We start from the raw sequence: 44252 nt of genomic DNA on the forward strand, positions 1-44252 counted from the left end.
ATACGGATGAGGCAGAGGACGCCCTCAATCGTTGGCTCTGGTGGGCAAGTCACAGCAGGATTGGTGCTTTCAAGGAACTTTACCTCAAGATCAAACGTCACAGGGAGCACATACTGAATGCAATAAGGCTAGGCATGAGTAACGCTCGAATTGAAGCTACTAATAACAAAATCAAGCTGATTATCCGTAAGGCATATGGTTTTCGCAACATCCAAAACATGCTCGATATGGTCTACTTAGTATGCTCGGATTTGAGTATTCCACTTCCTAACAGAAAACCTCGAGGCGCATGATCAGCATAAATGCTGGGGATGATGGCATTTTTCACCCACCATTACCCCTGAAGAGCCGATTTTTATCACCTTTTTCTGCTTCTGCACATAACTTATTGACACATTCAAAATAGCTAAGATCAACATACGGATCAACCGGGCATACTACTACAGCTTCATTTTCCGGTACTTCTTGGATATCATGCAGATATGCAGTAGCAAGTGCTATAGCTGCAAAAGTATCACGACGGCAAGGCTCAACGGATACTCCCACTTCCTCTCCAAGCTGGTTATGAATCGCTGAAACCTGTGACTTTGATGTAGCAATTGTAACAGTAGCATCAGGATCTATAGTCTTAATCTGACCATAAATACGCTGAACCATTGACTCATATTCACCATCTTCCTTTTTAAAAATTTTAATAAATTGCTTAGATCGGATATCATTAGATAATGGCCATAAACGCTTGCCAGATCCACCGCTTAATAAAATAATATTCATAAAAATCCTTTCATACTCTCTTCATTGTGCACACAAAATTAGCGTTCAGCTCTCATAGGATTATTGAGAAAGTCTTCATAACTAAGTTTGATTCCTTCTTCAAGCTCCGTCTTATATGTCCACCCAAGAGCTTTTGCCTTACTTACGTCAAGTAATTTCCTTGGTGTTCCATTTGGTTTACTTGGATCCCATAAAATCTTTCCATCAAATCCTATAACCTTGGCAACAAGTTCCGTCAACTCTTTAATTGAAAGTTCCTTACCCGTACCTGCATTTACTGTCTCATTTCCACTGTAATTATTCATAAGAAAAACACAAAGATTTGCAAGATCATCCACATAAAGAAACTCACGAAGTGGGCTTCCATCGCCCCAACAAGTTACAGAATCAGCACCGCTTTCCTTTGCTTCATGAAACCTGCGAATAAGTGCAGGGAGCACATGACTGTGCTCAGGATGATAATTATCATTAGGCCCATACAGATTTGTAGGCATTACAGAAATATAATCTGTCCCATACTGTCCATTTAAATACTCGCAGTACTTGAGGCCACTAATTTTAGCCAATGCATATGCTTCATTAGTCTCTTCCAAACTACTTGTAAGAAGACAATTTTCCGGCATAGGCTGAGGTGCAAGCCTCGGGTATATACAAGATGATCCTAAAAATTCAAGTTTTTTACAGCCATTCTGCCATGCAGAATGGATAACATTCATTTCAAGGATCATATTTTCATACATAAAATCTGCTTTAGCGGTAGCATTCCCCATAATTCCACCAACCTTAGCAGCAGCAAGAAATACATACTCCGGTTTCTCCGTTCTGAAAAACTCCTCGACCTGTTCCTGCCTTGTAAGATCAAGTTCCTTATGTGTACGAAGAACAAGGTTTTCATATCCCTGTCTTTTAAGTTCCCTGACTATAGCAGATCCAACCATTCCTCTATGACCTGCCACATAGATCTTTGCATTTTTATCCATGGGTGTTACATTCATTTATTTCACCACACCTTTCTCCAGATACTCAGCTAGATTCATATCTATATGTTCTTCTGCTCTCTCCACAGCCACTTTTTTCATATCATGCTCAACCATGATTCTTACAAGTTCCTCAAACGATGTCTTAGTAGGATTCCATCCTAGTTCTCTCTTTGCCTTACTGGGATCGCCCCAAAGATTTACTACATCTGTAGGACGGTAAAAATCTTCACTTACCTCTACCACTACATCTCCTGTAGCCTTGTTGATGCCCTTTTCATTAATGCCTTCGCCAGACCATTCAAGCTCTATCCCAGCATGATGGAATGCTAATGTGGCAAACTCGCGTACACTATGCTGTACACCGGTAGCAATAACAAAATCTTCTGGCTTATCATTCTGAAGAATGAGCCACATACACTCCACATAATCCTTTGCATATCCCCAGTCGCGAAGAGATGAAAGATTACCTAAATACAACTTATCCTGTTTCCCCTGAGCAATTCTAGCTGCCGCCAAAGTGATTTTTCTGGTGACAAAAGTCTCTCCGCGGCGTTCTGACTCATGATTAAAAAGAATACCTGAACAGCAGAACATGTTGTATGCTTCACGATACTCTTTCGTAATCCAAAAACCATATTGCTTTGCAACAGCATACGGAGAATATGGGTGGAACGGAGTGGTTTCAGACTGCGGAACCTCTTCAACCTTCCCATATAGTTCAGAAGTGGAAGCCTGATATATCCTGCATGTTTCAGCTAATCCTGTAATCCTTACAGCTTCAAGAACACGAAGTACGCCAGTCGCATCAATATCAGCTGTAAACTCAGGGCTGTCAAAGCTAACCTGAACATGACTTTGTGCAGCAAGATTATAGATTTCATCAGGTTTTACCATTCCTATGACCTTAACCAAAGAGGATGTATCACTTAAATCACCATAATGAAGATGAAAATGCGGAGTACCCTCCAAATGAGCAATACGCTCACGAAAATCTACTGAACTACGACGTATTACACCATGTACATCATACCCTTTTTCAATTAAAAACTCTGAAAGATAACTTCCGTCCTGTCCAGTCACACCAGTAATAAGTGCCTTCTTCATATATAGGTACCTCCTAAATTTATAATATATTGCTATCAATGTTGCTCTTATTTCATATTAAAAATCTTAGCTCAATAAAAGGCATTCGTCATTTTGCTAGGATATATTAACGTAAGATTAAACCATATTGAATTCACAATATTGGCTTTTACTTACAAAATATTGGCTTTTATAAATAAAAAATAAGGAACAGTAGATTACCACTGTTCCCTATATACACTAGGCGGGACGCCTTCTATCTCTTTGAATTTTGAACTAAAATAATGAGCTGCCCCCAAACCACATTCGATGCCAATTGATTCGACGCTCTTATCTGTAAAACGTAATAACTGCTTAGCCTTTGTTATCCGTGTGTTGAGAAGATAGGAATTTATACTCTGTCCATATTGGTCTTTAAATGTTTTGGCAAGATAATACTTATTGATAAAAAACATTTCCGAAAGACCATCAAGAGTAATCTTTTGCCGATAATTCTTATCAAGGTATTCTTTTACCGGGTACATCAATGATTTTTTCTTTGGCAAATTTTCCTGATTTTCCGGATGCCATGATTCAGACATAATACAAACCATTAGCTCTGACAGATGCTGATTAATAAGCATATCCCGCATATAATCTGAACTGGCTGCAGTAGCCATCAATTTTTTCCAAACATCTATGATTATATTCACATCTTTCGGTCGAAAAATAGGCCTTCCTCCACGTTCACAGTATTTTTGATAAATCGCATGAAGAAATGCCCCATAAAAATGACACCATCTCAAAGTCCATAGATTCGGTTCATTTGTGCGATGGCTATAAGCTTTTTCACAATCGATAAAGACACAGTCTCCCGTAGATAAACTATAATCTCTATTGTCATAATGCAGCTTGCCCGATCCAGATATAACGATAAAAAACAGAAAAGATTGCAGATTTGAACGCGATGATTCATGAGTTCTATTTGCAGTCAATTCTCCTATTTCTTGTAAATGAAGGAGGCTTCCTCGCGCAAAAGAACTAGCAGTATAAAGAATTCTCTCAGATGTTACTATCGAGGATTCATTATTTGTAAAGAATTCTTCATTTCTTTGCTCTTTCATGCTTTTACAATCCCAATAATTGATAGGCATTTAAAACTAAAAAACAGTTATCCTTTTATAATCATATTACTCTTCCAACCGGCTGTACGTACAAATTCAATTTTTACTTGTCTTATCAGCCTCATCTTATCTATATCTTTTTTACATAGCACATTTAAATTATCCGTGTTTGCCCAAAACTCCCCCTTTGTCACCCGTACAATCTTTTGAAACCAATTCCATGGAAGCCAATGCAAAAACGGAATAAACGTATGCATCTCAAGAGGAAAATATCTATATGGAGTAGTGAGAAATACTTTTCTACTGACTCTTAAGCACTCGTTTAAAAAAAACTCTTGATCAGCTCTGTTGCCAACATGTTCAAGAACAGCCGAACAAAAAAGCGCATCAAATCTATTATCTTCAAAAGGCAACGGCTTTTTAGCCTCATTAAAAACAAATCCTTTCAATCCTAAATCAGAAACGATATTACTACAATCCTCAATACTGCATACAGTTATTTGTTTCCGGTATGGATACAATTTATCAAAAATATTAGAATCGGCAAGCTTAGTATCTGGCGTTGCTCCGAGATCTAAAATTACTGATTTATCAGTCGGCTTTACATATTGCATGAAATTTTCAAACATCTTCTTTCTTGCTTTAATCGAAAAATACGTTTTAAATCCAAGAAATTTATTATCATATGCAAAATAATCTATCGCCTCAGATTTCATCCCCATATTTTTTCGTCTCCCATATACAGTACATTAATGAAAAATCCTGAAAAGAAAAATTGAATCCCTAATATAAATAGCGTTCCGAACAGAATTGCCAATCTATGCACCGACATATCTGGCAATTCTCCAAATCCTACTCCGGACCAAGTCACTAAAGTAGCTATAATTCCTGTCAATCCTGCTAATACAAGCAAGAGAGCCATTCCTAACCCAAATCTGCTAATAAAAGATTCTAAATTATCAAATAATTTTGACGTTGCAGGAAGCTGTCCAATCTTCTTACCATATATATTTGTAAATAATGAAAATTGAACTGCTTGACAGCCTGTTAATAACAGAATAGCAAAATAGAACATTGTTGTTATCTCAAACTGTACTTTGCCAATATGAATGGTAAAGCAGGAAAGAATAAGCATACCAACAAAACCAATTATAGTCATTAGTAATCCCGGATAAAAAAATAACCATTTAGGACTATATATAAGCAAAAATTTCAAATGTCGCCACCCATCAGGTAGTGATCGGAGATGTGGCGGTCTATTCCTTCCATCCGGATATAACTTTATGGGAACCTCTGATATTTTCAAGCCAAATAAAACAGCTTTAACAACCATTTCGGAAGCAAACTCCATGCCTGTAGTGCATAGGTCTAATTTCTGTATGCTTTCTTTGCGGAATCCTCTCATCCCACAATGAAAGTCTCTAATTTTTGTTTTAAAAAAAAGTCTACCAATACCCGACAACACAGGGTTTCCTATATACTTATGAGAAAATGACATAGCTCCCGGTTGTATTCCACCTGCAAACCTATCCCCCATTACCAAGTCAAATCCTTCGTCAAGCTTATCTACAAATACTTTAATAGCTGAAAAATCATAGCTATCATCAGCGTCACCCATGATAATATATTCGCTTTTTGCTGCATCTATTCCTGCCCGGAGCGCTGAACCATATCCTCTTTGTTCTACATGTATTACTCTAGCCCCCATGGATTCCGCGATCTCTATAGAGCCATCATTGCTGCCATTATCTGCAACAAGCACTTCTCCATCTACGCACCCCCCCATTTTTTCTAAAGCATCCTTTGCCTTCCTTATACATACGGGTAGTGTTATTGCTTCATTTAAACACGGCATTAATACCGTAACTGTTTTTTTCATTAATATCCTACTTCCTAGTTATTTTTATCGCATAAACACGAATATTACTATTTGATGTAATCATAAGAGTTTCAAACTGTGAACAAAAGTTACTAATTGTTATATCATTTAGGCTAACATACTCATCGCCAGCATAAAATATTGTATCATAAGCGGTTAAATCTTCTGAACCTCTTATTCCAACTCGACCTAATGGAGTTCCCTCTTCCAAATCTCCATCATATGAATATAAAAAAGTAATATCATATTTTCCTGGTGATAATGTAGTATATGGCCCAAAAAGTAATGACCCTTGTTTATTCTCTTGTGAAACGAATCCCCCTGTACCATCTTCTTCAAACTGCGTGAAGAATCGCGATGCTGAAATATTAAATATTTTTGTCCCCAGTGGAACACTCCACCAAAAATTGATAGCAGAAATTACCTTGTTCCCATCATTTCTGTTTTCTAATATATCATAATATTCACTATTAGTAACATCCTTTGCGTTATAATCTTCAAACTCAGTTCCCCAATCTTGTTCAACAATTAAATAATCAATATTATTTATTTCCGTCAGTCTTTCATTTTCAATATCATTAAGATTAATCGTTCCATCTTCTAATTGATGCTCAAGAATTTCATATAAACTTATCCTTGTCACATTTTGATAATTCAGATATGTATCACCTAACTTTTCAAACTTATCAATAGTACGATCATTAATTACATATAAGAATTCCGAATCAGGATGCTGTATTATAAAGCTTTCAACCATACTGATTTCTGAGTAATCTTTTTTACTTATAACGTGATCTTGAATACGTGCCTTAATCGTATATACATTATCATATAATAAAATAACAAGCATGATTACGCTAAAAACACAAATATGAAGATATGGCGATTTATAAAAAACCAATAGACTAGCTACTATAAAGATAGTAATAAAAATGCCAATATAGATCATCTGCTTCTCAGTAAAATTCACAAGATACCAAAGCATAGTTTGATCAGCTTGTGAATAAGTAACACCTTTATATACTACCATATATAAAGCACCTACTATTACTCCAATCAGTAAAAGAAACTGCTTCTTTTTATGAGAAATACTCTCCTTTAGTGCATTACCATAAACCATCCACATAGGAAGAAAAAACCACCCTGCATATCTTACGTTTGCTTTTGGAATCAAATGCGGAAAATCCTCTCTCAAAGAACATGTATATGAATTAACGATTGCAAGACCACCTAAAGCAATCATCAAAAAGGCGTATAATACTTTATCCGTATGAGTTAGCTTTTTAAAATTTATTAACGGAATTATAATAGGCACTATTCCAACAGCTAGGCATACATTAAGCAAATAATATAGTATTCCATATAGCAAATATATGTATTTCTCATAAGAGTCTAAAACATTCGGATTCATTACCCCCATTCTAAGAAAACTTCGTCCACCTAAGAAAAAGCAAAATATGATAATAAGAAATACCCCAAAAATTAAAATTGAAAATGCATATCCTACCAATCTTTTCTTAATATAATCCTTATTTCTAAATTTTTCCTTATTAATGAACATTTCAAACAATAATGTAACAAAATAAGCAATTGGAAAAATTAAAGAAACCATTTTAGACATATATAAAAGAGAAAAAAGAATACCTATTATAAATTGTTCAATTACATACCTTAATGAAACTATTTCCCTAGCATCTGAAAAAATAATATAGATAGTGTAAATCATCCAAATCGTCATTGGAAGTTGGATATTTTCGCTATAATACAACAATGAATATGTAAGATCTGGCAAAATACAATAAATACAACCAAATAGCAAAGCAAATATCTCTTTACCTTTAGATATCCGCTTTGCTAACAAATATGTCGGAAAAATTCCCGAACAAATCAATATACTATTAATGACAGCTATAACACGAAACTGAATAACTCTATCAAACCGAAAAAAAAAGGCTGGTGAAATAATTAGACAATACAAAATTTCAGTAAAATAATGATTTGTATTAAATATGGATATCCCCCTACCAGTCGCTATACTTTCGGCTATACCATATGATCTAAGCTCATCGTTATAAATTGTTATTCGTTCTGGGCAAGGTATTAAACTATATCTTATAATAACACTAAAAATAAACAATATTATTATGATGATAATAGCATGTCTATTAATAACATTTTCAAATTTTATTATTTTCTTCATTTCTATATTCCGAATTCTAACTCAAAGTATAGCAGTTTATTTCTTGTAAAGCATATGTAGTGTATGCTCAGCAACCGGCTTATTTTCAGCCGACGCTTTGCAAAAAATATAACAACAATTGCACTAGTAAAAATCAAAATCATTTTTTGGAACAACGAAAGCCTTAGTAGACTATCTACTTTCATTGATATGATAGACAACATAATTCAGCTGGGAGTTGTATCTTCGCGCTATGTCATGATAAGCCCAAGTTCATGACTATGCCTTGGTAATCTAAACATACGCTCAACTTCGATTCTGTCTATGCTATCCATGTACTCTGTACCCTAAGCTCCCATGAATTGTAAGTCCTCAATAACGAGTATCTTTCTAATACTACCATACTCATGAGATGGTTTCTCCAAATAGCAACACGCGATTTGCGTTTTCAGCGATTCACGCTAAGACAATGGAAGTATCTCATGAACGCAAAGCAAAAATTACATCAGACTAAGACGACCAAATGAACTACTCTGATCAATCAACTGTTATTGCACATAATTCCTAAATAATTACATATTCTTATCACTAGTAACGGTCGAGTAGATACTAATAATGACCATTAAGAATGAAAAAAATTACTATATGCTCAAATAATGCCTTCATAAATTATGGCAATATAAGCGTATAAGAAAATCCACAAGCAAAAACAGTACATATACAATTCACAACAAATTGATATCTTATCCTTGTAATATTGTCCTCAGCTCTTCAACACTTTTGACTGTATAATCAGCTTCTCTAGGTACCCCATTTTCGCCATACCATAGCACTAGCACAGATCGAACACCAGCCCTTTTAGCACTAATTATATCACTATAACCATCTCCAACAACTATTGCCTCTTCTTTAGAACAGCACAAATTTTCTAATGCTTTCTTTATTGGTTCAGCCGATGGTTTCGGACTTTTTACATCATCTGCACAAATTAGAACATCAAATAATTCGGACACATTATAATATTTTAAAATATCCTCTGTTCTATCATGGTCCTTTCCAGTACAGATTGCTATATTACACCCATTTCTTTTTAGACTTCTTACTAAATCTATTGCGTCCCAATTTACTTTTATCTTGTCAACTGATTCAGAACTAATTCTTCTAAATGGTGCTGCCATGGAAGCAGGCAGCCCTAATTTTTTAAACACATTATCAACTGAATCTCCTGTATACTTAATATATTCCTCATATGTTGGACAATTATCATCTCCAACAATCTCTTCATACGCACCAAAAAATGCCGCTTTTTGTACTTCACTAGAATCAATCAAGCATCCATCAAGATCAAATATTACATTTTTCATTTCAAGATAATCCTTTCTTTTTTTACCGTTCGGTATTCTTACAAAAAAATTTCTTGATAAATACTATCTGTTATAAAATGAACGTGAAACTCTGGATGCTCTCTTTTTAAATCTTTCATCATACTATAGTTGTCATTAGCCACTTCCATTCTTTCACTTTCATCAATTCCCGGATCCAATTCTTTAGTATAAAAATTTGCGCCAACTCTTTTAAATCCATCCAAACCAGCTATGTAACATTCTTGGACTCCACATTTTATAAGTAGCCTGAATAGTAATATTATTGAACTATCAAAATTAACCCATCCAGATTTAATTAAAGATTTATAATTCACAACATAATTATCATTATCTATTTCATCCGAAACATTTGACGAAATAATCAAACGTGGATTTCCAGACGATATATATCTTTGATATTGCAAATTTTTATAGCGACTCGCTGCACTGAAAAAAATATAGTCAAACTTGTATCCATCAATCAAGTTATTAACTCCAATAACTATTGGTGAATTATGATTAATAAAGTCATTAATCTGATTTCTATACGTAGAAACAGAAACACCAGGAGCTAACAAGAGTATAATCCTATTTTTTAATTCTAAGTTTAATTTGGAAATAATTTTGCTATCATCTATCTGCTTATCAAAGTATTCAATATATAGTTGTTCAAGCAATGCATAATCATATGCTTTTTTTTGAGTATCATCTAATTTCTCTATTATCCCACGTAAGTCTTTAGATCTCAAATTATGTTTTTTAAGAAGCTGCTTAACATTAAATGTATGGGCATTATGCATTCCTGCAATAAAATATGGTATACTGTATCCCCATGTTGTTTTTTCCTGGGCTGCAGAAATTACTGTATCAATTAAATCCAACAATTCATTTATGTCATAATTTGCATTATGCTTAAAATCAAGAAATTGCGCTAACAGCTCAGTATGCGCATTTCCAGCACTTCTCCCGCATCCATACAATGATGAATCAACTATAACTTCTCTGCTACTACCAATTTCTACTATAAATTTTTGAGCATTAGCATCAGCCAACATAAGATTATTATGCCCATGAAAGCCTAGCAATATCTTCTCATTCAGTCTTTCTGCAACAATTTTTGAGATATGCAACATATCATCATCATACATAGCACCAAATGTGTCAACTATAGAATATGCATATGGCATAAAAGCATTTACAGAATTAACAAATTCCAAAATTTCTTCATCAGAATATGCAAGAGTGTCAACATGTTGTATAGCTACTTTATACCCTTTATCTCTTATTTTTTTTGCATAATCTAAAACCATTCCTATCTCGTCATGCTTAAAACAAACGCGAATAGCATCAATTGACTTTCCATCAAACTCACTAAGGTTATCAAGGTTATATCGTCCATAATCAACCAATGCGACATACATAACCTCACTCTTTTTATTAACCAAATATGGTTCTATTTCTTCTACTCTATTAAATAAAGTGCTCCCAAATACATATGGTGTATCTTTTAAAAATCCCACCTCTATTATGTCTACATTCGCCAATTCAAGCCCATGAATCATCTTGCGAATTGACATATCTCCCCACATAAGGCCTTCTAATGGCGCTTCTCTTAGTGTGCAATCTAATAGTCTTATCTTATTATTCATTTAATTTTACCTCTGATCAAGAAGTACTCTATAATGTTCTAACTCACCTTGCTTGAGTTTATTATCAATAACCTTACGGACATATTCTAAATCCATTTGTGTATCTACTGATAAACTATCTGTATCTTCTACTTCTATGCATAGTAATTTTTTTCCATAATCAGTAAACCTTAATGTAGCAATTGCCTCTATTTTTTCAAATCTTCCTGGTGGATTTGTTGCATAAAAATCCAACATTTTTTTGTTATACCCTATCACTCCAACATGCTTGTAAAAATCATATTCTATACTCCTATATGGATAAGGAATTGGCGTACGAGAAAAATATGTCGCATAATTGTTTTCGTCAAATACCACCTTTATATTTGAAGCATCAAGCGCTTGCACTGGATTAGTAATTTTGGTCATTAAATTTGTACCATATTCTTCATCTTGAGGGATATCTGCTGGTATAGCAGCATCTATATGCTCTGCATTTAATAATGGTTCATCACCATTAATCTGAACATAGAAATCAGCGCTAATAGTTTGTGAAACCTCCTGAAGTCTATTAGCTGCCTCTCTATGATCCTTCCTCGTCATAATGACCGGAATGTTATTCTGCTCACAAACAGTTTTTATTCTTTCGTCATCTGTAGCAACATATATCTCATCTAATTTTTTTGCGTTTAAAACGCTCTGATAAACCCACCATACCATTGGTCTCCCGCATATGTCCTTAAGCGCTTTTCCAGGTAACCTTGTTGAGTCATACCTTGACGCAATAACACCTACTACTTTCATTTTTTTACTCCTTCCATAAAAACATAAATTATTTATTACTAAGCCCTGACCATATAGCACAATATCAAAGCTTATTTCTACGCTTATTTAAATGTTTTAGTAAATAACACATTTCCTTCCTATATAGCAGTAAAATCATGCAAAACAGAATTAAATGCAAGAATACTGAATTAATAACTGTATGTTCAAAAAAAACTTGAACACATATTAATACATAAGAAATAATATCTCTAGCTATATTTATTTTTAAAATCATATACTTTTTTACACAAATAAATCTAATTAACCAAATCACAGCAAAAGATATAACAGTCGCTATTGCAGCCCCAACCTCTCCATAACCAGGTATTAAAACAAGATTCAATATCGAATTCAAAGCAGCTGCTGTTACTGTTGAAACAGCAAATATCTTAGAATTTTTTACTGCGACAAAAATACTTCCTAAAAAACTACTCATCGCAGAAAAAACAGTTGCAATAACCAAGATAGATGAGCATCTCCAAGCAGCATAGAAATCTTTGGCAAACAAAATTTTCGCAAGTGGAATATTAAACATAATTAATATGCTACAACTTGTCATAAGAGTAAAATTGTATAATGAATAAATATTTTTAAAAAAATTGTTTTTGTCATTTTTATCATACTCTTTTATAGCAGAAAGATTCCATGCTTGACTAAATATTTGGTTAACAATGTTTAAGATGGTTGGAATTTTGGAAGCAACTGCATATAAACCATTTAGTGCTACGTTATGAAAAAAAATAATAAAGTATCTATCGAGGCTCGCATTAATCCACCACGCTACTCCATTAAATACTAATGGAAGTGAATATTTTATCATTTGCATTCCTTTTTCATGACTGCACTTTTGTTTAAGCACTCCCTTCTCATTTTTTATGATCACAATAATTCCATATAGCAAGGTTATAAAATATCCCGATGTCATTGATATCAAGTATCCTTTTAACCCCATGTTGTACATGAACAAAAATAATATATTAAATAAAACTGTCGTTACTGAAAGCAGTATACCTGATATCGCCACAGCAACTATTTTATTAATTGCACGAAGATAATTTGAAATAAGCTGATAAAATGCACTAAAGCAAACTAATAAATACAAGAAAAAATACAAATATAAATCCCATTTTATCGGGTTAAAGAAGGCTATAACTGAAAGAATCAGCCCAAATAAACTTACCCCACTCAGAACAACCTTGATACCATATAAGAAAACCCCTTGTCTTTCTGTATAACTTTCTATTGCAAATCTCAGAACCGCATCTGCAATACAGATCGTAACGAAAAAAACAATCAAACTGGATGAGGTTGACAGCAGATCTGCTACACCAAATTCTGATGTGGTCAAAATACTAGTATAAAATGGAACCATTATAAAAGCTAATAATTTTGAGCCAAAAGAACTAACTGTAAATAAAATAGTATTCTTAGCCAGAAATTTGTATTTGTTTTCTTTCATATAATAACGAATCATTTCTATTGCAAATCAACTATATATTTATGGTCAACCATCAATCCTCTTTCCCAAAAATATACTACAATAAAAAATCCTCTCTAACTCCTTCCTTGCTGAAATATACTAATTATTTAATACATCATCCAATTTCATCCGCGGTATACTATCAATAACTGTTTCAGCAGAACAATTAATAAGCTTTATTTGCCGTCCCAAACAATAGTTATACAATATCCGATAGTCCTTCAATTCGCCTAAATAAGCCTCTACATACGCCTCCAATGACTTATCATTAACAAGCTTTTGCATACGTTTTTTTTCTGCCTCTGACATCACATACCCATAATCATATTCGGTATCCTTTTTCAATGCAGACTTAACAATATTGGCGATTCCTGTATTATCACATCCAAGAAGATATATTTCTGAAAATCCCATATATATCGCCATGGTAATACACCATTGAACCACTGAACCAAATTGAGGCGTAAATTTAGAATAATCTATTTTTTCATCCATATGATCCTCAAGTTTATATGTAGAACAAAAATAAGACACTCTCATATTTTTGTTTATTCCATGAGAAGTTACAAATCCGCGTTTACCAATTGGAAAAAAGGATACTACATCAGCATTATCCATAGAGATTTTTTTCATTGTTTCTATTACTTCTTTTGAACCATCACTATTATCATCTTTAAAAAAAGATTCATCCGCCCAAAAATGATAATTACTCTTTATGTCAACAGCATTTTCAAACCTTGCAAACTGATTCACAGTAAATACATATTCATTTTTTAAATCAGCAAAGTTTACAGCTTTTATTGATGGCCCATTTCCCAAAATAAAACATCTCTTTCCTAAATGTATATTCTCAAATTTCTTGTTTTTTAAAAGAATTTCCTTTTTGTTCTTATTGATTATGGTCCAAAACATATATAATAATGTGTTATTCATATGTTTTGCCATACTCTTTTTTATTAAAACTTTTTTCTTCTCAATATTCATAGCTGGTCTCCTTTACGATCATCAAAAATGACCCTATCTCCCTTTAACTTTTCCAAATAAATAAAAACCTTATTCCAATTTTCTAATAAACCGTGCCGGATTACCTCCCCATATTTCTTTCGTTGGAACGTTCTGTGTAACCACAGATCCTGCTCCAATAACAGAATATTCTCCAATTTCCACACCTTTTAATATTATACTTGCAGCGCCAATCCAAGCACCCTTTCTTATCCTTACAGGTTTTGTTCTAACACCTACATCTGGTTTTTCCATGCGTTCTGAGTAAATCAAAGAGTGGAAATCAGAATCCCATATTATACAATTTCCACCTAACAGAACATCATCATCTATTGTAACACTCTCATACGATGTTATTTCTACTCTTGTCATCCCTACATTATTGCCAACTTTTATTTTCCCATTTCCCACTGTTCTAAAATGCGATTGAAATCCACCCGCCGTTGGATTAACATTAGGAGTTGAAATAATTGTTACATCATTTCCAAAAAAAATTGAATTTTTAACACCATGAAACCATGCTCTTCCGCGAATCTTCATATTTTTACCACATGTGACACCTTTATATTTAATCCATATCCCATTCCAAATTCTATCGAGCAACATATAATAATCCTCTTAGTCCTAGCATATTAAATGAAATGTCTGTATTTTCTAGGTAATTCATAATCCAAATTATTATTTCGTGTTCCAATTTTTCTAGCCGGTACCCCCCCATATATGCAAAATTGCAAATCACAAGGTTTTGTTAAAACAGCACCAGCCGCAATAACATCTCCCTTTGATATATTCGCACCTGGTAATATTGACGTTCTAGAACTAATCCAAGCATATTCTCCAATATATACTGGTTTTTCTTGCCCTATCGTACCAAATGATTCAGAATTCACATCATGTTGAACAGTCCAAACCCAAACGCCCGTACTAATATTTACATTATCTTTAATAACAATCTTCTTTCGAGCATCCAAAATAACTTTATCACCTATAGAACAGTGATTTCCTATTGTAATATTCCATGGATTTCTTGCCTCTAATCCATAATAAATAACTGTTCCTTTTCCTATACTCATTCTAAAAACATATCTATATAAAAAGAGACGAAAATGATGTGAAGGCACATAACCAACAATCTTAAAATACAAAAATGAAAAACTATTAATCCAACTATAGATATCAAAAATCAGACTTACAATAACGCTTTTATCCTGCTTTTCATTGCTTGATTGTACTTCACTATCATTTTTCTTAGAAGACTGATTCTTTGAAAACTCACAAAAGCAAGCCTCACATATATTTATAAAAACGAATAATCCAAGAATTATTAGCACTTTTAAATTTATCACTGTATATATACCTCAATAGCTTTTACTAATCGATCCTGTATGTTTTCTTTGCGAAATGCTTCTACATCAGGATTATAATTCTCTGCTAGTTTATTAAGCCCTTCCATCGTAATTGGCAATTCACTAATACTACTATACCCTATACCAGATATCTTATTATTTGATAATAACCACTCCGGTGCTATTGGTATAGAATTAAGAAAAATGCTCTCTAGCAGTATCCCACTTGTCGCATTTTCATATCGTTCTTTTTTGTATGGAAGCAGTGTATATTTTGACTCTGCAATGAGCGAATAATATTCATCAAATGGCAATACTCTATCTTCTATAGTAATATTGTCTTCTGATATGTCCTTCAGACTTTTGTATTCATCCTTATCCATAAAGTCACCGGCAATATATACCTTAATTTCCGTTCCGGCAAAATGTCTTACAACTCCTTCCAGATCCTTGGTTCCTCTCATAGCGCCAAGACAAACTAGTTGCTCCTTCTTTTTTACATCTTTATATTTTTCATATTTCTCAGAATAATAGAAGTCAGGAAGAGTTATCTGATTATCAAATAGCTTTAAGGATGGATTAGTAACAATATATAGAGCAACATCGTCTACAGCACGCATACAAATTCTACCAAGTAGCCTCCGTAATGATGAGCTATAAGTCTTCATATCATCAATAATATCTCTGTACAATGTAACCATAATATGTGGTCTTTTTTTTCTTTTCATTGCCAAATATAAATACATAACCCAGTCGACATTCGTAAACCAGATTATGTCATAATCTTTTGCAAATGAAAATACCTTATTAAGATTCTTCCATCTTGAAATAAGCATAAGTGCTTTATTACCCTTATGAAAATTTCCTTTTACTTTTATAACCTCATATCCAGTAATCAGTCCCCCACTTAAACTTTCACTACAAAAAAGAGTTATATTATATTTATTCTTTAAAAGATCCGCTGACTCTTCAAGTACTTTAGGCGCATGCCCTACAGGTTCTTTGTTTTCATTTTCTAAATTTATATATTCTGCTATTGCAACCTTTTTCATATCTTTCTTTTCCTTAAAAAATTATCCACATGCTTTATAAGCACATTTAATAACATAAAATCAATAATAGCCGTAACTACAAGAGCAACAACTACAATAGTCAGTACCGCCAGTATAAATGACACCGCACACTTTAAGTTCAAACTCATAATAAAATTATTTACACGGCCAAGAAACACACTATGAAATAAATAAATTGAATACGTATGCTTTGACAGTCTGGTTAATATTTGCTTCACAAAATCAGTTTTTATTATTAGCACTTTATCAAATAGAATATATACTCCTACCACAAAGATTGTAAATAATGGTGAAATATCATATGCATTCTTTGCCACTACAACCTCAGCAAGACTCGTCTTTTGTACATAAGTAATAATCAGTGAAACTGCTCCTGCAACAATTATCCATGTTATATGACGCTTATTCTTTATTTTTTCGAGAGTGTAACCCAATATCAAATATATGAACCACTCCGGAAAAATCCATCCCTGAAATGGAAATGGTGCATTCCCAAATATATCTGCATATACTAATATAGCAACTGTATTCCACCCCATACCTATTAAAAGAAGAGCCGAAAGTTGCTTATTATCTAAACATCTTATAATTATTGCAACAAAAGGTGTGCTCAAGGTAATACCTATCATCCAGTACATAAACCAAAGATGTGTAGCTATTTGCCCTGTGAAAAGTCCTTTTATAAACCCCACCCAGTATGCCATGTAATAGAGGGGGGTAGTATGAACATTTTTCCACGTATATAATAAAAACGAATAAAACACAAATGGTACAACCAAAACTGAAATCTTGTGTTTATACCAATCGATTATATCCTCTGCACTTCTAAACTCCTTAGCCAAATTGAATTTTCCACTTAGCATAAAAAACAGTGGATTACATGTAAAGAATATTGCTTGCAATAGCTGTGCTGCATTTCCATCAAAATAGTAGTTTACCGTATGAACTGAAATAACAAACACCATTGCAATACATCTTATCAAATCACTTTGAACTAATCTTGTATTATTATTTGCCTCAATTTTCACAATTTATACCTTTAGTTTAAGTTACTCATTATAGCAGAGATATAATACTCTTCTCTACTTTCGCAGCAACATTTCTCGGTGTATACCGCTTTCCATACTCATATGACATTTGTTGTTTTAACAAAAGTTCTTCATCTGTAATTTTTTGAGTTTCCGCAAAAGCTCGCTTAAACTCTTCCGGAGAATAATCTTTCATATTCAGAATAAATCTAAGATCAGAATATTTCTGATCAAAATGTCCCAGACATACACACCCGTTCAGACATCCCGTTTTAAATGTTGCATTTTTTTCATCTATACATGGCCGTATTGGTACAATACAAAAGGCACATTCGCTCATTATATCAAGAATCTTATCCGGCGGGCAATCATAAACATAACAAACGCCTTTATGCTCATCAATACTTCCTAATTTCGTTCCTGATAATATATAGAGAGTATTATTTCCATCCCTATTGAAACTATCCCATCCTTCAAGCATTTCTTCAAATGCTTTGGTTTTGCTAATAAGTCCAAAAAAAACATAGCTATCCCTTTTTTTGTGGTCATTGAAATGTAATGTATCGGAATAAATATTGGTGGGAATCATTCGCTCAAAGTACTTGGGACAAAAACGCAGCAATGCTTCCCCCATCTCATTATTGCTCACAAAAATAGCATCTGATATAGTACATAAGTATTCAATTATTATTTTTCTTAGCTTATTTACCCTTTCGTATTCATGAACCGAGGTCAAAACCTTAATTCCTGCTTTTTTAGCAGTATTCGAAAGCCTTCTGAATGCTATTAAAATTATTGGATTCCATTCTGCAAAAGGATATTCAATAACGATAGCATCAAACGAATCCTCACCATGTTTAATATCCCTAATAAGTCTATTAATCTGTGATGTCATACCATAATTCAGCATCTTCCCTAATGTGCCTATGTCTGTCTTACAATCTGCTGAATATATTTCCACATCAACATCCTTAATACTATCCCCGTATATTACCTTACTATAAGCACCAATTCCATCATATGATTTTCCAAAATTATTACAAATTACCCCTATTCTCATCAATTTTCCTACATTTCATTATGAATCATAGTTTTCATTCAAAACTGCAATATGTCTTTTATATCCAATCAAAAAAAGAATCTCATACCAAAAGCCATATAACCAAAAATTCCCTACTAATATCCAATGCAATCCCTGCGCAATGATGCCACAGAACAAAGTTCTTGAATAAATATCCTTGTGAAGCATTTTCTTACAGTAAATAAAAGTAGCTATAACTCCTGCTACGCCCAAAATCCCTCTATCAGTCATGGAAGACAAATAAATATTATTAGCCTCACTTACATTATTTTGATAAAAATCAGTTCTCAACAATGATTTGAAATAATATGCACCTGTACCTTTTCCCAAAATCAATTCAGAAATCGTACTCTCAGATATTATTTTTTTTGCAAATTCAACATGCTGAGATCTGTCTACTGCAGAAAAATTAAATGAGGCATTGTCCTGTCTAAAAATATAATAAGATACCTTATTAATCACATTATCAAATAAAGCCTGAGACATGGCTCTACTACTTAATACAATCACAAATGCTACCAATAAAGCAGCCATCCCTAATAATATCACAAGGCATTTATTTACTCTTTGCCTTGATGTAATAAGCACATAACATATTATTATTAAGTCAATCCCATAAACAGCAGAAGAAAAACTGAATAATGATATCACAAATAATACAAAAATATATGTCATATATTTGATATTGTCTCTTTGAGTATTATATTCATCCAAATATTTCATCAAGAAGTAATATAACATCATTGCCAAAAGCGGTGCCAAATATCCTGGTTCAGAGCACGTTCCTTTCAGCCTATGAAATACATGACCTGCGATACTAATGAAATTAGCATCATATCGATCACCAGCAAACAATAAATCGCTCAAATAAAAATATCTGTTAGTAATAACAGTGAAAATACATGCAATCGCTTGCACCCAAGCTGTATACTTCATCAGCATATCTATGTTTTGTGAGGTTATTTCAAACCTGCTTCCCAAGAAGAATACAAGCACCATAAGCCAAAGCATATTCCTGGCTATATATTTAATAGCAAAAGAAAAAACTATAGTCTCCTTATTTAACACCACCCCAAGAAGAGTGACTAATAAGTTAAACAAAACTATCCATAAGATACCTGATTCTTTGTATTTTAATTTCCATGCACTCACAAAGAAAATAAAGAAAAGTGAAATAACAATCCATATCTCTGATAACCGGAATGGTACATCTTTAATGGTATAAGCAAATGCGTCCTTTAAAGGAAATGTAAATAGCATACCAAATATAGCTACTGACAATAATGAAATTCTTTTATTTCTATAGTCCATTGATCCCCACATTTTAAAACCGAAAAATCGGACCTATCTTATCAGTTAAGTAGCTGCATAGTATTTGGTTTCCGCAATTATTGAGTAAACCAAATACTATTAACAATTATCTTTCATTTTCAAAAACTTTCAAGATATTATCTTTATACTGTTTATATAAAAAGTTTTGCTCCACTCTTGATTTAGCAGCTTCGCCTAACTTTTTCCTTAAGTTCTCATCATCTGCTAACCGCATTAAAGCCTCTGCGTACTTTTCAACATTACGATTATCAACTTCCAATCCAGTTACATCTTTTAAATTTACAAAATTAACACCAGATCCTTTAATATAAAAGGTTACAGCAGGTTTTCCAAAATACATGCCCTCTGCAAGCCCCAGACCAAAAGCCTCATTCTTTGTAATAGAAGGAAAAACAAATATATCTGCAGCTTCAAGATATGCTTTTTGGACATCGTCAGAAGTCGCACCAAGTAAAGTGAAGTTATTTAAATCTTTTGTAGTCTGCTCTATTCTGTTTGTTGAAGAACCGGGATAGCCTGATACATAAAATACAAATCGTTCATCCACTAATCTGGCAACTTGTGCAAGATATTCAAATCCCTTATATGGGACAACTCTTCCGATACCCAAACATATTATTTTGTCCTTATTCTTTTCTCGTATTTCCATGGCCATTTTATGGCTAGCATCTGATGGAATCAGATTTTTTTCATCAATACAGCTGGGAACCACTACACATTTATTCTTAAATCGTGATAAATAAAAACTGCCCTCTATATAATTAGGGCTAGTAGCAATTATCCTATCCGCTCTTTTAAGTTCCTTGCAATATAGCGATCTAAGTAGCCTACCCCCAATCTTCTGCTTTATTATGTCAGAATGCCAATATGTTATAAGCTTTGCCTCCTTTGAAATATACTTCAAAACCCAGAATGTTAAAAAGGGATCCGGCTCATGAACAATTACAAAGTCTGGCTTGTACTCTCTTAACTCTTTTCTTATTTTCCCACATATAGATAACGATAGTGGCTGCGAAGCTACTTTAATACTTCCAAATCTTGAAACATTTACTCCATCTACAATGTCAACTGCATTGCTTTTCTCCCTAGAGAAGCAAACTACCCTCATTTCATACTTTCCTTCTACAGCATCGCTTATAGACTTAGCAGTCTTTTCTATTCCTCCAAGTTCTGGATAATAATATTTTGAAATTTGCAGAATCTTTTTCATTACATCTAATCTCCATATATAACTAATGTTTTCTGTTCTTAATGGACATTACAATCTTGTTATTAAATAGACAATTATAACAGAAAACTATATTAAAGATAATTATTTACAAAATCAAGAAGAGAATTAACATCTCCACCTATTCGGATGCTTTTACAACCTGCAGTAGCACCAGCAATAATGTCATTCTCTCCATCTCCTACCATGAACGATTCTGAGAGACTAATATTATAGTCTTCTGCTGCTTTTAATAACATACCCGGCTTTGGTTTTCTGCATTCACAATGTATTTTGAGTTCCTTAACTTCACCTTCATATCCACTATCAGGATGATGTGGACAATAGTATATCGCATCAAGATATGCGCCATCTTGACCAAGAAGTGTTTCCATCTTGTTATGAATTTCATTAAGTTCCTCGTAGGTAACCTCCCCTCTGGCAATAACCGGCTGGTTGGTAACAACTATGACAAGGTATCCTGATTCATTAATTTTTCTGATAGCCTTTGATACACCAGGTAGCAGTTCAAATTCATCTATATCTCTTAAAAAACCAACATATTTATTTATTGTTCCATCTCTGTCGAGAAAGACGGCCTTTTGCTTATGTTGTAAATTTTTCTGTTCAACTTTTCCAGACTTTATATCATTTTCGATAAGATAAAATCTGTCTGGTGTGCCCATATCCTTAATGTATTCTGGAGTGTCATAAATATATAACTCACCATCTTCTATAAGTGGCTTTAATATCTGTCTATCCAAGTCAATCTTTTCATCTACATCGAAATTAAATTTATCCATTATCTTGGGTGATAAGATATGTACTCCTGCATTAACTCTGTTTCTGTACCATTTTCTAGAATCTTCTTTATGAAGCCAATTTAATACCTTCCCATCTTCGTCAGCAATGATTATTCCACTGTCATATGGATGATTATTGGGATGAGTAATTATTGTTGCAAGACCTTTTTTATTATGATGCTCTTTTACAAAACGATTAAAATCTATATCAAATATGATATCTCCGTTTAATAAAAGGAAATCTTCGGTTAACTTTTCCTTCAATGAAAATAATGCCCCTGCTGTTCCAAGTGGCTTATTTTCAACAAAATATTCTATATTTACCCCAAATGTTTCTCCTGTTACCGGCGAAACCTTTGAACCGTCTCCAAAATAACTTTGTATAGTATCTCCAAGATATCCAACTATAAGTAGTATATCTGTAAGACCTTGTCTTCTTAACGCTTCGATTTCGTACTCCAACACAGGTTTTCCTGAAAGGGGAATCATTGGCTTTGGTACTTCAGAATTAATTGACGCTATTCTAGTACCTCTGCCACCTGCCATAATTACTGTTTTCATAATCCGCGCCTCTTCTCCGGATCATAAGCCTCAGCCTTGTAGTAAACAACCCTTGTGCCTTCATCCTCAAAACAAAAAGGTACATAAAGGAGATCATTCATTGCTTCTCTTACCTTATTTCGCTTTTCTTCAGGCACATAAAATAGTAGGAATCCACCCCCGCCTGCCCCGAGAAGTTTTCCTCCAAGCGCTCCTGCTTTAATACCTTTTTCATAATATTCATCTATTCTTCCGGTTGATACATTATTTCCAGTACTTCTCTTAAGCTTCCAAGTATAGTCAAGGAGTTTTCCAAATTCATCAATATTTGCATCCTTATTCACAAGTATCTTTTCTGCATCATCAACAAGTGTGTACATCTCTGCGAGCTGTTTTTTCTTTTCTGAAACGGGAGTTGCAGATTTTTGGATTTCAGATGAGAGTCTTGTAAAGCCTGTAAAGAACATCATCATATTGTCATTAAGCAATTTTTTTCTATCCGAAGATATAATAATAGGAAGAACATCATAACCATCAGAATAAAAATTAATTCTGTTAAGACCTCCAAATGATGCTGCTATTTGATCCTGCCATCCTCCAGCTTCTTCACATAGTACACGTTCAAGATAGATTGCATCATCAGCAAGCTGTCTTTTATCGGCATATTTCCCCTTAAGAGCATAGAAAGCGTTAATCATTCCTACCGCAAATGAGCTACTTGTACCAAGTCCACTTCTTGCAGGAAGATCTGCCTCATAAGATAAACGAAGTTCATGCATATCCATCATATCCATAGCATTCCTTATTGCAGGATGATCGACGTCTCCCAAATTCGTTACTCTCTCTATCTGTGCATAAACAAATTCAGAAGTATAATCGAAAAAAGGCGGAAGATGCCTTACATTTACGTAACAATACTTATCAAAAGTAGTTGATAACACTGCACCTTTATTATCCTTGAAATAATCTTCCATATCTGTACCGCCACCGAAAAAGGACATACGAAACGGTGTTCTTGTAATAACCATAATCCAAAATCTTCCTTATATTTTATTCATTTAGCCTATATATCACTATAGGCTGCTCATACTTGATTTATCTTATACAAATATTGTATTTATATGTTCTAAAAAAACTCTTCTTCCAACATCAAGCATAGTGCATGGTATATTGGAAGATGTAATTCCTGAATCTTATATGTTTCTGTTTCCGGAACTATCACGCAGGTATCACAGTAATCCTTTAACTTTCCACCATCGCGTCCGGTAAGGCCTATGACTTTTAATCCTTTAGCCTTTGCCATGATTGATGCATAAATAATATTTTCAGAATTTCCAGACGTTGATATTCCGAAAAATACATCATTTTTCGTACCATATCCATTGACCTGTTGAGCAAAGCTCATCTTCGGATTCACATCATTTAGAAATGCTGTAGAAAGAGCCACATGATCCACCACCGCTATTGCAGGAAGTGCACCCTGTATCGCTTCTGATAACTCCACACCAAGGTCCTTGTTTATCTGTATGAGTATTTCCTTAAATTCTTTGTCAAGCATTCTAGGCTTAATAAAACCTTTCATCAGTTCCCCAACAATATGCTCTGCATCTGCTGCTGAACCTCCATTCCCAGCTACGAGCAACTTACCGCCATTGCTATAGCAACTCCTTATTATCTCAAAAGTCTTCATAATGTTATCCTTTTCTCTTTCTAGAGAAGGATATCTTTGAAATAATTCATCATATATTGCAATTATTTTTTCTCTCATTGGTAAATCCTTCTAAATCATTAACTAATAAATCATCTTATAACCAATTACTGTCACATAGTCAAAAAATCCTTACATTTGTACACAACCATACTTACATTTGTCTTTTATACCTAGATATATGCCTATCCCTGAAAATAAAACAAATGACAAATTCATCCAGTATTCCATGTCAACAAAAAGGCTCAATATTATAATGCACATAGAAAAAATAGCCGCTTTTCTTACCGAGCCATTCTTGTCCACTATAGCAGAAATAATTACTTTTATAAAAACTATCGCATAAAGGATAAATGAGCATAATCCATAATCATATAAAATAGAAAGAAATGTATTTTCTATGGGACCCGCATATTCGCTTGCAGCATTTATCCCTGTCAATTCTGCCATAGAATTTTTAATTGCATAATAACCATGTAATTGTCCTCTTCCCAATAACAACTCTATTATTGATCCTTTTGGGTATAGACGTAATATCTCCCTTATGGCAAGCACTCTGGTACCTATACTGTAGTCATTTCCTAATGAAAAATCTCCTTTTAGAACTCTAAAAAGTGCTCCAAATCTTGAAGTTGTCAATATAAGTATCTTAAAACAAGAATCTTTATATATAAAAATCAACAACAATATACATATTATAACGACCCCCAACAATAGCCTTCTCCTTTTACAATCTGTCTGAAGGATTCTTTTTTTTATGATATCCCTATGTAATAACAAAAAAAATAGAATAATGAAAAAAGCCATTATCATACATACTCTCACGGATGTTAATACTATACACACACTTGATAACGCTATTCCTGCTATCTTTTGTCTCATATTATCTATATATAAAATAGATATAAGAAGAAATGCTATCATAGCATCAGCTTCCAATACGGGATTCTGAAAAGCCATGCTCATTCTTTCACCATTCTGAAAAACCTGTGCATGATGAAAAAGAGCTGCTACCCCTAACACCATCAGCGCTTTCCACATCAGGCTATATATCTCATTGTTACCATCATTCATAAGACCAATAATATAACCGAAAAATACTAATAAAAAAGCAGAAAGAGCAAACTTATCAGAAAGAGGTTCCGTTCTGCTAAAAAACCTAAAATATATCGTTAATATCATGACAAGCACAAAAAACACCGTATATTTTCTAATAAAACTCAATAAAATATACAACGAATCCTTTAATCCCGCAATAAATAAAAATGTAATTACTAATGCAATATGCAAATATCCATCACGGGAATAATCCAATAAAGATATTATAACTGACGCTAACAAGCCAATTCCTAAATAATCACGCCATATTGTTTCTTTGTTATCCACACTGTTTCCCTTCATCAAATTTATTGGTCTTTAAAATTGTCTCCTACGGATCATATCATATTTTTTACTATACCTGATACTCATGATCCGTAGAAGACAATTGTACTATTTATATACATCTGATAGGCAAAATTTTTTTTCATTTTACTACAATATACACTCATATTAAAGAATGTATACATTTATTGCACATTTGTAATATTTTATATGTTCAATATTTGCTCAAATGTTATCCCATCATTGCATCCCACAATTTGTCCTGAGCTTTAAGCGCTCTGCTTATAAGCCGCTCTCCTCTGGCATCCATATTAACAGATTTCACAACGGTCCCTGAAGGAATATTTGTCAAATCGAGTCCAGGAAAGCTTAAGCCTTCATCACGTATAGATAGAATCGGTGCCATAGCTTCCTTTATCTTATGATACTTATCATTATTCTCCGCATATTCTTTTGCAGGTTCTGAATTTTCATTAATTGTTTTTTCAAGTAAATCCAGTAATTTTGTTGGATATTTTATAGTGTGTTCTATAGGAAACCTTATTCCAACAAATTCCTCGTAAGTGATTCCATAAAGAGTTAATATCGCATTAATTTCCTCTACTCCTAATGTTGTCTTACCTTGCTCATAGCGGCAATATGTACTCTTACTAACCCCGAGAGCTTCGGCAACCTGCTGCTGTGTGTAATTATGCTGATCACGTAATATAATAAGTGTGTTAGAAATCGTCATAGCTGACCTCCCATATAATAATTTCATAAATGATACTCCGTTTCATTTATGAAATTATTATACTTCGTTGCTTCCTTCATGTAAATACCATCTCATAAATATCATATTTAAAGGCGGCATCTCTGCCGCCAAAAAATAAATCTCTTATGTGATAATATTCCTTTAACTATCTGCTTTCAAAGACCAACCTCTTTTCAGGTGGTCCATGTATATTTCCCTTCATTCACGCTCCTTTTCCCAAAACAAACCAGCTTATACCATACCGGCCCTCTTCATAATACAAGCTCACTTCCTTCCCTTCGACCATAAATATATACAATAGCCCGTATGCATCCTTGGCAATCCTCCCTGCGGAGGTACATTTTACAATCCTGTCAACCTTGTACTTTCTACCATCACTCCACTTGATCACAAGCGGTTTTATGAGCTCCTGCTTTCTGAACTCTGCTATAACATCAACATAAACTTTTTTATTCATATATTTAAAACCCATTAGTCGAACATCCTGTAATACACGCTGAACATATTTGTGGTATCGAGGACCACGGTATTCCTTGGCACTCCACTGCAGTGAACCCACTTACCGCGCCCTGAATCCTCATCAATACCGACAAAAATTCCCACATGATTGGATTTTGCTCCAGGAGCAGAAATAAAGCCAATATCTCCAGGCTTTATCTGCGAATATGATATCTGTGACAAATGAAGGCCTTTCGTCAAGTTGTTTGTACTCATTCCAGGCGGCTTTATCCCTGTAACTGACCAGTAAACCCATGACACAAACCCACTGCAATCTAGTCCTTTTTTGCTCCTGCCTTTATAATCTGCATCTACAACGGTTCCAAATCCGTTTCCATCCCATCCGGAAACATCTGGTTTTCCTCCCCAGTAATAAGAGATCTGACCAACATACGAAATTGCATAATTCACGAAAGCCTCCCTTACTTCTGATACATCCCCGATATTTTCAATAATCTCATTTATCTGCTGTTCAGAAAGCGCACCTTTCCCTGATGGCAATTCCGTCGTATCGGAATAAACATCTATTCCATATATATCATTCCAGTCGTTGTTATATAGATCTTCGCACCACTCTATGTTCCGTCTTGACTTCCACCCATCATTTCTATAAAACTCCGATAGCATATCACAATAGGTATCAGCCAGGGAAAACACTATTTCTTTTTCCTCAAACTCTGTACACTCATAGTTTTTAGGAGCCTTATATCTGATAATCCCATTACCTGACTCAAATGCCTTATATACGTCATTCTTTGTAAGAACAGTCACATAAATGTTTATGTCCCTATAACCGTACGAAACAGAAACAGGATCATCCTCCTCACCATCCTTTCCTGGAACCGGATGCCCGGGGCAGTATCTGTACTTTTCATCGTTTATATCTGGCTTACTGTCATCCCAGACACTTTTCGCATTGTTATAGTTCTCCTCACCCTTCTTATAATCCTCATCGTACCGTGTCTCCGCTGCTGCATAATCCACGTTATACGAATCATAATCTATATTTCCTTCGCCATCCTCATAATCATCTATATTCGGGGCATAATCAGACCAGCTTGGCAGATAATCAGAAAGGCTCGGCATGTCTTCAAGCCATGAATCAAAATCTGAATCATAACTTTCTTCATCAAAAGAGCATCCCTTCTCTGTTTTAGGAACAAGATCACTATAAAAAACAACTCCCTGATCCTTGGCACTTTGTGCATCCGCATAAACCTGCCCATCGTTACAAAAATATGTACTCTGCTCAAAGGTATAACCATCAAATGGAAATCTATCATTTCCTTCCTTATGATATAGTTCTGAAACTGTATAGGTCGAAACCGGATTCAAAATATCAAAAATATCTGCTTGCAGCTCATCAATCTTACCCACATATTTATCATCGAAATAGTTATCAGCCATAACCGCTGACAGACACATCACATCCTTAATATTTGTTGTTGAATTACCAATAGTCCTCCCCTCTGAATCAAGGAAATATATGTGATATCCGTTAGTAGTATCTCCTGCTATATTGTTATGATAAATACCTGCATCCTCACTATCCTTATTTGCAGGCGATCCATAGTGATATAGCCTTACTCCATACAATGCTTCATCAGGGTAAAGGCCCCTACTATCAATATGCTCTTCATCATGCTTAGGCGGTGCAAGTGCGACGTCAATCGCTTCTTGATACTTTGCAATATCCTTCTGCTTTAACTTTTCTATTCTCCCAGGCATTCCTTCATCAAAGATCGTACTTTCAAACAAGGTACCCTGACCCATGATCAGTGACTGTATCGCTGCAGAAAACACAAGCATAAGAATGAGAATTAAAACGAGCAGAAAAACAGCTACAAACACATACATTGCAATCTTTCTAAATAAGCTGACAGCTTTCCCGATTCCCTTTTTTACTACCTTAATCGGTACAAATGGGATTCCTGCAACATACTTAACCTTCCGCCCTGTATGGACAGCCTTTCTATAAACCTTCCGGGATTTGTGAATAAAACCTCCCTTAACGGGCATCTCCTGGGCGCTAGCTCCACCTCTCTTGCTACCACTTCCTTTGAAAAATCCCGGTTTTGACCATATTTTACCGACACCACTTGCATTACCGGTACCACTTACATTGCTTACTGCACCAGCTTTATTTGACGCCGTTGCCTTACCTATTGTCTTATTTCCACTTGCAGCTTTTGTTCCACTTACAGCCTGCGATCCACCTGCTGTAGCAGTTGTTTTATCAGCACCCTTTTTCCCTCTAGCAAAAAACTTCACAGCTCCAGGCTTAATTACCTTATTAAATACTGCTCTCCCAGCAATATTCACAGGATTTATCCTATTGTTAATCTTTACTATCTTTCCCGTCGTCCGTGCAGTTAAAGACACGCCTGCATGAACAGCTTTCACACCATTTAGCGCAGTAATTGCATTCCTATACCCCTCTGCAGCTCCATCGTCAGTATATCTATAATAATCATATGCTCGATACAGCCCCCTCTTCGCTATCCCTCCTATTACACTCTTCCTTCCGGTTTTTCTTACTTTCTGGGCTTTCATCGCCCTCTCATAAGTCCTAAGAAGCGGCAATACTTCGTCCAGATACTCCTTCTTTACATGAATCTTCCCGCTCTCAATGCCCTTTATGAATCTTTTAAGGTCCTGCTGAGACAAAAACGCAGGATTTATCCTCCGAAATATCTCATCATCATGATCCCGAAAATATACCCTTATCATGTTCTTTGTAAGCGCAGACTTTCCATGCTTATCAAAAAACACCTTATTATCGCTTTCTAAAAGCTTCCGTTGCCTGGAACTCTCAATCCTTGAAAGACCTTTAACGCTCTTCCCCTTAACCTTCGTCTTAGCAAAAGCATGTTTCTTATCCGTTTGCTTGTCTAAATACAGCTTAAGGACCTTTTTTGCTTTTAAATAATCTCTTACTTCATGCCCATGCGAAACAATAAACGCCGCATTCTCATTACTAACTCCGCATTGCTTTAACTCTTCCTCAAGCTCCTTTTTATTCCTTTTCTTTCCTTGCCTTCTTTTATCGGATCCATCTTTTTTTCTACCATCAGAATCTTTCGTCCCTTCCTGCCTTCCCCCTCTGGGGGAAGGTGTCAGCACAGCTGACGGATGAGGGGTATCCCCTCTGCTATCACGATTTCCCTTGCCATGGGCTCCTTGCCCCACTCCACTACCACTTTTTCCACTTCCACCTGAGCCTTGCACCTCCTCTTCAAAAGAATCCTTTTTACTCGGACCAAAACCTTTTCTCTCAGCAAGTTTCTCCAAAATCCCCTCATCAATTCTCCCCTCTGCAATCCCCCTCTCTAATTCTCCACAGCTGTCCATGAGCCTTAATGACTCCCTCTTCTGCAGATCACTTGATGCCTTATCCCCCATGTCAGAAAGGGTATCCATCGCATCCCTTACGGCTGCCATCCCATTCCGTAAATCTCTCTTCTGCTCCTCATCAGGCGAATCCGTTTCGTCCGTCGGAGAAACTACAGCAGAAGCAACAGCCTTCCCACCTCGAGACAATGCCTCTACTAGGCCGCTCTTATCGCCGTGAGCCTTAAATTTTCTGGAATAATCATGCTCTTCAGTATTATTATCTTGAGCATTCTCTTTAGGATTCTCCGAACTATTCCTTGTAATTCCCTCCAACCTCTTCTTTGCCGTACTACTAACAATAATTGTGTCTCTTTTCCCTGGAGCGCTTGATCTGTTCTCAACACTTCTATTTATATAATCCTCTTCTTCATCTTGCTCCTCTGTCGCCCGGTAACTAACGTTCTCTACTCTTGTAAAAGAATCTCCGTCAAAAGCATTCTCTGTATTTCCTATTTGATCCGAATGCTCAGACTTATCCGTACCAACGTCTTCGCTTCTCTTTTTACCCTTTTTCTTTTTATCCTTTGCTTTCTTCCTATTATTCTTTTTAGAATCCGTATCTTCATAAATACCAGAATCCTCATCAGCAGAAAATAATTCAGAATCCTGTTCTTTTCCTTCTTCTCCGATTAATTCAAGATATTCTGCTTCTGATAGTTCCTCTATCCCAGAGTCCTCATAAAGATCATCCTCGCCAAAATCTGTATCATTAAAATCATCAAATTCGTTTGTCATTTCCTTTTTTCACTCCTCCACAGAGGAAATAACACATATTTAGATGATTTCATAAATAACATAAAAAAGCGCAAAATAAAAAGACAGGTCCATCTGAACCCGTCTTGTCTACTCAATGCTCTAACCGCGCTACCGCTTGGTGTTACGCTAAGTGATAATTGCCACGCTGCGCTAACACCAATTATCACTTAGCGTTTATAAAAATCGTTAGACCTCGCTTTTCTTCAAAGACTTTAGATATTTTTCTACATTCAGGTAATGAATATCCTCACATGTCATATCTTCTCCGCGATAAATCACATATTTACCGGTTATGTCACCATATCTGTGACTTACCATGTCACACTTTTCACTATTCACCAAATGTCTATATTGTTCCGGAACCTGCTCTTTACTATATTTTACCTCGTATATCTTACAACTAATCTCCTTAGGATCATACACAACCATATCAAATTCACCAACAGGGAACTGAAGCTTAAACACCTTTTTGTCAGGGTATCCCAGCTTTGTCTCCAATAGAATAATATCTTCCATCATCCTGCCACGTATTTCAGATAATAACCTCTCCAAGATCCTCTGTCTTTCTTTTGCTGATAATTGCTGGAATTTTTCATCAAAAATCATATTTTCAACAATAGCTTCTGCTTGTGCATAGCGTAATCCAGGCTGTGTAATAACCGTAATAGATTCCCTTTTGCTTACTTCTGGTAAAGATTCCAGATCAATTTCCATAATAAGATCCAAAATAGTCAAATATTCTTTGATTTGAATCATATGATCCTCATCAACCTCTATGCTCTGATCCTCTTTATTCAGAATTTCTAGCATATTCATAATTCCCTGAGTGACTTCATCAAGATCCATATGATCCTTGATATTAATTGGCTCCTCCCTATCGCGAAGAAGATTTGACGCTGTCACTGATATATCATGGGACTTGAACGTTCTTTCAACAACACTTTTTGTAAAGCTATGGTTAATATTTTCGACTACCCGATTTATCACATTAGTCAATTCACCACGTTCATATAAATCCAGTAATAATCTAAAGTGTCCACCGTACTGATAAAATTTCAATGAATGCTGAATATTTTTTGCTATTGCAGTATTAATATATTCCTCTGCGCTTTCAGAATTTGCAAATGGCGTTTCATTATAATTAATACCACTAAGGCTCATGGTTCCACCATATCGTATATATTCGTCAATACCATAAATCCCCAAAACTTCTTCGAACTCACGATATGGAATAAACGTAGTGTGAAGTAATATGCATCTATCATAAAGCTGTTCTTCTCTTGTAAAAGCAAATCCTAGAGAATCCGTCCCGGACAAAATGATCTTCATTCCACTACTTGCATAAATATCTGAAAACAACGCAGATCCTTCTATGAAATCTTCCATTAGGGTTACTTCATCTATAAATACATATTTATACCCTTTTTCCTCTAGAAGCCGTAAATCTGAATCCAAATCTTCGATGGTATTCCCTATTGTTACCTGTATAAAAGCTGCTTTTAGAAATTCCTCTGGTGAAAGCTCTGTAAGGATCTGCCTGATCATGGTAGTTTTTCCAGTCCGTCTAAGACCATAAATAATCAAAACCTTATCTTGCTTTGGAGAAAATACGTAATCCCTTAGTATCTTTATGCATTCCCTCTTCTTATATTCTCTCGTCTGTGAAATTTGAGCTTCAAGCTGCTTCCCTATCCTGACCATTGTCTTAAATGTTAGACCACTATGTTCACTTTCCACATGCTCTTTATTTTTTTGGGGAATAGACTTTTTTAGTTCTTTCAGTTCCTTTTCTAATGCTTTTCTTTTTTCTATTTTTTCTTTAAGTTCCGGAACATCTTCAAAGCTTACATAATTCTCCTTTCTTTTCCCATTAATCATAATACGGTGATAATAATACACTTTGCCACGGATTTCTTTCTCTGAAACACTACCTGGTGGCAAAAGCGCTATCTCTCGTTCTATTTTGGCTATCTGGTCATAGATATTTTTTTCACTCATAGAAAAGTACCTCAAATAATATTTGTTATACCCATTATACCCTTTTAGAATCAAGCGCTTCAAGGGTATAATGGGTATAATACTATTAAAAGATAGGTCCTATCAACACTCACAAAAGCTGACAAATAGGCCCTCTGTATTTAGCAGATACGGTCTGCTCTCAGCATCCTTTTAAGCTTCCGAGAAGCGGTTTATACTTCCCTATAAAGTGAAAACTATTCCGCGTTTTTTCATAATTATTTGAAAACAACATTAGTTTTGTTATACCCACTCGTTTTAGAACAAGTGGGTATAATGGGTATAACACTAATAATTTCAACTGTTAGAGTTTCTAGACTTATCTTCTAGAAAAAGCCAACATCTAGACTAGTCAAATATCTCCTTAAACCTTCCCTCTGGATATATCTCCCTATAGTTATCATTAAAAGCCACACTGCTATGCGGAGTTAAAATAAGCCCCTTTCCCGGAGGCACATTACTAATATATGGCATAAGTGCCTGCGGAATATTTAAAATCTCCTCCATCTTCTTTCTCTCAACAGGGCCTTCATTCAATAGTTTTATATATCCGCAGGACAGAACCGCATTCTCAAATCCAACAACATTCATACTATTGCTGATAATCTGCAGTGCATCCTGTATAACAAATGTTGTAATAGTCTGCATACTGCTTGTATCGTTCAAATATCGTACAAAAAACTCTGATGCCTGCACTGACCTTAGCATATCATCTGCATTATCTACGAATATGAAATTATTTATCCCCTTCCTCTTATCTTCAATTGCCTCATTATACAAATCATCCAATATCATGATCATCTCAGCAGCATCCACCACTTTATATAGAGAAAGCCTGCAATTATCATCCATACCTTTACCGCAGCTTTCCTGATGACCTGCATCAGATTCCGAATAACTACCTACCTCACATCCTTTAGCAGATCCAGGATAACTACTTCCCCCACATCCTTCTCTAAGGTAACCTCGCTCTTCAAGTTTGTTAAAACCTTCAAGAAGCAAAGGATACTTGCACATGACATTTTTATAATTGCGATTATTTACTTTATTAAAATTATACGCACCCTCTCGTAATTCACCAGCTAACAACCTGCATTCCTGCTCTATTCCAAGGCAAAGCCTCTCCGCTTCCTCCTCTCTTAAGTATTCATCAGGCTTAAGAAGTGAAACAAACAATGCACTCAAAAACTTCGCCTTTTTCTCATAATCATCATCCAAAAGACCATAACCCTTAGTGACCCTGAATATATCCGGCATGCAAAATGAAGTAACATGCCCTCCGAGCCTTTTTATGTAATCATCATACTCATCTGTCATGACGATTACTTTAATCTTATCTTCACTCCCAACTGCAGCATTAAATATCTCCCTCTTCATCTGATAGGTTTTCCCTGAACGCTCTGAACCTATAATAGCCCCTGATAGATTTACGTTATTCTTTCTATTGATCAGAATAACGCTATCATTTATAGAATTAAGCCCCATAAAAAGCCCATCTTTTCTGGCTGCATCACTTATTCCAATAGGTGATAGCTTTGATAATCTCTTCGTATCAAATACTCTCTTAGCATCAATATGGCTTTTACAAAGCGGCAGACATGAAAAAAGCCCCTTATCCTGCAAAAGGTCAAGACTCCTCACGGATGCTCCAAATTTTTCAGCAGATATATGTAAAAGCTCAGTATCAAGTGACAACTCGCTTAAATCCTCTGAGAACAGCACCATAGCAAAAGTACAACTATACACCCTGTCTTCTGAAGCATGGACCTTCTTTAGATCACTAAAAGCCTGTCTGTTGAAATATGCTCTGTCATTTTTCTCCTTCAGTACTCTTTCCTGCCGAACAGTCCTATTTTTTCTGTCTGCCACTGTATCTCTTTTCTCGCTTTTTATAACCTTTGTAGCACTCTTCTCATACCTTGCTGCAGCATGTACCCCCACCTCTATATCAACAGGTTCATATATTACTGAAAAAAGCATGTTTGAAGAGACATTGGTTATATCTGAAACAAAAGAAGCACTTATATCCGAAGGAATCGCATTTATATAAAACGCCCTGAAATAATGTCTGTACTCTGTATTGTCATTGAGGATTCCATAATCTATGAACTCTCTCTTTGTCACAATATTCTTTGGGCATACCAAATCTTTTGTCGTAAGTTTCATATATTTCAGGTTTGAAAGATCAATCCCCTCACCATCTGACAACCTGATAATATCTCCAAATCCGGAAACCTGCGGATTATAGATATCATGCATAACCCGAAGTCTTTCTACCAGTGACACCCCACTTACTTCTATTCCATAAATACTCTTAAATGAATCCCTTACCGTAATATCCAGTTCTTCAAAGCATTTTGCTGCATCCTCCGGAGTATCAGCCTTTATCGATGCTATAAAATACAAATCCTTATGAACATTGTTATGCCCTATGGAAAAATTATCAGAAAGGACTTTGTCATACTCTCCTGCAGCATCTTCCAAAGGGGTCCCTTCAAACTTATCCCCCAGTAAAAGTTTAGACAGATAATCCTCTTGATCCACTAACCTGTTATGTATCAGAAACTGAAACGACATTGAAAAAGGAAATCCATTAAAGAAATCATTCATCCTGCCCCTTGCAATATCACTGTCATAATTCTTGATATTTTCAGTATTTATCTCGCCCACAAGGTACATTCTTGTGTATCTGCCATCCGCAAAAATCATACCCATATCTTCATAGCAATGCTCATACGGAATCTTTTTTTCCATATATTTTGGCATAGCTATTTTCTTACCCTTCAATCTACTTACCAAACTTCAACCTCCCTGCATACCGTACTTTAATACAACCTTAAGTAAAATCAGCCCCAAGGCTATCGCCTGTATCGCAGCTATAACTGCCCTTACTATCTCCATTATCATAACTATTAACCCCTTCTTTCTTCATAACCTGTTTCTCAAGCTTTTCCTTACGCCTAAGCTGCCTCTGCTCCTCCTTCTCCTTAAGCCTTATAGCAGCATTTTTCGCATCAAAAATCCTTTTATCCTGAACGCTGTCAACTTTGCCCTGGCTCTCCATGTACGCTTCATCAGAAAAAGGCTCTAAGCTTTCCATTTGCTTACTCTGGCTCTCTTTCATCATACGGACCTTTTCCCGGAAACTCTCCTTCTCCATACGTCTCTGCTTTATGGAACTAAGAATCATGTCAAATTCATCAACATCACTCTCCTTATAGTCTGCTTTAAGGAAAAGATTCTCACTGGCTTCCTTGTTACAATCCACTTTTTCTGCCTCTATGCCTGTATTTGCAGTTTCTTTACCTGCATCTACTTTTTCTTTAGATACGTCTATAGTTTCTTTCCCTTCAATTACTGCCTCTTTACCAGCATCTACTGCCACTGCCACACTTTTATTCCCGTCTGTAGCTCCTTTCTCCACCTTCGAAGCCTCTTCAGCAAGCACCTCCACTTCAGAAATATGCGCCTTTATATCTTTACATTCTCTTTTTTCTTTTATTGTTGTTTCTATTTGCGCCTTTGCCCGTTTTTCTCTCTTTCTATCAGGCTCTGTTCCAACTCTGTGGAGGCTTTTAGGAAGCAATAAATTTATCATCTTCCTTATCGTTCCACCCTTAAGCATCCAAAATTTGCTCCCTGCTTTAGGCACTTCTGAACTCTTTTCATCCATTTTTTTACCGAATTTAGCCTCTTTCCATTCCTCAAAGCTTATATCTAACCTTTTATCTATGAAGTTCGCCACAACTAAAAACTTCAAATACTGCTCGATAAGATCCATATCACCCACAGGCTTCCCCATAAGCTCTGACCTTTTCGCTGCCTTTGCATACTCCTCATTCTTTGCTTTGATCTTTCGATATGTAAAATACTCCGTCACCTTGTAATAGATTTCCGGAATGATGACCATTACAGCAAAAACAATAACCATGAACACATCAAAAGACGCATCATTAAGTGGCTCTGGCCAAAACTTCATATATTTTTGAAAAAAAACAGTATCTGAAAGAATCCTTGTTAATCTCTCAAAAAAATTCATCTGTTCTTTATCAGATAGTAAACGTCAATGTTACGTTAATCCTTGCAGGATCATTATGTATAAGGACCTTTACCTCTCCGACATCCTTTCTCATCGTCGCTAAAATCTCATATAAAGTATTCTCATCTGCCCTGATGTTCGACTCAGTTAACCCGGAATACGTTACATCCATCTTTGTATTAGCAGGCAGATAAGTATAAGCCTTACTCTCTCGCAGCTTCTCAATAATTACTGCTGGCTCTTTGTATTCATCAATAAAATCTTGAACAAGGCGCCCCTCATCAGCAGATGTACTCTTTATCTCAACAAATCTATTTCTATCTGCTGTCAGGACTCCATGCCACTTCTTCCTCTTCTTCTTTGTCAAAAATGCAAATATCAGCATCCACAGATACTTAAGTGAACCGCTGGCTGCAAGTCCAACAGCCAGAAGCGCAGTTGTAAATCCTATCCTCATGGTCCTAATAGCCCGCTCTTTTTTATCATCCCTATTTTTCTTTTGCTCATCCGGATCACCCTTGTCTTCTAAAGCATCTCCTTGCTCTAATTTGACATCATCCTCCAGTGGCTCAGCCTTCACAGCTTCACGCTCTATTTCTCTAAAATCACCAGCCTCTGTCTCACTGCCGCTATAATCTTCTTCTCCATTTTCATCCGTCACTCCTGTTCTATTGGTCTTACCATTATTATTCTTATTTACAGCCCTCTTCTTTTTAGTTTCTTCGTTACTATCTTCATTATTCCCACGATCATCATCATTTTTTACATCTCCGCTATTATCAGATTCATTGTCGCCAGAAGTATTCGAATCCTCCTGCCCATGATCCTCTGACTTTTTCTGATCATTATCCTTTTTTCTGTCATCAGAACCCTTCTTATCGCCATCCTCTTTCTTATTGTCCGAATCACCATTGTTGCCATTATCGGATTCATCTGTTTTTTTGCCATCATCAGACTCATCCCCTTTGTTTTCATCATCATTTTTGTTTTCATCGGACTCACCATTATTGTTCTCATCGTCAGACGTCTTATTCTCTTCCATTCCGGAAGCATCAACATACACCGGCACACTTCCCTGTCCGTCTCCCAAAAAGACCTGTGCCTTATCATCTATCGTCTTCGCCTGTGCACGAATACGTCCCATGCTCTCTATCTCACCAAAAATATCTTGTATAAGCTTTTTATCGCTTACATCACCCTTAAGTCCACCTGAAAACATCATCGTCTCAGTACATGACTCTTCCCCTGCAACACGCACCATCTTTGGCAATCCACCTTCTGGACAAAATACCAGCGTAGATGCCATAAGCCCTGATGCAACTCTTGTCATAAACTCCTTTATCATCATCTCTTCCACCTCTTCATATACTTATCTGCATATGAAATACACAAAATGCGCACCTTTTAAAAAAGCTTACAAAAAACTCGGGCATAACGCCCGAGCTAAAACAACTACTATCACTTTTTAACCTTAATTTTCACCGTCTTCTGATACCTGCTGCCCTTTGAATCCTCGATCATGAAAGTATACTTCCCGTTCTTCTTAACCTTATAAGTATACTTTCCACTGCTCTTCAATTTGAGAAGCTTTGCCTTCTTGCTACCATTTACCCATACCTTTACACTTGAAGCATACTCTTTCCATACACGTCTATTGTGCAAAGAATTTACGCCCACTTTCTTATTTATGCACTGCATGCCTCTTCCATAACTTCCAAGTACATCCCCTATTGAAACAGTTGTAATCCCCTTCTTGGATTTCTTATTAATCTTCATGACCTTGGACACAGGAATTGCATACCCCTGAATACAAACGTCACCATCAAAATCATCATAATTTGTATGCTCGGTATAAACATCAGCATAATATCTTCCCTTTTTCAGAAAACCATAATCCTCATTTTTATAGCGCCAGTAACCAAAATCAAACTCCAAAGCCTTGTTACTATGGCCGTAATCACTATAAATAGCAACATCGCTGCCAACACCATCGTGATTATTTCTCGCATAATTACCTGTAAAATAAACCCAGGAGTCCTCCTTCAGCTCAAATGTAAAGTTGCCCCTTTCACTTTTAGCATACTCCCCCGTGCTATCACTAAGCTTAACACTCTGCTTAAAAACAGCTCCCTGCGCTCTACCCTCATCAGTCGATGAAACTACAGGCAAATTGACCTCTTCCGCTGCCATGGCATGCACAGCCCCTCCGGGCACCTTCATAAACATAGCGCAGCCCATTCCCAGAACTGCCGCCATAACAGCCTTTTCAATTCCTCTTAAAACAATTCTCTTATTCTTCATAATGTGTATCCTTTCCATAGAATTAAAAGCTACTCACCCCTTCTCTCCATCAACTTCCTTCTCTTATCCGCCTTCTCAAACTCCGTAATTTCCTTCATGTTTGAAGTAAGAACCTTATATATAGGATTTGGCGTAACTCCATCCTTTTGGAATTTCGGAAAACTCGATGCAAACGGCACACAGTTAGATCCCGTATATATAAGCCCCTGTCCTGTAGGTGCTGAACTTATAACATCAATCTGACTCTCAGATAAATTCAAAAGTTCAGAAAGCCTCTCCCTGTCATTAGGTGCCTGATTAAGCATCATTACGAAATTACAGTTAGACAGCATCTTTCTTGCCGTATCAGACTCCAAAAGGTCCTCCACGTTCTGTGTCAGCCCTGTCGGTACGCCGCCATACTTTCTTGCCCGCTTATACAGCATATTTAAAAACGCTGCACTTCTCTCATCAGCAAAAAGCAGATAGATTTCATCCACCCAAAACCAAGTATTCTTACCTTTTCGCCTGTTCTCCATTAAGCGGTTCAAAATACTATCCAGAATAATCAGCATCGCAATCGGCTTTAGCTTATCCCCGATATCCTTGATGTTATAAACAATAAATCTGTTTTTCAGATCAACATTTGACCTGAACCCGAAAGTATTAAGCGACCCCTTTCCTGTATACAATTTAAGCGCCATGGAAAGCTCCTTAGCCTCCATCTCAGGCCTTTTCTCCAGTGCCAACTGCAAATCTGATAAAGTCGGCATCTTATCATCAGGAATACCAAGAAGCCTTCCGTCCTCACTTAAAAACGGCTCATAAAGCTCATGCACGCACTCATCAATGATCGTCTCCTGAACAGAATTAATTCCAAACGGAGACTTTATGATGACCTCCATCAGCTTAAGGATAAAATCCGCCTTAGCCAAAATCGGATTAGTCTCCTCACTGTCATCCTCATTAGTCCACTGATAAGATGAACTGATCTCCATAGGATTAATATGCCACCTTCCACCCGGCTCAATCTTTATCGTCTCACCGCCAACAAGCTTAGAAAGTGCCAAATATTCCGCCTCTGGATCGATAACTATTAAATCCGAGTTACTACCAAGAAGAACATTTAACATCTCAGCCTTTGCCATAAAGCTCTTGCCGGATCCAGGAGTTCCCAAGATAAAGCCATTAAAATTCTGCGTAAGCAGCCTGTTATACAAAATGAGGGACCTTGTATGTAGATTCTGGGAATAATTGATACCGTCCGGATCACACAGCTCCAGATTTGAAAACGGCATAGAAACTGTCGCAATTGAAGTAGACTTAAGCGTTCTACGTCTATGATACGGAATCTCCACATTTAATAGTGGAAGCGTAGTATTAAATCCCTCTTCCTGCATCCCAGTCATGATTTCGCAGCCAACCACATCACCCTGACAGTTTGCTACGATTTCTTCCGTGTACTCAGAAAGCTTTTCCATTGAATCCGCATAAAATAGCAGCGTATAAGTAGTCTTGAAAAGCTTTTCATCCTCATTGATCATATCCGATCTGAGTTCACGCGCCTTATCAACCTGCTCCATTATTCCTATTGGAACAAATTCCTCAGAAAGATTATCCTTTACAAGCCTCTTTAATGAATCCTGCTTGGCAGTCTGCGCAAGAGACAAATTCTTAGTTACAAGAGCAGCCGCTTCCTTACTCTGCATTGGCCTTATATTCACTGTAATAAGCATGTTAAACGAAGCATCTGATAGCTTAATCAAAAACTCATCCGACATCATGTTGGGCAAATTTGAGATCTTCATAACTCTTACGTACTTCTTCCCAATACGCATATATTTATCAAAGAACTGCATAGATGAAGGTGCAATAATATCCTTTACACCTATCCCCATCCCTCGCATGTTTTCAAAGTCAAAATAGCTCTCCAGATCAAATCCCCTGCCATTTGCACTGAGTCCTGCTTTTACAGGCTTGCCCCCCGGTACAATGCTGCTACCATATACAGAACTATTCTCCCTAATGGATCTCCTACTAAGGGGAAAACCTCCCTGATCATCGGGATTATAAATATCGTAGAGAATAGATAGCCGCCTCTCTATAGGCATCTTTACTGCATCCGATTGATTTCTCCTCATGCCGGAAGAAAGCTCCCTATCCAGTCTCGCAAATGATGCTTCCGCCTTCTTTAAATCCGGTGCATGAATCCCAAAAGTAACATACTTTTTCTTCTCAATCCCATTTTTCCCCTCCTGGATTCTATCCAAAGTAATCAGATTGAGCTCACGCCTTAGATAATCAAGCCTGTCTCCGACTTCCTTCTTCAGCACCCTCTCCTTAAACTCCTGCAAGTTAATATTCTTATTATGTATAGTAATCCCCATCTCACAATTAGTACCTACAGAATTAAGCAGCGCTCTCCACTTCTTTAGCATTGCTTCCTGTACATCCACAGTCTCCGTCTGATAGTTATTCTCTACAATATCGTATCCCCTTGTAAAAAAGCCCGGATACGTCTCTATCAGATTTTCCTTCTCATGCACAGAAAAAATTGGCACACTATCCTGCGTTGTCGTCTTACAGATCTTCATAGGCGCTGCCATCGGATCCGACTTCAAAAATGCATTTACAATTTTCGCCCCATACTTCTTTTTATCCATATATCACCCTGATAGTTTTTTACTCTTACCTGATTTTAGCTGTCCTGATATGAGCAACTCGCTCTTAAGGCCTTCCCCATACCAATTACTTCAGCTCAGCCAGCTTATACGTATACACAATCAATCCGTCATAAACACCGGGCTCATCAACACTGAGGCCAACATTCACATAAGAATTTGTATACTCATCGTAATCAGCACTAAGTCTTGCATCACCCCTCTTAAGAGCACCATTTTCATGTGAAGATCTGAATCTAACATACTGCTGACCCACTGTTCCGATCAGTGTTTTTGACGTATTCTTTCTGTTTTTATAAGTTATTGCTATACCAAAATCATCCCCAACACTGCCATTTGCTGCTATATATCCACTCTCAACCTTATCAACACAATCAGCTATTCCGTCTTTAGTCTCCTGCGTATAATCCTCTCCATTCTTCTCTCCTGAAGAAGGTACTACTACAATACAGGAATCAGAGGCAATATTGCCCTTAACTCCAACCTCTCCGGTAGCCTCAAAGTATCCGTCACCATCATTATCTTTAAGCTCCAGAGCAGCCGGAAGCTTTACCGTATAACCACTTGCAACTGTAGCAGAAACCTCAATATCAGCTGATCCATCACCTGTAAATACCTGATCTGCCGCCATAGCACTCAAAGGTGCCCAAAAAAGTGATGCACTAAGAACCACTCCGCTTACACAAGTCCATACTGCCTTTTTACCGCTCTTAACACCTGAAACCATCTTTGACATAACATTATTCTTCATCTTTTTTCTCCATTTCTTATCTAAATTTTTATTATCAATTTCTTTCCCAATCGGAATTACTTCACTGTAACCACAACCTCATTATTTGCCTGTGTCAGCGGCACATACCCTGACTCAGCTTCTTCCCATGAAAAGAAAGGCGCCTGATTAAACAAAAGAGTATGCTCACCCTTCGCAAGACACTCCCCGGGAACCCACTCAACATGCTCACCTGCGGGAATAAGATCCGTCACCTCATAAACCTCTCCTGTCTCCTTATCAGAAATCTGATATCTCATGAAAATATCCTCATTTTCCTTATCATTTTCCAGATAAATAGTCGTATTCTCCGTTATATCGCAGTCCTCGATTCCTGAAAAATACACCTGCCTGTCAGCTAGAACATCTGCCAAAGAATTCTCCTCAACTTTTTCAATAGAAGCTCTTGTATCCAGAGACAATCTATCGTACGCTTCCATCTGCTCTTCAACACTCTTCTTAGATAAATTCCCGGCAATCATCAGAACTGCATTACAGATAAGCCCTATAATCACCATCACAATTATCACCTTCTTATCAATCCTCTTACCGTTTTTACTATTGTTTTCCATAAACAACCGCCTTTCAAAATAACATCTTTAAAACTGTACAAAAATGAAATACACAGCTTTTCCGCTTTTTCAAAAAAATAGTCAAATTTCTAATTCAAACATAAATTTCCATGTACATTTTCCCCTTATCCGACCATTCCGTTCTTCGTCTGTAAAGGGACTTTCGCGGCATAAATCCTCGCACAAATAGACGTGCTGCGGTTTATTCCACGGTTCCCTTTACAGCCTCGCTTTCCTGCGTGCGTAGCCTTTGCCGATAACGGGGAACTGGATATAATTCTTTAAATCTTCCGTTATCGAACTTTTAATCATACGCAGGAAAGACACTCCATTACAGCTACTTGCCCTCTAGTAGATTGTAATTTAAATAAATAGACCAATATGCTATACTGATAATATAAAACCTTTGGAGGTGATTTCAGTATGGCAAAAGCGCAACCACTTATTCTTCCTGATGATGATCGTGAGTACTTTGAATCTATAGTTCGCACCAGAACCATGCAGGCCCAAATCGTATCAAGAGCAAGAATTCTTCTTCTAAAGGCTGATGGCGAATCTGTAGATGCGATAGCTGAAAAGGTTGGGCTCAATCGTAACAGCGTATTACTCTGCCTTAAAAAGTACAAAAATGGTGGTGCGGAAAATGCTATTTTTGATACTCCTGGTCGCGGCCGAAATGCTGAAATCACTGATGAT

36 protein-coding genes are annotated in these 44252 nt (G+C 36.1%); 2 read left to right on the top strand and 34 right to left on the bottom strand.

Going from position 1 to position 44252, the window contains the following annotated elements:
• A partial coding sequence (locus G602_RS0112635) for a transposase (protein WP_026659349.1) occupies positions 1 to 293 on the top strand: 293 nt, incomplete at its 5' end.
• Between the two features lie 31 nt (positions 294 to 324).
• Here G602_RS0112635 and G602_RS0112640 read toward each other — a convergent pair.
• From G602_RS0112640 to G602_RS0112805, 34 genes are all read right to left on the bottom strand, one after another.
• Positions 325 to 774 carry a sugar phosphate nucleotidyltransferase gene (locus G602_RS0112640; RefSeq protein WP_026659350.1) on the bottom strand — a complete coding sequence of 150 codons (450 nt, stop codon included), beginning with the start codon at positions 772 to 774 and terminating at the stop codon, positions 325 to 327.
• Between the two features lie 38 nt (positions 775 to 812).
• The gene (locus G602_RS0112645; RefSeq protein ID WP_026659351.1) at positions 813 to 1754 is read right to left on the bottom strand and encodes a GDP-L-fucose synthase family protein; all 942 of its coding nucleotides are present in this window, start codon (positions 1752 to 1754) and stop codon (positions 813 to 815) included.
• A gap of 15 nt (positions 1755 to 1769) precedes the next feature.
• The gene (gene gmd / locus G602_RS26455) at positions 1770 to 2858 is read right to left on the bottom strand and encodes a GDP-mannose 4,6-dehydratase (RefSeq protein WP_044932019.1); all 1089 of its coding nucleotides are present in this window, start codon (positions 2856 to 2858) and stop codon (positions 1770 to 1772) included.
• A gap of 197 nt (positions 2859 to 3055) precedes the next feature.
• A complete protein-coding gene (locus tag G602_RS0112655) occupies positions 3056 to 3940 on the bottom strand; it encodes an AraC family transcriptional regulator (RefSeq protein WP_044932021.1) in 885 nt (294 codons plus the stop codon).
• Between the two features lie 47 nt (positions 3941 to 3987).
• Positions 3988 to 4662 (bottom strand): methyltransferase domain-containing protein, encoded by a 675-nt coding sequence (locus tag G602_RS0112660; RefSeq protein WP_026659353.1) that lies wholly within the window; start codon positions 4660 to 4662, stop codon positions 3988 to 3990.
• Entirely contained in the window at positions 4653 to 5819 is a 1167-nt protein-coding gene (locus tag G602_RS0112665; RefSeq protein WP_026659354.1) for a glycosyltransferase family 2 protein, read from the bottom strand. The genes G602_RS0112660 and G602_RS0112665 overlap by 10 nt, the downstream gene beginning before the upstream one ends.
• A gap of 7 nt (positions 5820 to 5826) precedes the next feature.
• Positions 5827 to 8019, bottom strand: a complete 2193-nt coding sequence (locus G602_RS0112670; protein WP_026659355.1) for a hypothetical protein — start codon at positions 8017 to 8019, stop codon at positions 5827 to 5829.
• Positions 8020 to 8741: 722 nt separating this feature from the next.
• Positions 8742 to 9362 carry an HAD family hydrolase gene (locus G602_RS0112675; RefSeq protein ID WP_026659356.1) on the bottom strand — a complete coding sequence of 207 codons (621 nt, stop codon included), beginning with the start codon at positions 9360 to 9362 and terminating at the stop codon, positions 8742 to 8744.
• Between the two features lie 38 nt (positions 9363 to 9400).
• Complete coding sequence (locus tag G602_RS0112680) at positions 9401 to 11011, bottom strand: hypothetical protein (protein WP_026659358.1); 1611 nt, start codon at positions 11009 to 11011, stop codon at positions 9401 to 9403.
• A 6-nt stretch (positions 11012 to 11017) separates the two neighbouring features.
• Positions 11018 to 11794 (bottom strand): 3-deoxy-manno-octulosonate cytidylyltransferase, encoded by a 777-nt coding sequence (locus G602_RS26460; RefSeq protein ID WP_044932024.1) that lies wholly within the window; start codon positions 11792 to 11794, stop codon positions 11018 to 11020.
• A gap of 64 nt (positions 11795 to 11858) precedes the next feature.
• A complete protein-coding gene (locus tag G602_RS0112690; RefSeq protein ID WP_044932026.1) occupies positions 11859 to 13274 on the bottom strand; it encodes an oligosaccharide flippase family protein in 1416 nt (471 codons plus the stop codon).
• A gap of 120 nt (positions 13275 to 13394) precedes the next feature.
• Positions 13395 to 14279, bottom strand: a complete 885-nt coding sequence (locus G602_RS0112695) for a 6-hydroxymethylpterin diphosphokinase MptE-like protein (protein ID WP_026659360.1) — start codon at positions 14277 to 14279, stop codon at positions 13395 to 13397.
• A gap of 69 nt (positions 14280 to 14348) precedes the next feature.
• Positions 14349 to 14903, bottom strand: a complete 555-nt coding sequence (locus tag G602_RS28980; RefSeq protein ID WP_049945210.1) for an acyltransferase — start codon at positions 14901 to 14903, stop codon at positions 14349 to 14351.
• A 26-nt stretch (positions 14904 to 14929) separates the two neighbouring features.
• Positions 14930 to 15643, bottom strand: a complete 714-nt coding sequence (locus G602_RS30975; protein ID WP_049945211.1) for an acyltransferase — start codon at positions 15641 to 15643, stop codon at positions 14930 to 14932.
• Entirely contained in the window at positions 15640 to 16695 is a 1056-nt protein-coding gene (locus tag G602_RS0112710; RefSeq protein ID WP_026659361.1) for a hypothetical protein, read from the bottom strand. The genes G602_RS30975 and G602_RS0112710 overlap by 4 nt, the downstream gene beginning before the upstream one ends.
• A complete protein-coding gene (locus G602_RS0112715) occupies positions 16692 to 17744 on the bottom strand; it encodes an acyltransferase (RefSeq protein WP_155829866.1) in 1053 nt (350 codons plus the stop codon). The genes G602_RS0112710 and G602_RS0112715 overlap by 4 nt, the downstream gene beginning before the upstream one ends.
• 28 nt (positions 17745 to 17772) lie before the next feature.
• A complete protein-coding gene (locus tag G602_RS0112720; protein ID WP_026659363.1) occupies positions 17773 to 18804 on the bottom strand; it encodes a hypothetical protein in 1032 nt (343 codons plus the stop codon).
• 18 nt (positions 18805 to 18822) lie between these two features.
• Positions 18823 to 20136, bottom strand: coding sequence for a hypothetical protein (locus tag G602_RS0112725; RefSeq protein ID WP_026659364.1), 1314 nt, complete (start codon positions 20134 to 20136; stop codon positions 18823 to 18825).
• A gap of 106 nt (positions 20137 to 20242) precedes the next feature.
• Entirely contained in the window at positions 20243 to 21367 is a 1125-nt protein-coding gene (locus G602_RS0112730; protein WP_026659365.1) for a glycosyltransferase, read from the bottom strand.
• Positions 21368 to 21459: 92 nt separating this feature from the next.
• Positions 21460 to 22728, bottom strand: a complete 1269-nt coding sequence (locus G602_RS0112735) for an HAD-IIIA family hydrolase (RefSeq protein ID WP_026659367.1) — start codon at positions 22726 to 22728, stop codon at positions 21460 to 21462.
• Positions 22725 to 23735 carry a GHMP family kinase ATP-binding protein gene (locus G602_RS0112740; protein ID WP_026659368.1) on the bottom strand — a complete coding sequence of 337 codons (1011 nt, stop codon included), beginning with the start codon at positions 23733 to 23735 and terminating at the stop codon, positions 22725 to 22727. The genes G602_RS0112735 and G602_RS0112740 overlap by 4 nt, the downstream gene beginning before the upstream one ends.
• A 98-nt stretch (positions 23736 to 23833) precedes the next feature.
• Positions 23834 to 24475, bottom strand: coding sequence for a D-sedoheptulose-7-phosphate isomerase (locus G602_RS0112745; protein WP_026659369.1), 642 nt, complete (start codon positions 24473 to 24475; stop codon positions 23834 to 23836).
• Positions 24476 to 24547: 72 nt separating this feature from the next.
• Positions 24548 to 25801, bottom strand: a complete 1254-nt coding sequence (locus tag G602_RS0112750; protein WP_196808668.1) for an O-antigen ligase family protein — start codon at positions 25799 to 25801, stop codon at positions 24548 to 24550.
• 229 nt (positions 25802 to 26030) lie between these two features.
• A complete protein-coding gene (locus G602_RS28990; protein ID WP_049945212.1) occupies positions 26031 to 26531 on the bottom strand; it encodes a helix-turn-helix transcriptional regulator in 501 nt (166 codons plus the stop codon).
• Between the two features lie 223 nt (positions 26532 to 26754).
• Positions 26755 to 27009 carry a hypothetical protein gene (locus tag G602_RS0112760; RefSeq protein ID WP_026659371.1) on the bottom strand — a complete coding sequence of 85 codons (255 nt, stop codon included), beginning with the start codon at positions 27007 to 27009 and terminating at the stop codon, positions 26755 to 26757.
• A 14-nt stretch (positions 27010 to 27023) separates the two neighbouring features.
• Positions 27024 to 31178: a C40 family peptidase gene (locus G602_RS28995; RefSeq protein ID WP_026659372.1), complete on the bottom strand. Its 4155-nt coding sequence runs from the start codon at positions 31176 to 31178 to the stop codon at positions 27024 to 27026.
• Between the two features lie 207 nt (positions 31179 to 31385).
• The gene (locus G602_RS0112770) at positions 31386 to 33197 is read right to left on the bottom strand and encodes an AAA family ATPase (RefSeq protein ID WP_026659373.1); all 1812 of its coding nucleotides are present in this window, start codon (positions 33195 to 33197) and stop codon (positions 31386 to 31388) included.
• A gap of 366 nt (positions 33198 to 33563) precedes the next feature.
• Complete coding sequence (locus tag G602_RS0112775; RefSeq protein WP_026659374.1) at positions 33564 to 36014, bottom strand: hypothetical protein; 2451 nt, start codon at positions 36012 to 36014, stop codon at positions 33564 to 33566.
• Between the two features lie 37 nt (positions 36015 to 36051).
• The gene (locus G602_RS0112780) at positions 36052 to 37254 is read right to left on the bottom strand and encodes a hypothetical protein (RefSeq protein WP_026659376.1); all 1203 of its coding nucleotides are present in this window, start codon (positions 37252 to 37254) and stop codon (positions 36052 to 36054) included.
• Positions 37255 to 37264: 10 nt separating this feature from the next.
• The gene (locus tag G602_RS0112785; RefSeq protein WP_026659377.1) at positions 37265 to 38602 is read right to left on the bottom strand and encodes a hypothetical protein; all 1338 of its coding nucleotides are present in this window, start codon (positions 38600 to 38602) and stop codon (positions 37265 to 37267) included.
• Between the two features lie 110 nt (positions 38603 to 38712).
• Entirely contained in the window at positions 38713 to 39555 is an 843-nt protein-coding gene (locus G602_RS0112790) for a hypothetical protein (protein ID WP_155829868.1), read from the bottom strand.
• Positions 39556 to 39584: 29 nt separating this feature from the next.
• Entirely contained in the window at positions 39585 to 42197 is a 2613-nt protein-coding gene (locus G602_RS26485; RefSeq protein WP_026659379.1) for a VirB4-like conjugal transfer ATPase, CD1110 family, read from the bottom strand.
• An 85-nt stretch (positions 42198 to 42282) separates the two neighbouring features.
• Entirely contained in the window at positions 42283 to 42966 is a 684-nt protein-coding gene (locus G602_RS0112800; protein WP_026659380.1) for a hypothetical protein, read from the bottom strand.
• A 56-nt stretch (positions 42967 to 43022) separates the two neighbouring features.
• A complete protein-coding gene (locus tag G602_RS0112805; protein ID WP_026659381.1) occupies positions 43023 to 43556 on the bottom strand; it encodes a hypothetical protein in 534 nt (177 codons plus the stop codon).
• Positions 43557 to 43979: 423 nt separating this feature from the next.
• Between G602_RS0112805 and G602_RS0112810 the strand changes: the two genes are divergently transcribed.
• On the top strand, positions 43980 to 44252 hold a 273-nt coding region (locus tag G602_RS0112810), incomplete at its 3' end, for a helix-turn-helix domain-containing protein (protein ID WP_026659382.1).

Origin of the sequence: Butyrivibrio sp. AC2005, from assembly GCF_000424145.1 — a bacterium.
Taxonomy (GTDB): domain Bacteria; phylum Bacillota; class Clostridia; order Lachnospirales; family Lachnospiraceae; genus Butyrivibrio.

Bases quoted from the DNA above. Each gene is read 5' to 3' on its own strand.
- gmd (WP_044932019.1), bottom strand. From the start codon at position 2,858: ATGAAGAAGGCACTTATTACTGGTGTGACTGGACAGGACGGAAGTTAT.
- G602_RS0112790 (WP_155829868.1), bottom strand. From the start codon at position 39,555: ATGAAGAATAAGAGAATTGTTTTAAGAGGAATTGAAAAGGCTGTTATG.
- G602_RS0112785 (WP_026659377.1), bottom strand. From the start codon at position 38,602: ATGATGATAAAGGAGTTTATGACAAGAGTTGCATCAGGGCTTATGGCA.
- G602_RS0112645 (WP_026659351.1), bottom strand. From the start codon at position 1,754: ATGGATAAAAATGCAAAGATCTATGTGGCAGGTCATAGAGGAATGGTT.
- G602_RS28990 (WP_049945212.1), bottom strand. From the start codon at position 26,531: ATGACGATTTCTAACACACTTATTATATTACGTGATCAGCATAATTAC.
- G602_RS0112770 (WP_026659373.1), bottom strand. From the start codon at position 33,197: ATGAGTGAAAAAAATATCTATGACCAGATAGCCAAAATAGAACGAGAG.
- G602_RS0112670 (WP_026659355.1), bottom strand. From the start codon at position 8,019: ATGAAGAAAATAATAAAATTTGAAAATGTTATTAATAGACATGCTATT.
- G602_RS28980 (WP_049945210.1), bottom strand. From the start codon at position 14,903: ATGTTGCTCGATAGAATTTGGAATGGGATATGGATTAAATATAAAGGT.
- G602_RS0112740 (WP_026659368.1), bottom strand. From the start codon at position 23,735: ATGGTTATTACAAGAACACCGTTTCGTATGTCCTTTTTCGGTGGCGGT.
- G602_RS0112655 (WP_044932021.1), bottom strand. From the start codon at position 3,940: ATGAAAGAGCAAAGAAATGAAGAATTCTTTACAAATAATGAATCCTCG.
- G602_RS0112720 (WP_026659363.1), bottom strand. From the start codon at position 18,804: ATGAGAATAGGGGTAATTTGTAATAATTTTGGAAAATCATATGATGGA.
- G602_RS0112735 (WP_026659367.1), bottom strand. From the start codon at position 22,728: ATGAAAACAGTAATTATGGCAGGTGGCAGAGGTACTAGAATAGCGTCA.
- G602_RS0112760 (WP_026659371.1), bottom strand. From the start codon at position 27,009: ATGAATAAAAAAGTTTATGTTGATGTTATAGCAGAGTTCAGAAAGCAG.
- G602_RS0112690 (WP_044932026.1), bottom strand. From the start codon at position 13,274: ATGAAAGAAAACAAATACAAATTTCTGGCTAAGAATACTATTTTATTT.
- G602_RS0112805 (WP_026659381.1), bottom strand. From the start codon at position 43,556: ATGGAAAACAATAGTAAAAACGGTAAGAGGATTGATAAGAAGGTGATA.
- G602_RS0112640 (WP_026659350.1), bottom strand. From the start codon at position 774: ATGAATATTATTTTATTAAGCGGTGGATCTGGCAAGCGTTTATGGCCA.
- G602_RS0112730 (WP_026659365.1), bottom strand. From the start codon at position 21,367: ATGAAAAAGATTCTGCAAATTTCAAAATATTATTATCCAGAACTTGGA.
- G602_RS0112695 (WP_026659360.1), bottom strand. From the start codon at position 14,279: ATGAATATTGAGAAGAAAAAAGTTTTAATAAAAAAGAGTATGGCAAAA.
- G602_RS0112680 (WP_026659358.1), bottom strand. From the start codon at position 11,011: ATGAATAATAAGATAAGACTATTAGATTGCACACTAAGAGAAGCGCCA.
- G602_RS26460 (WP_044932024.1), bottom strand. From the start codon at position 11,794: ATGAAAGTAGTAGGTGTTATTGCGTCAAGGTATGACTCAACAAGGTTA.
- G602_RS0112745 (WP_026659369.1), bottom strand. From the start codon at position 24,475: ATGAGAGAAAAAATAATTGCAATATATGATGAATTATTTCAAAGATAT.
- G602_RS0112780 (WP_026659376.1), bottom strand. From the start codon at position 37,254: ATGAATTTTTTTGAGAGATTAACAAGGATTCTTTCAGATACTGTTTTT.
- G602_RS0112710 (WP_026659361.1), bottom strand. From the start codon at position 16,695: ATGAAAAAGGTTGCAATAGCAGAATATATAAATTTAGAAAATGAAAAC.
- G602_RS0112675 (WP_026659356.1), bottom strand. From the start codon at position 9,362: ATGAAAAATGTAATATTTGATCTTGATGGATGCTTGATTGATTCTAGT.
- G602_RS0112665 (WP_026659354.1), bottom strand. From the start codon at position 5,819: ATGAAAAAAACAGTTACGGTATTAATGCCGTGTTTAAATGAAGCAATA.
- G602_RS0112800 (WP_026659380.1), bottom strand. From the start codon at position 42,966: ATGAAGAATAATGTTATGTCAAAGATGGTTTCAGGTGTTAAGAGCGGT.
- G602_RS28995 (WP_026659372.1), bottom strand. From the start codon at position 31,178: ATGACAAACGAATTTGATGATTTTAATGATACAGATTTTGGCGAGGAT.
- G602_RS0112725 (WP_026659364.1), bottom strand. From the start codon at position 20,136: ATGGACTATAGAAATAAAAGAATTTCATTATTGTCAGTAGCTATATTT.
- G602_RS0112660 (WP_026659353.1), bottom strand. From the start codon at position 4,662: ATGGGGATGAAATCTGAGGCGATAGATTATTTTGCATATGATAATAAA.
- G602_RS26485 (WP_026659379.1), bottom strand. From the start codon at position 42,197: ATGGATAAAAAGAAGTATGGGGCGAAAATTGTAAATGCATTTTTGAAG.